This window comes from Paraburkholderia sp. C35 (assembly GCF_003121405.1).
In the GTDB taxonomy this organism is placed as follows: domain Bacteria; phylum Pseudomonadota; class Gammaproteobacteria; order Burkholderiales; family Burkholderiaceae; genus Paraburkholderia.
In genome coordinates this window covers 1-57,671 of sequence record NZ_QBUY01000047.1, presented here as the reverse complement: position 1 = coordinate 57,671, position 57,671 = coordinate 1, and the positions used below count along the sequence as shown (strand labels likewise).

Annotated in this window: 48 protein-coding genes (1 of these 48 running past the window's edge); 24 read left to right on the top strand and 24 right to left on the bottom strand. The window is 62.3% G+C overall.

Annotation, left to right across the window (positions count from 1 at the left end; genetic code table 11):
* From DK391_RS24975 to DK391_RS24955, 5 genes are all read right to left on the bottom strand, one after another.
* Positions 1 to 442, bottom strand: the beginning of a protein-coding gene (locus DK391_RS24975; RefSeq protein WP_109480678.1) for a D-glycerate dehydrogenase. Its footprint begins 527 nt before the window's first position; 442 of the gene's 969 nt are visible here — the first part of the coding sequence; the start codon lies at positions 440 to 442; the stop codon falls past the left edge of the window.
* 4 nt (positions 443 to 446) lie between these two features.
* On the bottom strand, positions 447 to 1,721 hold the full coding sequence (locus DK391_RS24970; RefSeq protein WP_109480677.1) for an MFS transporter: 1,275 nt from the start codon (positions 1,719 to 1,721) through the stop codon (positions 447 to 449).
* 121 nt (positions 1,722 to 1,842) lie between these two features.
* Positions 1,843 to 2,805 carry a sugar kinase gene (locus DK391_RS24965; protein ID WP_109480676.1) on the bottom strand — a complete coding sequence of 321 codons (963 nt, stop codon included), beginning with the start codon at positions 2,803 to 2,805 and terminating at the stop codon, positions 1,843 to 1,845.
* A 36-nt stretch (positions 2,806 to 2,841) separates the two neighbouring features.
* Positions 2,842 to 3,606 (bottom strand): TIM barrel protein, encoded by a 765-nt coding sequence (locus tag DK391_RS24960; protein ID WP_109480675.1) that lies wholly within the window; start codon positions 3,604 to 3,606, stop codon positions 2,842 to 2,844.
* Between the two features lie 130 nt (positions 3,607 to 3,736).
* The gene (locus tag DK391_RS24955; RefSeq protein ID WP_109480674.1) at positions 3,737 to 4,651 is read right to left on the bottom strand and encodes a LysR family transcriptional regulator; all 915 of its coding nucleotides are present in this window, start codon (positions 4,649 to 4,651) and stop codon (positions 3,737 to 3,739) included.
* 123 nt (positions 4,652 to 4,774) lie between these two features.
* On the opposite strand from DK391_RS24955, the gene DK391_RS24950 reads away from it, so the two are divergent.
* From DK391_RS24950 to DK391_RS24915, 8 genes are all read left to right on the top strand, one after another.
* Positions 4,775 to 5,845: a YeiH family protein gene (locus DK391_RS24950; RefSeq protein ID WP_109480673.1), complete on the top strand. Its 1,071-nt coding sequence runs from the start codon at positions 4,775 to 4,777 to the stop codon at positions 5,843 to 5,845.
* 235 nt (positions 5,846 to 6,080) lie between these two features.
* Positions 6,081 to 6,818 (top strand): glutathione S-transferase, encoded by a 738-nt coding sequence (locus DK391_RS24945; protein WP_109480672.1) that lies wholly within the window; start codon positions 6,081 to 6,083, stop codon positions 6,816 to 6,818.
* Between the two features lie 140 nt (positions 6,819 to 6,958).
* Positions 6,959 to 8,692, top strand: coding sequence for a ClcB-like voltage-gated chloride channel protein (locus DK391_RS24940; RefSeq protein ID WP_109480671.1), 1,734 nt, complete (start codon positions 6,959 to 6,961; stop codon positions 8,690 to 8,692).
* Between the two features lie 179 nt (positions 8,693 to 8,871).
* Entirely contained in the window at positions 8,872 to 10,212 is a 1,341-nt protein-coding gene (locus DK391_RS24935) for a C45 family peptidase (RefSeq protein ID WP_109480670.1), read from the top strand.
* 359 nt (positions 10,213 to 10,571) lie between these two features.
* A complete protein-coding gene (locus DK391_RS24930; RefSeq protein WP_109480669.1) occupies positions 10,572 to 10,823 on the top strand; it encodes a hypothetical protein in 252 nt (83 codons plus the stop codon).
* A gap of 82 nt (positions 10,824 to 10,905) precedes the next feature.
* Positions 10,906 to 11,136: a DUF2795 domain-containing protein gene (locus DK391_RS24925; RefSeq protein WP_109480668.1), complete on the top strand. Its 231-nt coding sequence runs from the start codon at positions 10,906 to 10,908 to the stop codon at positions 11,134 to 11,136.
* Positions 11,137 to 11,166: 30 nt separating this feature from the next.
* Positions 11,167 to 12,054, top strand: coding sequence for an AraC family transcriptional regulator (locus DK391_RS24920; RefSeq protein WP_109480667.1), 888 nt, complete (start codon positions 11,167 to 11,169; stop codon positions 12,052 to 12,054).
* 90 nt (positions 12,055 to 12,144) lie between these two features.
* Positions 12,145 to 12,519 carry a cupin domain-containing protein gene (locus tag DK391_RS24915; RefSeq protein WP_109480666.1) on the top strand — a complete coding sequence of 125 codons (375 nt, stop codon included), beginning with the start codon at positions 12,145 to 12,147 and terminating at the stop codon, positions 12,517 to 12,519.
* 12 nt (positions 12,520 to 12,531) lie between these two features.
* Here the strand turns inward: DK391_RS24915 and DK391_RS24910 are convergent, their stop codons facing one another.
* Positions 12,532 to 13,161, bottom strand: a complete 630-nt coding sequence (locus tag DK391_RS24910) for a TetR/AcrR family transcriptional regulator (protein WP_109480665.1) — start codon at positions 13,159 to 13,161, stop codon at positions 12,532 to 12,534.
* Positions 13,162 to 13,408: 247 nt separating this feature from the next.
* Here DK391_RS24910 and DK391_RS24905 point away from each other — a divergent pair, with 247 nt between their 5' ends.
* From DK391_RS24905 to DK391_RS24895, 3 genes are read left to right on the top strand one after another with little or no spacing between them, the layout of a single operon-like run.
* Complete coding sequence (locus DK391_RS24905) at positions 13,409 to 14,536, top strand: efflux RND transporter periplasmic adaptor subunit (RefSeq protein WP_109480689.1); 1,128 nt, start codon at positions 13,409 to 13,411, stop codon at positions 14,534 to 14,536.
* A complete protein-coding gene (locus tag DK391_RS24900; protein ID WP_109480664.1) occupies positions 14,533 to 17,655 on the top strand; it encodes an efflux RND transporter permease subunit in 3,123 nt (1,040 codons plus the stop codon). The genes DK391_RS24905 and DK391_RS24900 overlap by 4 nt, the downstream gene beginning before the upstream one ends.
* A gap of 2 nt (positions 17,656 to 17,657) precedes the next feature.
* Positions 17,658 to 19,142: an efflux transporter outer membrane subunit gene (locus DK391_RS24895; protein ID WP_109480663.1), complete on the top strand. Its 1,485-nt coding sequence runs from the start codon at positions 17,658 to 17,660 to the stop codon at positions 19,140 to 19,142.
* Positions 19,143 to 19,343: 201 nt separating this feature from the next.
* On the opposite strand, the gene DK391_RS24890 is transcribed toward DK391_RS24895, so the two are convergent.
* Positions 19,344 to 21,893, bottom strand: coding sequence for a penicillin-binding protein 1A (locus DK391_RS24890; RefSeq protein WP_109480662.1), 2,550 nt, complete (start codon positions 21,891 to 21,893; stop codon positions 19,344 to 19,346).
* 639 nt (positions 21,894 to 22,532) lie between these two features.
* Here DK391_RS24890 and DK391_RS24880 point away from each other — a divergent pair.
* The 3 genes from DK391_RS24880 (at position 22,533) to DK391_RS24870 (ending at position 25,797) form a co-directional block, all read left to right on the top strand.
* Positions 22,533 to 23,201: a hypothetical protein gene (locus tag DK391_RS24880; RefSeq protein WP_109480660.1), complete on the top strand. Its 669-nt coding sequence runs from the start codon at positions 22,533 to 22,535 to the stop codon at positions 23,199 to 23,201.
* A gap of 588 nt (positions 23,202 to 23,789) precedes the next feature.
* The gene (locus tag DK391_RS24875) at positions 23,790 to 24,470 is read left to right on the top strand and encodes a PspA/IM30 family protein (protein ID WP_109480659.1); all 681 of its coding nucleotides are present in this window, start codon (positions 23,790 to 23,792) and stop codon (positions 24,468 to 24,470) included.
* Between the two features lie 109 nt (positions 24,471 to 24,579).
* Positions 24,580 to 25,797, top strand: a complete 1,218-nt coding sequence (locus DK391_RS24870; RefSeq protein ID WP_109480658.1) for a tetratricopeptide repeat protein — start codon at positions 24,580 to 24,582, stop codon at positions 25,795 to 25,797.
* A gap of 77 nt (positions 25,798 to 25,874) precedes the next feature.
* On the opposite strand, the gene DK391_RS24865 is transcribed toward DK391_RS24870, so the two are convergent.
* Positions 25,875 to 26,498: a TetR family transcriptional regulator gene (locus tag DK391_RS24865; protein WP_109480657.1), complete on the bottom strand. Its 624-nt coding sequence runs from the start codon at positions 26,496 to 26,498 to the stop codon at positions 25,875 to 25,877.
* 200 nt (positions 26,499 to 26,698) lie between these two features.
* Between DK391_RS24865 and DK391_RS24860 the strand changes: the two genes are divergently transcribed.
* Positions 26,699 to 28,180 (top strand): NAD(P)/FAD-dependent oxidoreductase, encoded by a 1,482-nt coding sequence (locus tag DK391_RS24860; RefSeq protein WP_109480688.1) that lies wholly within the window; start codon positions 26,699 to 26,701, stop codon positions 28,178 to 28,180.
* Positions 28,181 to 28,245: 65 nt separating this feature from the next.
* Positions 28,246 to 29,217 (top strand): alpha/beta fold hydrolase, encoded by a 972-nt coding sequence (locus tag DK391_RS24855; protein ID WP_109480656.1) that lies wholly within the window; start codon positions 28,246 to 28,248, stop codon positions 29,215 to 29,217.
* Here DK391_RS24855 and DK391_RS24850 read toward each other — a convergent pair.
* Positions 29,214 to 29,987, bottom strand: a complete 774-nt coding sequence (locus tag DK391_RS24850) for a class I SAM-dependent methyltransferase (protein ID WP_109480655.1) — start codon at positions 29,985 to 29,987, stop codon at positions 29,214 to 29,216. The two genes, DK391_RS24855 and DK391_RS24850, sit on opposite strands and share 4 nt — an antisense overlap.
* A gap of 472 nt (positions 29,988 to 30,459) precedes the next feature.
* Between DK391_RS24850 and DK391_RS24845 the strand changes: the two genes are divergently transcribed.
* Complete coding sequence (locus DK391_RS24845) at positions 30,460 to 31,872, top strand: methyl-accepting chemotaxis protein (RefSeq protein ID WP_109480654.1); 1,413 nt, start codon at positions 30,460 to 30,462, stop codon at positions 31,870 to 31,872.
* A 97-nt stretch (positions 31,873 to 31,969) separates the two neighbouring features.
* Here DK391_RS24845 and DK391_RS24840 read toward each other — a convergent pair whose 3' ends face one another.
* The 4 genes from DK391_RS24840 to DK391_RS24825 all read right to left on the bottom strand — a co-directional run bounded on the left by DK391_RS24840 (position 31,970) and on the right by DK391_RS24825 (position 36,081).
* On the bottom strand, positions 31,970 to 32,788 hold the full coding sequence (locus tag DK391_RS24840; protein ID WP_109480653.1) for an ABC transporter permease subunit: 819 nt from the start codon (positions 32,786 to 32,788) through the stop codon (positions 31,970 to 31,972).
* On the bottom strand, positions 32,788 to 33,717 hold the full coding sequence (locus DK391_RS24835; protein ID WP_109480652.1) for an ABC transporter permease subunit: 930 nt from the start codon (positions 33,715 to 33,717) through the stop codon (positions 32,788 to 32,790). Before DK391_RS24835 ends, DK391_RS24840 begins: the two co-directional genes overlap by 1 nt.
* Positions 33,714 to 34,877 carry a polyamine ABC transporter ATP-binding protein gene (potA, locus tag DK391_RS24830; protein WP_162600907.1) on the bottom strand — a complete coding sequence of 388 codons (1,164 nt, stop codon included), beginning with the start codon at positions 34,875 to 34,877 and terminating at the stop codon, positions 33,714 to 33,716. The genes DK391_RS24835 and potA overlap by 4 nt, the downstream gene beginning before the upstream one ends.
* A gap of 103 nt (positions 34,878 to 34,980) precedes the next feature.
* Entirely contained in the window at positions 34,981 to 36,081 is a 1,101-nt protein-coding gene (locus DK391_RS24825) for a polyamine ABC transporter substrate-binding protein (RefSeq protein WP_109480651.1), read from the bottom strand.
* A 606-nt stretch (positions 36,082 to 36,687) separates the two neighbouring features.
* On the opposite strand from DK391_RS24825, the gene DK391_RS24820 reads away from it, so the two are divergent.
* From DK391_RS24820 to DK391_RS24810, 3 genes are all read left to right on the top strand, one after another.
* Complete coding sequence (locus tag DK391_RS24820) at positions 36,688 to 37,983, top strand: Nramp family divalent metal transporter (RefSeq protein ID WP_109480650.1); 1,296 nt, start codon at positions 36,688 to 36,690, stop codon at positions 37,981 to 37,983.
* A 189-nt stretch (positions 37,984 to 38,172) separates the two neighbouring features.
* Entirely contained in the window at positions 38,173 to 39,534 is a 1,362-nt protein-coding gene (locus DK391_RS24815) for a phospholipase A (RefSeq protein ID WP_109480649.1), read from the top strand.
* Positions 39,535 to 39,634: 100 nt separating this feature from the next.
* Complete coding sequence (locus DK391_RS24810; protein ID WP_109480648.1) at positions 39,635 to 39,838, top strand: DUF1289 domain-containing protein; 204 nt, start codon at positions 39,635 to 39,637, stop codon at positions 39,836 to 39,838.
* Between the two features lie 109 nt (positions 39,839 to 39,947).
* On the opposite strand, the gene DK391_RS24805 is transcribed toward DK391_RS24810, so the two are convergent.
* The 5 genes from DK391_RS24805 to DK391_RS24785 all read right to left on the bottom strand — a co-directional run bounded on the left by DK391_RS24805 (position 39,948) and on the right by DK391_RS24785 (position 46,303).
* The gene (locus tag DK391_RS24805; RefSeq protein WP_109480647.1) at positions 39,948 to 40,592 is read right to left on the bottom strand and encodes an OmpW family outer membrane protein; all 645 of its coding nucleotides are present in this window, start codon (positions 40,590 to 40,592) and stop codon (positions 39,948 to 39,950) included.
* A 109-nt stretch (positions 40,593 to 40,701) separates the two neighbouring features.
* On the bottom strand, positions 40,702 to 41,892 hold the full coding sequence (locus DK391_RS24800) for a nitronate monooxygenase family protein (protein WP_109480646.1): 1,191 nt from the start codon (positions 41,890 to 41,892) through the stop codon (positions 40,702 to 40,704).
* A gap of 186 nt (positions 41,893 to 42,078) precedes the next feature.
* Positions 42,079 to 43,515: an aldehyde dehydrogenase family protein gene (locus DK391_RS24795; protein WP_109480645.1), complete on the bottom strand. Its 1,437-nt coding sequence runs from the start codon at positions 43,513 to 43,515 to the stop codon at positions 42,079 to 42,081.
* A gap of 171 nt (positions 43,516 to 43,686) precedes the next feature.
* Positions 43,687 to 45,279, bottom strand: coding sequence for an ABC-F family ATPase (locus DK391_RS24790; protein ID WP_109480644.1), 1,593 nt, complete (start codon positions 45,277 to 45,279; stop codon positions 43,687 to 43,689).
* A 97-nt stretch (positions 45,280 to 45,376) separates the two neighbouring features.
* The gene (locus tag DK391_RS24785; protein WP_109480686.1) at positions 45,377 to 46,303 is read right to left on the bottom strand and encodes an NAD(P)-dependent oxidoreductase; all 927 of its coding nucleotides are present in this window, start codon (positions 46,301 to 46,303) and stop codon (positions 45,377 to 45,379) included.
* Between the two features lie 154 nt (positions 46,304 to 46,457).
* Here DK391_RS24785 and DK391_RS24780 point away from each other — a divergent pair, with 154 nt between their 5' ends.
* On the top strand, positions 46,458 to 46,667 hold the full coding sequence (locus tag DK391_RS24780) for a dodecin (protein ID WP_109480643.1): 210 nt from the start codon (positions 46,458 to 46,460) through the stop codon (positions 46,665 to 46,667).
* A gap of 198 nt (positions 46,668 to 46,865) precedes the next feature.
* Here DK391_RS24780 and DK391_RS24775 read toward each other — a convergent pair whose 3' ends face one another.
* From DK391_RS24775 to DK391_RS24760, 4 genes are all read right to left on the bottom strand, one after another.
* Positions 46,866 to 47,960, bottom strand: coding sequence for a BMP family ABC transporter substrate-binding protein (locus DK391_RS24775; protein ID WP_109480642.1), 1,095 nt, complete (start codon positions 47,958 to 47,960; stop codon positions 46,866 to 46,868).
* A 77-nt stretch (positions 47,961 to 48,037) separates the two neighbouring features.
* The gene (locus tag DK391_RS24770; RefSeq protein WP_109480641.1) at positions 48,038 to 48,967 is read right to left on the bottom strand and encodes an ABC transporter permease; all 930 of its coding nucleotides are present in this window, start codon (positions 48,965 to 48,967) and stop codon (positions 48,038 to 48,040) included.
* A gap of 25 nt (positions 48,968 to 48,992) precedes the next feature.
* Entirely contained in the window at positions 48,993 to 50,093 is a 1,101-nt protein-coding gene (locus DK391_RS24765) for an ABC transporter permease (RefSeq protein ID WP_109480640.1), read from the bottom strand.
* Between the two features lie 79 nt (positions 50,094 to 50,172).
* Positions 50,173 to 51,786, bottom strand: coding sequence for an ABC transporter ATP-binding protein (locus tag DK391_RS24760; RefSeq protein WP_109480639.1), 1,614 nt, complete (start codon positions 51,784 to 51,786; stop codon positions 50,173 to 50,175).
* A 302-nt stretch (positions 51,787 to 52,088) separates the two neighbouring features.
* On the opposite strand from DK391_RS24760, the gene DK391_RS24755 reads away from it, so the two are divergent.
* Complete coding sequence (locus DK391_RS24755) at positions 52,089 to 53,018, top strand: LysR substrate-binding domain-containing protein (RefSeq protein WP_028370402.1); 930 nt, start codon at positions 52,089 to 52,091, stop codon at positions 53,016 to 53,018.
* 93 nt (positions 53,019 to 53,111) lie between these two features.
* On the opposite strand, the gene DK391_RS24750 is transcribed toward DK391_RS24755, so the two are convergent.
* A complete protein-coding gene (locus DK391_RS24750; RefSeq protein WP_109480638.1) occupies positions 53,112 to 54,521 on the bottom strand; it encodes an 8-oxoguanine deaminase in 1,410 nt (469 codons plus the stop codon).
* A gap of 594 nt (positions 54,522 to 55,115) precedes the next feature.
* Here DK391_RS24750 and uraH point away from each other — a divergent pair.
* A complete protein-coding gene (gene uraH, locus DK391_RS24745) occupies positions 55,116 to 55,469 on the top strand; it encodes a hydroxyisourate hydrolase (RefSeq protein ID WP_109480637.1) in 354 nt (117 codons plus the stop codon).
* A 227-nt stretch (positions 55,470 to 55,696) separates the two neighbouring features.
* The gene (locus tag DK391_RS24740; RefSeq protein ID WP_109480636.1) at positions 55,697 to 56,890 is read left to right on the top strand and encodes a urate hydroxylase PuuD; all 1,194 of its coding nucleotides are present in this window, start codon (positions 55,697 to 55,699) and stop codon (positions 56,888 to 56,890) included.
* A gap of 140 nt (positions 56,891 to 57,030) precedes the next feature.
* Here the strand turns inward: DK391_RS24740 and DK391_RS24735 are convergent, their stop codons facing one another.
* Positions 57,031 to 57,399 (bottom strand): VOC family protein, encoded by a 369-nt coding sequence (locus tag DK391_RS24735; protein ID WP_109480635.1) that lies wholly within the window; start codon positions 57,397 to 57,399, stop codon positions 57,031 to 57,033.
* Positions 57,400 to 57,671 lie beyond the last annotated feature (272 nt).

Sequence of the window (57,671 nt, the reverse complement as noted above, 5' to 3'; positions counted from 1 at the left end):
CAATCCCGAGCGTCTTGCCCTGCACATCGACGCCGAACAACTGCGGCCCGATGCTCGCCTTCCACTCGCCCGCTTTCACCCAGTCGGCCAGTTCGACGACGCGCCGCGCGCTCGCGAGGATCAGCGAAAACACCGTATCCGCCGTCGATTCCGTCAGCACGTCCGGCGTGTGCGCGAGCACGATGCCGCGCTTCGTGAGATCGGCGACATCGAAGTTGTCATAGCCGACCGAGATGGTCGACAGCGCCTTGAGCTTCGCCGCGCCGTCGAGCATCGCCGGCGTGATCTTCACACTCGCGCCGATCGCGCCGTCGGCATCGTTCAGCGCGGCAACGAACGCATCGTGCTGCGCGGCATCGGCCTGCACCACGTCCGCATGCTGCTGGAGATACGCGAGCACATCATCCGGCAACGGCTTGTACGCGACGATCTTGCGCTTCATCGATTCACTTCCCTTGAGTAGCGAGCTTCGCAGTCTGCATCGGCTGCGGCTTGACGGCAAGCGTCAGCACCACGGCAGCGACGAGCGCCACGCTCATGAACATATACGACGCCGACGGCGAGCCCGTCGCGCCATTCAGATACCCGACCACATACGAGCCGACGAACGAGCCGAGCGCGCCCATGCTGTTGATCAGTGCCATCGCGCCGCCCGCGACGTTCTTCGGCAGCAGTTCGGGCACGATGGCGAAGAACGGACCGTACGGCGCGTACATCGCGGCGCCTGCAATCACGAGCAGCGCATACGACATCCAGAAATGCGTCGAGCCGAGCGCATACGAACCGGCGAAGGCCGCTGCGCCGATCAGCAGGAACGGCCACACGAACGCGCGCCGGTTGTTGAGTTTATCCGACGCCCACGACGCCGCGAGCATCGCGATGGTCGCAGCCAGATACGGCAGCGCCGACAGCCAGCCCGTTTCGACCATGCCGAGCGACGAACCGTTCTTGAGATTCGACGGCAACCACAGCACGAAACCGTACACGCCGATGCTCCAGCAGAAATACTGCGCGCACAGCTTGACGACGGCAGGCGAGCGGAACGCTTCGCCATAGTTGCGGACCGGCTTGATGGCGGCCTGTTCAGCGCGCAGCGTATCGGCGAGCTGCTGCTTGTCGGCGTCCGACAGCCACGACACCTGCGCGGGTTTGTCCTTGACGATGAACCACCAGCACACCGCCCACACGACGGCAGGCACGCCTTCCGCGATAAACATATGCCGCCAGCCAAACGAATGCACGAGGTAACCCGACACCACCGACATCCACAGCACCGTCACGGGATTGCCGAGAATCAGGAAGGTGTTGGCACGCGAGCGTTCGCGCTTCGTGAACCAGTTGCTGATGAAGATCAGCATCGCGGGCATCACGGCAGCCTCGACCACGCCGAGCACGAAGCGGATCACCATCAGCGAAGGAATATTGCTGACCACGCCCGTCAGCGCCGCGCAGCCGCCCCACAACACCAGGCTCCAGAACACGAGCGTCTTGACGCTCTTGCGTTCCGCGTAAATCGCGCCGGGAATCTGGAAGAAGAAATAGCCGAGAAAAAACAGCGCGCCGATCAGCGACGACAAACCCTTGCTGATGCCGAGATCCTGATTGATGCCCGCGGCGGCCGCGAAGCCGTAGTTCGCGCGATCGAGATAGGCGAGGCTGTAGGTGATGAAGACGATCGGCATGATCGTCCACCAACGGCGAATCGCGAGTGATGAGGACATAGTTGTCTCCGGTTGCTGGCTGAGGCGGTCGGTTGCTGTGCGGTTGGGCCGCGCGTGGCTCCTTAAAGCCTTCGCGCGGTTGCGCATCTTGTTGTTGTGTTTGACTGCTTGAAGAGAAGCGTCAGGCGGCGAGCGCCGAAGCCTGTTCGAGTGCGTCGAGTTCGGCGCGCGTCGGCAGGCCTTCCGACTCGCCGATCACCTGAATCGCCAGCGCTCCGATGCGGTTGCCGCGCGCGACTGCCTGCGGCAACGTGCGGCCGTCGAGCAATGCGCTGACCACGCCGACGGCGAAGCCATCGCCCGCGCCGACGGTATCGACTACTTTCTCGACCCGCTGTCCGGCGACGATGCCCGCATCGTCAGCTGTGCGGTAGTACGCGCCCTGCGCGCCGAGCTTGACGATCACGCCCTTCGCGCCACGGTCCAGATAGAACTGCGCGATGTCTTCCGCTTTCGTGTAGCCCGTCAGGATCTCGCCTTCGCCGATGCCGGGCAGCACCCAGTCGGCGTAAGTCGCCAGTTCGTTCAAGGCCGCCGCCATCGCTTCACGCGACGGCCACAGCGTCGGACGCAGATTCGGATCGAACGAAATCGTTTTGCCTGCGTTGCGCATTTCGCGCGCCAGATGAAACGCCAGTTCACGCGAGCTTGCCGAAATCGCGGGCGCCACGCCCGTCAGATGCAGATGTCGCGCGGGCAGCACATAGTCCGCTGCATAGTCTTCCATCGACAGATGGCTCGCCGCCGAACCTTTCCGGAAATACTCGACAGCGGGATCGCTGCCGTCGTCGTTCTTCGACTTCAACTGAAAGCCGGTCGGATAGCGTGAGTCCGTCGTCACGCAACCCTGGTCGATGCCTTCTTTCGTCAGCGTGTCGCGCACATATTGGCCGAACGAGTCGTCGCCGACGCGGCTCATGTAGCCGACCTTGAAGCCGAGGCGCGACAGGCCGATCGCCACGTTGAGGTCGGCGCCCGCAATGCGCTTCGTGAACTGGCCGACGCCCGCGAGCGCGCCCGTTTCGGCGGCGACGAACATCGCCATCGCTTCGCCGTAGGTGATGACATCGAGTGTCGGATACATGGCTTCTCCTGATGTGTCGTGGCGCGCGCCGCCGTCTCAGCGGGACGCGAGCTGGGCGACGTGATGCGACGCGTCGTCGGCGAGGCGCGCCGCGTCGAAGGGAAATTCGATGCCGCGCGGCACGTCGCGCGGCAACAGCGGCAGCACAGCTGCGAACATGGCATCGTCCGCCGCCGGCGCGACAGCGAAGCGGCGCATGCCCTCGCCCGCGACCGCCTTGCAGTGGAGGTACTCGACGTGATCGGCACGCTTGCGCGCTGCTTCAACGGGATCGACGCCCGGCCATTGCCAGTTGCCGATGTCGAATGTCATGCCGACCAGCTTGTGATGGCCTTCTTTCGCCAGCGCGTTGAGCAGGCCGTCGAACTGGGCGAGCGAGCCGCCGCGCTCCAGTTGGCCGTTTTCGACGACGAGTCGCGCCGCGACGCCCTTCGTGCAGATCGCAATCGTGGCGCGGTACGCGCGGCCCGCGAAACCGCCCAGTTGCAGCTTGACGAAGCGCGCGCCGAGCGCAGTCGCGTCGATCAGCGCCTGACGCAGCGCGGCTTCGTCGAGCGCGCCGTCGGGCGTGTAGAGTTCGGCGGGCGTCGAATACACGGCCCACAAGCCCTTCGCGGCGATGGCCTTGCCGAGCGCGCAAAGCGCTTCCGTCGATGCCTCCGCTTCCAGCGCGAACAGTTCGCGGCGCACTTCGAAACCCGACGCGCCCGCCTGCGCCGCCGCCTTCAGCCACGCGTGATGACCGTCCTTGCGGATCGCATCAGGACCAAACGCACTCGCGACGATAACGACTTCCGGCATGCCAACCACCTTGCTTTATTGCTGAAAACTGTCTTTGGAATCGGTTCCAAAGACGGGTATCAAAAAAGCGCCCTAGCGCCTGGAGCGAATACTGCCCCGCGTCGAAGGTCGCGCCAATAGTGGTAATCCCTTAACGGTCGGACTCGCCCGCTGCGGGCCGCGCCTCGCCGTTCAGGCACAGTTCGAGAAAGCGGCCGACCAGCCGCGACGGCGCACTCGCGTGCGGCACGAGGATCGAAAAGCGCCGCGTCAGCGGTTCGGGGCCGAGCGGCAGACGGCACAGCGTCTCGTTCTCATGGCGCATCGACATCGCCGAGACAAAGCCGACGCCCATGCCCGCGCGCACGGCTTCCTTCACGCCCTCGACGCCCGCGATGGCCAGCGCGACGCGCATCGGCGCGCCCGCCCGCGCGAAGGCGCGCTCGATCAGTTGCCGCACGCCCGAGCCTTCCTCGCGCAACACCAGCGCATGTTCGCTCAGCGCGTCGAGCGTGACCGTATTCGAGCCCGTCATGGCCAGTGGATGCGAGCGCGGCATGATCGCGACGATTTCATCCTCCTGCCACGCGTGCACGACGGTGTCCGGCGGCAGATCGCCGCCGACCTGCCCTTCGACCAGCGCGATATCGAACGACGACAGCGCGCCAACGATATCGGCGGTGTTGCCGTCGTCGGTGTGGACGGTCACGTCGGGATGGCGACGCTGGAATGCAGCGATCAGATACGGCAGCAGATAGCTCGCGGGTGTCGTGCTCGCGCCTATGCGCAGCGTGCCCTGCTCCATGCCGCGCAGCGCATCGCGGTACGCGTGCGCCTGGCGAAAGGTGTCGCGCAGCCGCGCGGCGTAGCTGGCAAGCTGCTCGCCGGCGGGCGTGAGGCGTACGCCGCGCCCTTCACGCAGATAGAGCGGCTCGCCGAATTCGTCCTGCAATTGCCGCAACTGGCCCGACACGGCGGGCTGCGACAGGTGCAAGGCGACGGCGGCATGGCTGATATTGCGATGCTCGGCGACGGCGGCGAAAGTTATAAGCTGATCCGGGGTCATGGCGTAAAAATATCAGATTGACCGATACATTACATCCTAAATCACGATTTCTCATATCTATATATCTAAATTAGGATTACGCCATCGAGTCAAGCAACCTGTACCCCAACGAGGTTGAACATCATGTCCACCGTTCACACCCATGCCGTTTCCGCGCCGTCCAGCACGCGCGGCCAGATCAACGGCATTCTGTTCGTCGCCCTGTTCGCCGCCGCCGTCACGCGCATCGCGGCCATTCCTTCGATTTCCAATCTCGGCATCAGCCCGCTGATCGTCGGCATCATCGGCGGGATGGTGTATGGCAATGCGCTGAAGGACGGCATGCCCGATAGCTGGGCGGCCGGCGTCAATTTCTCGGCGCGCAAGCTGCTGCGCATCGCCGTCGCGTTCTTCGGACTGCGCGTGAGCATCCAGGAAATCGCGCAAGTCGGCCTGCCGGGCCTCGTCGAATCGCTGCTGATCGTGGTCAGCACGCTCGCCATCGGCACGTGGGCGGGCATGAAGCTGATGAAGCTCGACCGCGACAGCGCGCTGCTGACGGCAGCGGGCAGCGCGATCTGCGGCGCCGCCGCCGTGCTGGCCTTCGAATCGACGCTGCAATCGAAGCCGCACAAGAGCGCGATGGCCGTAGGCAGCGTGGTGCTGTTCGGCACGCTGTCGATGTTCCTCTACCCTGCGCTGCTGCGCGCCGGCATCATCCATCTGGATACCACGGGCGTGGGCCTGTTCTTCGGCGGCACGATTCACGAAGTCGCCCAGGTGGTGGGCGCGGCCAGCAACGTCAGCCCGGAAGCGACGCATATCGCCACCATCGTCAAGATGACCCGCGTGATGCTGCTCGTGCCCGTGCTGCTGATCGTCGGGATGTGGGTGAACCGTTCGGCACGCGGCGCCGCTGCAAAGGATTCGACGCAGGCACCGCGCAAGCTCGCCGTACCCTGGTTTGCGCTCGGTTTCCTCGCCTGTGTCGCCGTGAACTCGCTGCATGTCCTGCCGGAAGCGGCCACCAGCACGGTCAACATGCTCGATACGTTCGCACTGACCATGGCCATGACGGCGCTCGGCATCGAAACGCGTCTCTCGCAGATCCGCGACGCCGGTCCCCGCGCACTGACCACCGGCCTGATCCTGTATGTGTGGCTCTTCGCAGGCGGTCTTGGCATCACGTGGCTGGTCCAGCACCTGCTCGGCTAAGCCGGCCGCCCCTCCAGACAAGCCCCGCCGCGTGCGGGGCTTTTGTGCTTTCAGCGCAGCGGAGCGAGGTTCGAGCCGGCAAGCTGTTTCACATCGGGTTTTGCCTCATTCTTCGCATTGCAACAAGCACGCCAACTGCAAGCATCGCGCGGCATACTTCTAGCTCCCCTTCGTGTACCAATCCTGGCGCCTACGCGGCGCGATTGCGCGCCGACAACCGAATGAGGACCGACCGATGACTTATCAGCTCTACTACTGGGACGGCTTGCAGGGCCGTGGTGAATTCGTGCGGCTGGCGCTTGAGGAAGCGCAGGCGGACTATGTCGAAGTCACGCGCGGCGACGAACAGGACGGCCTCGGCACGGGCGCGATGATCGACGTGATGGACAGCCGGTCGGAAGCGTCGTTGCCTTATGCGCCGCCGTTCCTGCAGGACGGCGACCTGATCATCTCGCAGACGGCGAATATCCTGTTCTATCTCGGGCCGAAGCTGAATCTCGCGCCGAAGGTGGAAAGCCTGCGCTACGTCGCAAACGGCCTGCAACTGACCATCGCCGACATGGTCACGGAAGCGCACGACACGCATCATCCCCTCGCATCGGGCATGTACTACGAGGAACAGAAAGAGCCCGCGAAAATCCGCGCGACGGATTTCATCGACAACCGGATTCCCAAGTACATGGGCTATTTCGAACGCGTGCTGAAGCAGAACCCGGCGGGCGACAAACACCTGGTGGGCGACGCCCTCACCTATGTCGATCTGTCGATGTTCCAATTAATCGACGCGCTGCATTACGCCTTTCCGCGCGGGATGAAGCATTTCGGCGAGCACTATCCGCGCCTCGCCAGGTTGCACGATGCAGTGCTCAGGCGCCCGAATATCGCCGCCTATCTCGACTCGGAACGGCGTCTGCCGTACAACGAAACCTGCGTGTTCCGGCATTACCCCGAACTCGACAAGGACGCTCGCTGACATGCGCTGAAACCGTCGCTTCACCCAGCTGTGGCGCGCCCTCGAGCAATCGCGCGCCACCCTTCAGACTCGCGTCGCGCAATGCCGATAACATGCAAAGGCTCGCGCTTTCATACCAACCCTAAACGCCTGCTCCCGACGTGCTTTCATTCCTGCTGAGACTGCGCACCCGCGCTGCCCAACTGTTCCGACTGTCCGATGCGCACACCATGCTGGTGTGGTCGGTGATCGTCGGTATCGTGGGCGCCTTTGCGACGATCGCCTTCCGCGAAGGGATCTCCCTGCTGCAGCGCGCGTTTACCGGACAGGACGGCAGCCTTGTCGAGATGGCGCGGCGCCTGCCCATTCCGATGCGCATTGCGTTGCCCGCGCTCGGCGGGCTGGCGGCAGGCGTGCTGCTGGTGATCGCGCAGCGCGGCGCCGACAAGAAGCAACATACGGATTACATGGAAGCCGTCGTGATCGGCGATGGCGTCGTGCCCGTGCGTCTGAGCTTGTGGCGCAGTGCATCGTCGCTGTTCACGATTTCGAGCGGCGGCTCGATTGGCCGCGAAGGTCCGATGGTGCAACTGGCAGCGCTGTGCGCATCGCTGATCGGCCGCGTGGTGCACTTCGATCCGCCGCGCCTGAAACTGCTGGTCGCGTGCGGCGCGGCGGCGGGCATCACGTCCGCGTACAGCGCGCCCATCGCGGGCGCGTTCTTCGTCACCGAGCTCGTGCTCGGCTCGATCGCGATGGAAAGCTTCGGACCGGTGGTCGTGTCGTCGGTGGTGTCGAATATCCTGATGCGCGAGTTCGCCGGCTACAAGCCGCCTTACGAGATGCCCGTGTTCCCGCCCGTTGCGGGTCTCGAAGTGTTGCTGTTCGTCGCGCTCGGCCTGCTGTGCGGCGCGGCCGCGCCGCAGTTCCTGCGCCTGATGGACACCAGCAAGGCGGGTTTTCGCCGCCTGCCCATGCCGCTGCCCATCCGGCTTGCGTTCGGTGGCCTCGTGGTGGGCATTCTGTCCGTGTGGACGCCCGAGGTGTGGGGCAACGGTTACAGCGTGGTCAACTCGATCTTGCATTCGCCGTGGACGTGGTCGGCGCTCGTCGTCGTGCTCGTGTTCAAACTGATCGCGACAGCCGCCACGGTCGGGTCGGGCGCAGTCGGCGGTATTTTTACGCCGACATTGTTTTTCGGCGCGGTGCTCGGCTCGCTGTTCGGCCTCGGCATGAACGCGTTGTGGCCGCACGCGACCTCCGCACCGTTCGCCTATGCGATGGTCGGCATGGGCGCGTTCCTCGCGGGCGCGACCCAGGCGCCGCTGATGGCGATCCTGATGATCTTCGAGATGACGTTGAGCTATCAGGTAGTGCTGCCGCTGATGGTCTCGTGCGTGGTCGCCTATTTCGCGGCGCGCGCAATCGGCAAGACCTCGATGTATGAGGTCACGCTGCACCGCAATCGCGAGGAGCAGGCACGCATGCGGCTGCGCTCGACCCAGATGCGCGAGCTGATCCGTCCGCCGCAAACGGTCGTGCAGCCGAACGCGACGGTGCAGGACATGACGCGCGTGTTTCTCGAATATCCCGTGAAGTATCTGTATGTGACGGACGAGAACAGCTGCTTTCTCGGCGTGGTGGCCCTGAAGGACATCACGTCGGATCTGCTCGACAAGCGCGACACGTCGGCCAAAACCGCCGCCGACTATCTGCAGCCGCACTTCGATGTACTCACGCCAGATATGCCGATCGGTGTCGCGCTCCAGCATTTCATGGCCTTCCAGGGCGAGCGGCTGCCCGTGGTCGAAAGCGCGGCGCGGCCGACGCTGGCGGGCGTGGTCTACAAAACCTCGCTGCTCGATGCCTACTTCCGGATGAATCCGACGCGCTAGCCGCCGTTCGCCATCGCCAGCCATCGCCGTCGTCATCGGGCCAGGCGCGCGGCGCATGGCAAAGCGCGGCAAGTTCCCTACAATGGATTGACCATAGACGAGCCGCAAGCCGCGTCCCGCGATGTCCGGCGCTGAGCAACGCCGGCGGCGACGCTGCCTTCGAGCGAACGGGAGCGAAGATGAGCCAACCGTCCAGAGATGCCGTGCGCCGCGATCATGCCGGCTGGATCTTCGTGCATATCGAAGGCGAGCCTTACGAGCGCGGCGAGCAGCACGGCAGCCTGCTCGCCGCCGAAATCCAGAATGCGATCCGCACCGCCCGCTATCTCGCGAAATGGGACACGGGCGAAGACTTCGACACTTTCGTCAACGCCGCCATCGAACAGTTCGCGCCGCGCATCGACGCCGAATACGCCGATGAAATCCAGGGCATCGCCGATGGCGCGAAACTGACCTTTGCCGAAGTGCTCGCGTGGAACGGCTACATGGATCTGCTGCAAAGCTGGTGGCCGCAGCACGCGGCGCAGCAGAAACCGCAACTCGGTCTCAAGCCGTGGCGAGGCCGGCGCGGCCATCATTGCAGCGCGTTTATCGCGACGGGCAGCGCGACGCGCGCCGGTCGCATCGTGATGGCGCACAACTCGTGGGATCGCTATGCAGCGGGCGACGCGTTCAACGTCGTGTTCGACATCGTGCCCGAAGCGGGCAACCGCATCCTGATGCAGGGGCTGCCCGGCTGCATATCGAGCTTGCCCGACTTCTGGCTGACCTCCGCCGGCCTGATGGTCACCGAAACCACCATTTCGAATTTTGCCGGTTACAACACAGCGGGCGCGCCCGAGTTCTACCGCTCGCGGCGCGCGACGCAGTACGCGAACAGCATCGGCGAATGGTGCGAGATGTTCTCGCTGGCGAACAACGGCGGCTACGCGAACAGCTGGCTGCTCGGCGACGCCAAGACGGGCGAGATCGCGCGTTACGAACTCGGGCTGCATTACTCCGGCTTCGAAAGCACGAAGGACGGCTTTTACAGCGGCTACAACGCGGCTACCGATCTGAAAATCCGCAACCAGGAATGCACAGGTGAAGGCGAGGACTACACCGACGTGCGCAGGAACGGCGCGCGGCGCCTGCGCTTCATGCAACTCGAAGAACTGCACCGCGGCCAGATCGACGTCGAACTGGCGAAGCAAATGATCGCCGCTCATCACGATGTCTACCTCGACCGCGCCGACAACCCCTGCTCGCGGACCATTTGCGGGCATCTGGAGCTTGACGACCAGCGCTTCGGCAGTTCGGATCATGGGCCGTTCAATCCGTGGGGCGCGAACGACGGCAAGGTCGCCGACAGCGACATGGCGCGAGAAATGGCGTTCTTCGCGCGCTGGGGCCATCCGTGCGGCAACCCATTCGACGCGCAGGCGTTCATGAAACGCCATCCCCAGTGGAACTGGCTGAACGGCTATATGCGCGACCGGCCTTCGTGGCCGTGGACGCGCTTCGATGCGTTGCGCCGATAACGACACCCGTGACGGTACGGCGCCGGGACTCGCCTCCTGGTTAAGGCGACTAAAATCTTCCGGGTTAACGCCACCCGCTTTCTACATACGGCATGCCGCCCGCATCGCGCAGAGCCGCTTCGGTGCTGGCTTCCACGCTACCGCACGTCACGAAACCGCCTCAAACCTCTATCAACGGCGCGCCATTTCCCCGCTTCCTTGCGCCTCTCCAGTGCTTGTAAAAATAACTGGCGTAATATGTGAAGGACGCGCGGTGCTCGCAGACGGCAACCGCGTGGGGCGGACGCCTACCGGACGCAATCCGATGGCATACCGCTTGCATGCAGTTCCTGCGCTGCCTGGCATAAGGAGGTCGAGCGATGAAAACCTCGACGCTGTTGATCATGGTGACGTTGTCGGCTTCGTGTTTCGCCGCGCCCGTACATACGGCGACGGACGGCACGATCGACACAGCCGCCCTCCGCGCCAACGCCGCCCCCGTCGCGCCCGCCGCGCCGGACGTCGCGGCCCAGACCGATATCCGGCCAGAGCGATGGGAGCACATTGCGCTGCCCAAGTCGCGCCATCTCGAGCGCGGCTTCGTGGCACAGGACGAACATCTGCAGACATGACGGCGCGCAACCAGTCGTTTTCGACTCGCCGGGCGGATCGTCCCGCTTGCGCCGGACATTTTCAGAACAATGGAGCGCGAGCATGACGGGATCGGCTATTCCGGGTGAATCGATTGACCTGCAGATCGCAGATATCCTGAGCGGCGACACCTACCCGCTCAACAAGGACGCGCTCGTCGACGCCGCGCGCGAAGCCGGCGCGAGCAACGAAGTGCTGGGGATGCTCGACGGCTTGCCCGAGCAGGACTACACGGATATCCAGTCGGTGACGAAGCTGATCGGCAGCAATTTCGGGCCGGGGCTGGGTATCTGACAACCCGACTTCGCTAAAGACAGCCAACTCATGCAGCAACGCAAGACAGCCGTCGGCGGCAAGGCCGACGCGCACGCCGACGTCATCGCCGGCGTCAAATCGCCCCGGCAGGACTGGATTCATCGCGCGCCCGCGCAGGGTGGGATCGAACGCATCGAGGCGTTTTTTCAGCACACCGGTTACGCGCTGCATCGGCACGACACGTATGCGATCGGCTATACGGTGGCGGGCGTGCAGAGCTTCCACTACCGGCGCAGCGTGCGCAACAGCCTGCCCGGCGGCGTGATGGTGCTGCATCCCGACGAACCGCACGACGGCCAGGCCGGCACCGAAGAAGGCTTTAGCTACCGGATGATCTACGTCGAGCCGGCGCTTTTTCAGGCAGCGCTCGGCGGCAAGCCGCTGCCGTTCATCGAAGGAGGGCTGTCGAACGATCCGCGCCTCGCCGCCGCGACGCAGGCGCTGTTGCACAGCATCGACCGCGCGCTCGATCCGCTTGAACAGGACGACGCGCTATTCGATCTCGCGCACGCGCTCGACGCCGTCTCGGGCGCCCGTCCGCTGCGCGCGTCGGCCGATTTCGGCGCGGCGCAAACGGCGCGCGATTTTCTGCATGCGTCGCTCGATCAACCGGTGACGCTCGACGAACTGGCCGCCGCCAGCGGCCGCGACCGCTGGAGCCTGTCACGCGATTTCCGCGCCTTTTTCGGCACCAGTCCACATCGCTACCTGACGATGCGGCGGCTCGACGCCGCGCGCCAGTCGATGCTGGGCGGCATGGCGCTCGTCGATGCCGCAGCGGCAGCGGGCTTCGCAGACCAGAGCCACATGACACGGCACTTCGTGGCTGCGTTTGGCGTCACGCCGTCGCGCTGGCTGCGTACGGTCGATACGACGGTGCGCTCGAAGGTGCGCTGACAGGCGGCACCGCCTGCACGAACGTTCAAGACTGACAGGCGGACGCATGAATACACTCGATGGCATCGACTTTCAACGAAAGGAAACGCCATGTCCGCCACGCCGTACCAGTCCATCAAATTCGCCGGCAAGCTCGGCCTGATCCACGACCAGTGGCAGCCGCGCGTGGTCGCGGAAATGAACGACTACCAGTTCAAGATCGTGAAGATCGAAGGCGATTTCATCTGGCACGACCACGCCGATACGGATGAGACCTTCATCGTGCTGGAAGGCGAACTGCGCATCGACTTTCGCGACGGCGCGGTGACCATTGCAGCGGGAGAAATGTTCGTCGTGCCGAAGGGCAAGGAGCACAAGCCCTACGCAGAAAAGGAAGTGAAACTGCTGCTGATCGAGCCGCGCGGCGTCAAGAATACAGGCAGCGAAACCAGCGAGCGAACCGCGCAAAACGACGTGTGGATCTGAGCGCGCTGCGCCCTACTCCGGTTTCTCCATCGTGCGGCCAAACACGACGCGCGCGAAGAAATTGCCCAGCACTTCTTCCGCGCGATCGCCTGCGAAGCGTTGCGGATCGATGGTGAAGAAAAACTGCATGCCGTCGCACAAGCCCATCAGACCGACGGCCAGCGTTTCCGCAGGCAACGGTAACGGCGTGCCCACGCGCACTGAAAACTCCGTGATGTAGGCAGTCAGCTGCTCGAGCTTCTCATTCATGAATGCATTAAAACGCACGCGAAAACGCGCATCGCGTGCAGCGAGCAGCTTGGCCTCGACCCACAGCAGGAAGCATTTGTTCTCGCTCGGCATGCGGCTGTAGTAGCGCAGCACGCTTGCTTCCATCTCTTCACGCGTCGCGTTCGCTTCGAAGATGTTCTGCAGATCGGCCTGCATCGACTCGTGATCGCGCCGCAGCAGTTCCAGGAACAGTTCAGGCTTGCTGCGGAAATTCGAATAGAACGCGCCGCGCGTATAGCCCGCCGCCTCCGCAATATCTTCGACACTCGCCGCGACAAACCCCTTCTTCATGAAAATGGCCTGCGCAGCATCGAGCAGACGCAGACGCGTCTGGTCTTTGCTCTGTTCGCGGGTGAGTCGTATGCGTTTCATATTTAACAGTCTAGCATCGTTCCGTCGCCAGATTCAGTTTTGCATTCAGATACAGGTGTGTATTAGAATGCAATTCACCATCTGAAGCAACGTACCGTCTGGCGATATGAACTGAAACGCTCGCGGTCCGCTTCGCTGCACGCCGTCGGTAGCCTCTGGCTCGCCGTATCCGTTTGCATCTCAGCCTGGGGGCATCGTGAATCGTTCCCGTCGTGGCGCGCCAGCCGTTGCGCGCAAGCCGTTCCGCCTGTCTGCTTCGCCTGCCTTGCTCCGCCGTTCGTCGCTTGCCGTGCTCGTCCTGTCGGGCGCGTTGACGCTCGTTGCCTGTCACAACAAGGAAGCCGCCGCGCCCGCACCGCGCCCTGTCGTGGCCGTCGCCGGGCATGCCAATGGCCAGCCGCTCGCCGCATCGCTGCCGGGCGAAGTCCAGGCGCGCTATTCGACGCCGCTGTCGTTCCGGATTGCCGGCAAGATCGTCGAGCGGCGCGTGCGACTCGGCGATGTCGTGCAGCACGGTCAGATCGTCGCGCGGCTCGATCCCGCCGACGCACAGAAGAACGCCGCCAGCGCCAACGCGCAGCTCGAGGCCGCGCAGCATCGGCTTGTCTATGCGAAACAGCAACTCGACCGCGACCGCGCGCAAGCGCGAGAGAATCTGATCTCGCAGGCACAGCTTGAGCAGACGGAAGACGCGTACGCGTCGGCGGCGGCTCAGCGCGATCAGGCGCAGCAACAGGCCGCGCTCGCCAAAGACCAACTCCAATACGCGACACTCACCGCCGATCACGCGGGCGTCATCACCGCCGAGCAGGCGGACACCGGGCAGAACGTATCGGCGGGACAGGCGGTGTACAACCTCGCGTGGTCCGGCGACGTCGATGTGGTCTGCGACGTGCCCGAAGGCGCATTGGCGTCGCTGCGGGTCGGCACGCTGGCTACCGTCAAGCTCGGCGCATTGCCTGGCCGCACCTTCAATGCGCGCGTGCGCGAACTGTCGCCCGCCGCCGATCCGCAAAGCCGCACCTGGCGCGCCAAGCTCACGCTCGATCAACCCGGCCCCGACGTGCGCCTCGGCATGACAGCCGATATCGACTTCACACACGACAGCACGGCAGCCCACGCCTCGCTCTACACGCTGCCCGCCACCGCCCTCTTTCACGACGGCACGCAACCCGCCGTGTGGGTCGTGAAAAGCGGCAGCGATCAGCTCGAACTGCGCCGCGTGCAGGTCTCGCACTACGCCGAACGCACCATCGCGATCTCGCAAGGGTTGAACGAAGGCGAGCGTGTCGTGTGGCAAGGCGTGCATACCGTCACCGCGGGCGAGAAAGTGCGCGTCGTGCCGCCGCTGCATCCTGAGGATTTCGCGTCATGAGCGCAGCGCACGACGAAGAAGGACGCTTCAACCTGTCCGCGTGGGCGCTGCGGCATCAGGCGCTGGTCGTCTTCCTGATCACGCTCGCCACGGCATTCGGCATTCTTGCGTACACAAAGCTCGCGCAATCGGAAGATCCGCCGTTCACGTTCCGCGTGATGGTGATCCGCACGTTCTGGCCGGGCGCAACGGCGCGCCAGGTACAGGAAGAAGTCACCGACCGTATTGGCCGCAAGCTGCAGGAAACGCCTGCCATCGATTTTCTGCGTAGCTATTCGCGTCCCGGCGAATCGCTGATTTTCTTCACGATGAAAGATTCGGCGCCCGTCAAGGATGTGCCGGAAACCTGGTATCAGGTGCGCAAGAAAGTCGGCGATATTGCGCAGACCTTGCCGCAAGGTATTCAAGGTCCGTTCTTCAACGACGAGTTCGGCGACGTCTACACGAACATCTACACGCTCGAAGGCGATGGCTTTTCGGCGGCGCAACTGCACGACTATGCCGACGAATTGCGCACCGTGCTGCTGCGCGTGCCGGGCGTCGGCAAGGTGGATTATTTCGGCGATCCCGATCAACACATCTATGTCGAGATCACCAATACGCAACTCACGCGTCTGGGCATTTCGCCGAACCAGCTTGCGCAGGCGATCAACTCGCAGAACAGCGTGTCGCCGTCCGGTACGTTGACGACCTACGACGATCGCGTATTCGTACGCCCGACGGGCCAGTTCAAAGACCTCAACGCGCTCGCCGACACGCTGATCCGCATTAACGGCCGTTCGTTCCGGCTCGGCGATATTGCAACCATCAAGCGCGGCTACGACGATCCGCCCGTCACGCAGATGCGTTTTCAGGGCAAGCCCGTGCTCGGCATCGGCGTGACGATGCAGCCGGGCGGCGATGTGATCCGGCTCGGCAAGGCACTCGACGAAAGGATGAAGGAACTGCAAGCGCATCTGCCTGCGGGCCTGAAACTTGTCGAAGTGTCGAGCATGCCGCACGCCGTCGCGCATTCCGTCGATGACTTCCTCGAAGCCGTCGCCGAAGCTGTCGCGATCGTGCTGGTGGTCAGCCTGGTCTCGCTCGGTGTGCGCACGGGGATGGTGGTCGTGATCTCGATTCCCGTCGTGCTCGCCGTCACGGCGCTGTGCATGTATCTGTTCGATATCGGCTTGCACAAGGTGTCGCTCGGCACGCTGGTGCTGGCACTTGGTCTGCTCGTCGACGACGCCATCATCGCCGTCGAAATGATGGCGGTGAAGCTCGAACAGGGATGGAACCGCACACGTGCGGCCGCCTACGCGTACACCAGCACGGCGTTTCCGATGCTAACCGGCACGCTCGTCACGGTGTCCGGCTTTCTGCCCATCGCGCTCGCGAAGTCGAGCACGGGCGAATACACGCGCTCGATCTTCGAGGTCTCGGCGATTGCGCTGATTGCGTCGTGGCTCGCCGCTGTCGTGCTGATTCCGATGCTCGGCTATCACCTGCTGCCCGAACGCAAACGCCAGGCACATGAACCCGAAGATCATGAACACGACATCTACGAAACGCGTTTCTATCGACGTCTGACAGGCTGGATCGCGTGGTGTATCGAGCGGCGTTTCATCGTGCTCGCGATTACCGTGGCTCTATTCGTCGTGTCGCTGGCGGGCTTCACGCTGGTGCCACAGCAGTTCTTCCCGAGTTCCGATCGCTCCGAACTGCTGGTCGATGTGCGGCTTCCTGAAGGCGCTTCGTTCGAAGCGACGTTGCGCCAGGCGCAGCGCGTCGAAAAAGCCCTTGAAGGCAGGCCTGACATCGATCACCTGGTGAATTTCGTCGGCTCGGGCGCGCCGCGTGTCTATTTGCCGCTCGACCAGCAGTTGCAGCAGCCGAACTTCGCGCAGGTTGTGATCACCGCGAAGTCCGTCGAAGATCGCGAGAAGCTCGCGCGCTGGCTCGAACCCAAACTGCGCAACGATTTCCCTGCGATCCGCACGCGCCTGTCGCGGCTCGAAAACGGCCCGCCAGTCGGCTATCCGGTGCAGTTCCGCGTGAGCGGCGACGATATCGCGACCGTGCGCTCGATTGCCGAGAAAGTGGCGGCAACCATGCGCGCCAACGCCGGCACAGCGAACGTGCAATTCGACTGGGACGAGCCTGCCGAACGCTCGGTGCGCTTCGAAGTCGACCAGAAGAAGGCGCGCGAACTGGGCGTGACATCAGCGGACGTATCGAGCTTTCTCGCGATGACCTTGTCCGGCTACACGGTCACGCAGTACCGCGAGCGCGACAAGCTGATCAGCGTCGACTTGCGCGCGCCGAAGAACGAACGCGTCGATCCGTCGCAACTGCTGACGCTCGCGATGCCGACGCCCAACGGCGCCGTGCCGCTCGGCACGCTCGGCCATATGCGCGACGATCTCGAATACGGCGTGATCTGGGAACGCGACCGACAGCCGACCATCACTGTGCAGTCCGATGTGCGCGGCAACGCGCAAGGCATCGACGTCACGCATGCAGTGGACAAACAGCTCGCGCAGATCCGCTCGACGCTGCCCGTCGGCTACCGGATCGAGATCGGCGGATCGGTCGAGGAAAGTGCGAAGGGACAGACGTCGATCAACGCGCAGATGCCGATCATGATCATCGCCGTGTTGACGCTGCTGATGATCCAGTTGCAGAGCTTTTCGCGCGTGCTGATGGTGGTGCTGACGGCGCCGCTCGGCCTGATCGGCGTGGTGGCGACGCTGCTGCTGTTCGGCAAGCCGTTCGGGTTTGTCGCGATGCTTGGTGTGATCGCGATGTTCGGCATCATCATGCGCAACTCGGTGATTCTTGTCGATCAGATCGAGCAGGACATCGCGCAGGGACACAAGCGCTTCGATGCCATCGTCGGCGCGACCGTGCGGCGTTTCCGCCCGATCACGCTGACGGCCGCCGCTGCCGTGCTAGCGCTGATTCCGCTGTTGCGTTCGAACTTCTTTGGTCCGATGGCGACGGCGCTGATGGGCGGCATCACGAGCGCGACCGTGCTCACGCTGTTCTATCTGCCCGCGCTATACGCCGCGTGGTTCCGCGTGCGCGGCGACGAGCGCGACCCGCGCCCTGAGCCTTCGGCACATTCGGGGAATTGATCATGAGCCAGCTTTCGATGACCCGCACGTTTTCTTCCGCCGCTGTTGCCTGCCTGTTCGCATCGGCCTGTTCGTTCGGGCCGAATGGCAATCCGCCTGCGATGCCCGAGCCCGCGCACTATGGCGCCGATCCCCTGCCGACGCAGACAGTGCCCGCACAAGGCGTCACGCAGCAGTTCGTGGCGGGCGCGAAGGCGGGGCCGCAATGGTGGCGCACGTTTGACTCGGATGAACTGAACGCACTCGTCGACGAAGGCCTGCGTAATAGTCCGACGCTCGCCGCTGCGGACAAGAGCCTCACGGCTGCGCGCGAGCAGTTGCGTGCCCAGATAGGCAGCAACATGCTGCCTACCATCGATGCCGGTGGCCAGGCCGCGCGTCAGCGCGCGCTTGCGATTCCTGAAATCGGGCCGAACACGTTTCTGTACAACACCTTCGTCGGCCAGTTGCAGGCGCAGTACACGTTCGATATTTTCGGCGCGGCCCGGCTGGCAAATGCGGCGCTCGCGTCGCGTGTGAACGTGCAGGTGTATCAGTTCGATGCGGCGCGGCGCGCGCTTGCCGCGAACATCGTGACGGCGGCGATTTCAGTGGCCATGCTCGATGCGTCGGTGCAGACCACCGAGCGGCTCGTCACGCTCGCTGACGAACAGGCACGCGATGCGCAGCGACGCTATGAACTCGGCTCGGTGTCGCATAGCGATCTGTTGAGTGCGCAGCAAAGCGCGGCGTCGCTGGCGGCGAGTTTGCCTGGCGCGCGGCAGCAGTTGCTGACCACGCGCCATGCGCTCGCCGTGCTGCTCGGCCGTACGCCGGATCAGGCGCCCGCGCCGCTCGATCTCGCTTCGCTGCATGTGCCGCAGCAGGTGCCTGTTTCCGTGCCTTCCGATCTTTTGAAAGCGCGTCCCGACATTCAGGCGGCCGATGCGACGCTCAAGGCTGCTGCCGCTGACGTTGGGGTAGCGACTGCGCAGATGTTTCCGAGCATCACGTTGAATGCATCGATGGGGCAAGGCGGGTTTAGCTGGCCTGTTGCATTGTCTGGGGCTGGAGCGATCTGGAGCCTCGGCGCGTCGATCTCGCAGCCGATCTTCCATGGCGGTGCGCTGTTTGCACAGCGACGTGCGGCGATTGCTGCCTATGATGCTGCGACGTCGCAATACAAGCAGACGGTGCTGGCGGCGTTTCAGAATGTCGCGGATACGCTGGCTTCACTGGAGCATGATGCGCAGTCGCTCGATGCGGCGAATGTGGCCGCGCGGGCGGCGCAGCAGTCGTTTGAGGAGACGGCGGCGAGGTATCGGTTGGGTGCTGTGCCCGTTACGGCGTCACGCTCGAGTGAGCAGCAGTACCGGAATGCGCGGCTCGATGAGATTCGCTATACGGGCGCGCGATTGAATGACACCGCTGCGCTGTTTCAGGCGATGGGGAATCCTGTTGTGGAGCAAGCGCAGGCTTCAGCAGAGACGGCTGACGTTGCAAAGTGATTCGTTTTGGCCGCTCGCTGCGGTCAGATCGGGGCATCACGCGAGGTGTTCTGCCGCTTACGCCTTCTGCATCGGATCCCTCTTCCAGACAGCAGGCACACACCAGAATTCGCTTGCTGACCGTTGCCTCAACTCCATAAACAAACACGCCCGTGATTTCCATCACGGGCGTGTCCTTTTGAGTACGGAGCCTTCAGATCCTCAAGGCTTATTCGACTCGAACAGATCCATGATCTGCTTCTTCTCCGTGTTCGAGACATTCGGCGGCGGCGCCGGCGGCGTCATCCCGGCCGGCCCAACGGCGCCAACCGCATCGCCACCGCTAGCCAACGGATTCGCCGAATCCATGCCGATACTGGCGACAAATCCATTCCCCGGCGTCATATCCGTATAGAACAGTTCACCATCGACAGACGTCACGCCTTGAGGAATCTCAGGCTCAGTCTGCGGCACGCCGCGCAGCGCACGCTGCATGTACTCGACCCAGATCGGCAACGCCAGTTGCGCACCGAACTCGCGGCTACCCAGCGACTTCGGCTGGTCATAGCCCATCCACGCGACCGCCACCAGCGACTGCTGATAGCCCGCAAACCAGCCGTCCTTCGCGTCGTTGGTGGTACCCGTCTTGCCCTGCAGGTCATTACGATGCAGCACATTCGTACCGGCGCCCGTGCCCGCCGTCGCAACCGAATGCAGCAGGCTGTTCATGATGTACGCGTTACGCGGTTCCAGCGTACGCGGTGCATCCTTGCCCGCCGTCAACGGCTGCGCGCGTGACAGCGGCTGGCCATGCGCATCGTCGACCTCGGCGATCAGATACGGATTGATGCGATAACCGCCGTTCGCAAACACGCTATACGCACCCGCCGATTGCAACGGCGTCACCAGACCTGCACCCAGCGCCATCGGCAGATACGGTGGCGTCTTGTCGGCATCGAAGCCGAAGCGCTGCGTGACGAAATCCTGCGCGTACTTCGTGCCGATATACGACAGGATGCGGATCGACACCAGGTTCTTCGACTTCTGCAACGCCAGCCGCATCGGCATCGGACCATCCGGCTGATCGTCGTCCTTCGGTTCCCACGCGTCGCCGCCCGGCGCGCTCGGCGGGAAGTACAGCGGCGCGTCGTTGATGATCGTCGCCGGTCCGAGGCCCTTGTCGAGCGCGGCCGAATAGATGAACGGCTTGAAGCTCGAACCCGGCTGGCGCCACGCCTGCGTGATGTGGTTGAACTTGTTCTTGTTGAAGTCGAAGCCACCGACCAGCGCACGGATCGCACCATCCTGCGGCGTCATCGACACCAGCGCGCCTTCCACCTGCGGCAACTGCGTGATCTGCCAGTTGCCGTTCGCATCGGCGATCAGACGTACGATCGAACCGGGGCGAATACGCTGCGCCTGTGCCGCGCGCGCCGACAGCGAACCCGCCGCAAAGCGCAGGCCGTCGCCCGTGATGCTGGCCTGCGTGCCGTCGAGCAGTTGCGCCTTCACTTCCTTCGGCGTCGCCGATGTCACCACAGCCGCAATGATCTCGCCGTTGTCCGGGTGATCGTTGAGCGCATCTTCGATGGCTTCGTCGCGATCGTCGCCCGCCGCGGGCAACTCGACGAAGCCTTCCGGACCGCGATAGCCGTGACGCCGCTCGTAGTCCATCACGCCCTTGCGCACCGCGAGATAGGCAGCTTCCTGATCGGCGGAATCGATCGTCGTCGTTACGTTCAGGCCGCGCGTGTAGGTCTCGTCCTTGTACTGCGCGTACATCATCTGGCGCACCATTTCGGAGATGTACTCGGCGTGCACGCTGTACTCGTTGCCCGCCGTCTTCGTGCGGATTTCCTGCTTGATCGCTTCGTTGTACTGGTCCTGCGCGATGTAGTTCAGATCGAGCATGCGCTTCAGGATGTATTCCTGACGGATCTTCGCGCGCTTCGGATTGACGACCGGGTTGTACGCCGACGGCGCCTTGGGCAGACCCGCAAGCATCGCTGCTTCGGCCAACGTGATGTCTTTCAGATCCTTGCCGAAGTACACGCGCGCCGCAGCCGCAAAGCCATATGCGCGCTCGCCCAGATAGATCTGGTTCATGTACAGCTCGAGAATCTGGTCCTTCGTCAATGCGCGCTCGATCTTGTACGCGAGCAGCATTTCATAGATCTTGCGCGTATACGTCTTCTCGCTCGACAGGAAGAAGTTGCGCGCGACCTGCATCGTGATCGTACTCGCGCCCTGCGACGAGCCGCCGTGCGCGCTGTCCGCGAAACCCGCGCGCAGAATGCCGATGAAGTCGACGCCGCCATGCTCGTAGAAGCGGTAATCCTCGATGGCGAGCACGGCCTTCTTCTGCACGTCCGGGATGTCCTGGAAGCGCACGAGGCTGCGGCGCTCCTCGCCGAATTCGCCGATCAGCACGTGGTCGGCCGTGTAGATGCGCAGCGGCACCTTCGGGCGATAGTCGGTCAGCGCATCCAGCGAAGGCAGTTGCGGACCCATCACCACGAGCGCATAGCCGACGATCAGCGCGCCGACCACCGCCAGGGTCGCGAACAGCCCGGCAAACCACATCGCGATCGTGCCGCCGATGGAGCGGCCGCCGCGACCCGAGCCTTCCGCACGCCCACGCTCATCGCGATCGCTTTCTTCGCGCTGTGCGTAGCGGTAGTCGCGGCTCGGGTTGTCGTTGCTGCCGAAAGATGGCTCGCGGCCTGGATGCCCTGAGGAACTGGAGGAATTCGGTCGTTTGATGATTGGCATGACTGGAATGATGGACGCTACCTACACGCCGGAAAGGCACGCGTGGTGCGCTTGAATCGTGATCGTGGCGACGCCCGCGCGCAAAGCGCCGCGGTGCCGGCACCGTTGCGCGCCAGAGCGGCGCCCTGCCGCCTGTACGCCGGCGGCCACGCGGGTAGTCTTCCCACGCGGCGCGCCGCCGCGCATGACGACGGTCTCTGCTCTCGCGACAACCACCGCGCAGCGCCGCATGTTTCACCCCGTTCCGGCTGGCCGCACGGCGCGCCCAGGCAGTGTCTGGCGCAACGTAACAGCGCATTTTAAAGAAATCAAGCGGCGCAGAAGGTGATTTTTTTGTAAGAAATCCCTCACGATAGTGCCCCGACGCACGAAAAAACACCGCGTGGCGCCGCGCCCGCCCGCTTGCGCCTTGCCCGTGCAGTTATCAACAGAAAATGTTGAAAGCCCTGTGGACAATGTCCTCACAAGCTCCACAACCCATTGATGTGACAGTCATTTTACGTTCCGCCCGAAATACGCCCGCGAACCACCGCGCGTCGCGATTTAGTCTTATGATGGATCGACGCGCGCCCACCAGGACTCGGCGCCCTGCCCGGATTCCTCCGCAGTTCGACACCTGAAAAGAACGCGAGCCGATCTATGAACAAGCCCAGCGAACGCATCGTCGTCTTCGTCACGCCCGCCCAGAAACGCGCCATCGCATCGACGGCCGAGAACCTCGGCATCAGCGTCAGCGAACTGATGCGCCGCGCGGTGCTGAGCTTCGGCGCGACCAGCGAGCAGGTCAAGGCGGCGAGCATTGTCGACCGCTTGCGCGCGCCACGCGAACCCGACGCGCTCAACGAAGCGCTGCGACGTGTCGCGCGTGCCGGCATGCCTCTGCGACAAGCCACGCCACCGGCGCTGCGCTCGCCCGCAGCGCGCGACGCGGCAACACCGGTTGAAAACGATACCGTATTCGCCGATGCCGATCCCGATGGCTCGCCCGCACTCGCGTCACTCGACTTCGCCAGGCCTGTTGTTGCGCTCGCAACGCCGACGCAGCCCGACGTAGCGGACAGCGACGCGGACGGAACCGCCGCCGCACAGGCCGCTGCGCGCGTCACCGCCGCGAAAGCCGCCGCGCTCGCCGCCCACGACGAACCCGCCACGAGCGGGACCCTCAACCAGGCCGCCGCCACGCACGCGCCATCAAGAACCTCCACACTGCTCACGTCGAAACGCAATGCAGCAGGCAAGCGGCAGCAGGAACGTGACGACGATGAACCCGGCATCGATCCCGCCGAAGGCAGCGGACACTTTGCATAAGCTCGCGCTCGTTCGTCACGCACGCGCATCACAGGGCAGATCGTCGGCTATCCGAAAGAATCGGCCAATGCGTTTGCGACAGCGTACGTGCACGACATCCGGGAACGACATAAACCACGCATTTTGACAAACCAGCGTGCTGATTCGTTCATCACGTTGCGCATGTGCGTTCACGCCGCAGAAGATTGCGAAAACACCCGCCGCGACGCGCGAGAAATCGCACTTTAAGACGGATTTAAGAGTACGCGTGGTGTAATATCCGCGAGCTGTTGAATGTCCCGTCATGCAACGTTTGCAACGCGTGCGCGAAGCGCCGGTGCATGTGTCGCGGCAGGTTGAACGCAAGTTAAATTGTCGTGCAGCTATTGCATTCCATGCGCACGCCCCGATGTCAGGTGCGATTGCCCCGCCGTCATGCAACATGTGCGCAGGCACGCTGTCTGATGGACGGAAAGCACGATGCAAGGCAGTCATGCAGCAGGTAACGCAAGCTCCCGGTGAAGCGTAAACTACACAGGTCGACGCCGTCGCGAGCAAAGCAGGAAACGCAAGGTATTCAGCGTCGATTTCATTCTATGGAGGTATTTCATGTCGCTTTTTGACAGCATCACGCGGACGGTCAAAGGTCTCTTGAACGACGCAGCCGACTCCGTGCAAGACCCGTCGCGTGATGCGCGCCAGATCGTGCGCGAACTCGACGAGAGCATCGCGAAAGCGGAGAACTCGCTGATCGAGATCCAGGCGCAGGTCGCAACGCAGCAAAGCAAGCGCGACGTGGCCGCCGACAAGGCGAAGAAGTACGAAGACGGCGCGAAACGCGCGCTGCAATCAGGCGATGAAGCGCTCGCGCGTGAGGCGCTCGGTGCGCAGGCGACGGCGGAAGCCGAGCGCGACGCGCTCGCGAAGGAACTCACTACGCTCGAGCCATCCGTCGATCAGCTGAAGACGCAAATCGATGACATGCGTCAGCGTCGCAACGATCTGAATGCGCGTTCGAACATCCTGCAGGCCAAGCAGCAGATCGCGCAAGCCAAAGATACGGCGGCAACGGCGCTGGGTGGTATCGGCGGCAAGAATCTTGCTGAAGACTTCCAGAAGCTCGAAGACAAGGTCGCGCTCTCGACGGCACGTTCCGACGCGCGCCTCAATTCGGCTGACGTGAAGAGCGGCAAGGCGCTCGACGACAAGCTCGCGGACCTGAACCGCGGCCCGTCCGTCGACGACCGTCTCGCCGCACTGAAGAAGCAGCTGGACACGCCTGCGCAGTAACCCCCACCAGGCGATGCGCCGCGCGGCGTTGCGTGTCGAGGCACGCTGGCCGCGTAGCGCGGCAACTCGATAGTCATGGAGACGGGCGTCAATCCGCCCGGTCCGCATCATGAAAAAACTCCTTGCAGCAGCCGGTGTATCCCTGACGCTTTCGCTGATGCTCGTATCGGGCGCCGCCTTCGCGGTGCCGACGGCGACGCAGATCGAAACGGCGATCCAGCAGCAGGACTGGCAGAAAGCCGATTCGCAGTTGAACGAAGTGCTGAAGGCGCATCCCGACAGCGCTCGCGCGCACTATCTGTACGCGCAGGTGCTCGATCGCGAAGGCCGCCCTGCCGAAGCGCTCACACAACTTCAACAGTCGAAGACGCTCGACCCGCAGGTCCGCTTCACCGATCCGGGCCGCTTCGCGGAAACGGAAGCGCGTCTGCGTGCCGATGCCGCGCGCGTCAGCGGGAGTGGCGGCGGCAATGTCACCCATCGCACCAGCAATCCGTTCGCGCAGCAGGAATCCGCGGCAACGACGTCGTCGGCGCTTCAGCAGGCGCCGGCACGGCATGGTCCGTCAATGGGCATGTGGATCGGCATCGTGGTGCTGTTTGCCGCGATCGCGCTGATCTTGCGCTGGACGCTACGTCGCGCGCGCTCGCAGGACGATACGCGCGCCAACGACGATCGCCGCGTGCAACTCAAGCGCGCCACCGATCTCCTCAACGACGTGCGTTCGCTCAAGCTCGACGTGAAGCTGTCGACGGCGCCGGGGCATGAAGCGCTCGAACGCGAAGTGGAAGGCGCGGAGACGCAACTGCGTCAGCTCGTCGAAGCGCTGTCGAACAGCAAGAACCCTGTGCCGCCGTATCAGATCGAAGATCTCGAACGGCAGGTGGCGAGCCTCAAGGCGCGCGCCGAAGGCCGGCCCGATCCGAATGCCGCACCTGCGGCAGCGACGGGCGCTGGCGATTCGTCGTTTGCACGCGAGGCCGATCAGGCGTTTGGCCGTGGCCAGCCGCAAGGTTATCCGCCGCAAGCACCCTATCCCTACCCGCCGCAGCAACAGCAGCCGCCCGTCATCGTGCAGCAAGGCGGTGGCTTTGGCGGCGGCATGGGCGGGTTGCTGACGGGCGTGCTGCTCGGCGAAGCACTCAACTCCGGCCGTGACCGTGTGGTCGAGCGCGATGTGATCGTCGATGACGAATCGCGCAAACGCGGCGGCAACGACGCCGGTTCAATCGACTTCGGCCAGGGCTCCAATGACTGGAGCGACGGTGGAGATGGCGGCGTCGATATGGGCAGCAACGACGATTCGGGCGGCTGGAACGACACCTGATCGATTCACGCTGTTTCGGCGGATGCGTCAAACGAAAAGGGTTCCTCACGGAACCCTTTTTCATTTTGCTTCATGTTTCATACTTCATGCTGCGCCAGCACGACAGCGCCCGCGAACAGCCTGACGATGAAGCGCTCCGCGTAGTCGATCAGCGATTCGCGCTGCGCCGCATGACCGATGAATTCATGCGACAGATGAAAAAGCTGCAGCACGATCTGCGTGCAGACTTCCTCTATCGTCTCGCGGGACAACGCCGGCATCAGGTTCAACTCGACCACATCTTCCGCCATTTCCGCCGACACCTCGTTGAGGTTCACGCGCACCGCCTCGCGCAATGCCGGCGACGTGCCGTGATACTCGGCCAGCGCGCTCAGGAACGCCTCGCGGTTTTCCAGCGCGAACGCAAAGAAAGCCGCGCACGCGCGGCGCGGGACGCTATGTGGTTCATCATGCGCGGCCAGCCAGCGCTCACGCCGCAGCATCGGACGCAAACGGCGGCTGACGGATTCGACGGCTTCGCGCGCCAGATCGTCGAGCGTGTCGAAGTGTCGATAGAAGGTGTTGGGATTGAGGCCCGCTTCCCGCGCCAGTTCGCGCAGGCCAAGGCTCGCGAAGCTGCGGCCGCCCGCCGTCAGGCGCAACGCGGCCTCGATCAGTCGGCGCTTGCCGGGCGCGAGTTCCAGTTCCGATGCGGATTGCATGAGCTTCCATTTGACGACGCAGTTCGGCCGATGCCCTGCTTCGACCTTGGAGCCTGCACTGTACAACGATCTTGACGCACTGTGTACAGTTGTCTACTCTGCGCGTTAAGCGCTGTAGACGGATGTAGACAGGTCTACTTTTTTCTTAATCGCCGTCGATGCGTGTGAAGACTTCGACGATGTGCTGGAGCGTTGAACTCATGCCCTCACCGGCTCGACCTGAGATGCGTATCGCGATTATCGGCAGTGGCTTCTCGGGTATCGGCATGGCCGTCCGGCTCAAACGCATGGGTTACACGTCGTTCACGATCTACGAAGCAGCAGACGATCTTGGCGGCACGTGGCGCGACAACACGTATCCTGGTGCTGCATGTGATGTGCCGTCGCACCTGTATTCGTTTTCATTCGAAGCGAACCCGTCGTGGTCACGATCGTTCAGCCATCAGCAGGAAATCCTCGCGTATCTGAAACATTGTGCACGCAAGTATCAGGTGGACAGTGCAATGCAGTTCAATGCACGTGTGACGGCTGCGCGCTTCGACGAAGCACGTCTTGTCTGGTTACTCGAGATCGTACGCAATGGGGTGCATGAAACAGTCGAGGCCGATGCAGTGATCTCGGCCGTCGGACAGTTGTCGCGCCCCGCGATACCGCAGTTCGAGGGGCTCGATACATTTGGCGGCAAGCTGTTTCATTCCGCACGCTGGGACCACGACTATCCGCTGGAAGGCAAACGTGTCGCCGTCATTGGCACGGGCGCCAGTGCAGTTCAGTTCATCCCAAGGATCCAGCCGCGCGTTGCACAAATGCTGCTGTTCCAGCGCACCGCGCCGTGGATCATGCCCAAGCCCGACAAACCCGTGAGCGCACGCGCACGCTGGTTCTTCACGCATCTGCCGTTGACGCAGCGCTGCGTGCGCAATGCGATTTACTGGCAGATGGAGTCGCGCGGCATCGGCTTCTTCGTCAATCCCAAGCTGGTGAATCCCGCGATGAAGTTCGCACGCAGCTATCTCGAACGGAAGGTGAAAGATCCTGCCCTGCGCGCGAAACTGACACCCGACTACAGGCTCGGATGCAAGCGCGTGCTGCTTTCGAGCGACTACTATTCAGCACTCGGCCAAGCCAATGCCGATGTCGTCACCACGCCGATCCGCAGTATCGTGCATGACGGCATCATCACCGCAGACGGCACGCATCACGCCGTCGATGCCATCATCTGCGGCACGGGATTTCAGGTGAATGATGTCGGCACGCCATTCGACGTGACAGGCGTAGACGGCGCGGATCTCGGCGCGATGTGGCTACGCGATGGACCCGAAGCGTATCTCGGCACCAGCATCACGAATTTCCCGAATTTCTTCATGATGACGGGACCGAACACGATACTCGGACACAACTCGATGATCTACATGATCGAGTCGCAGGTGCAATACATTGCCGCTTGTCTGCGCGAATTGCAGCGTCAGCGTGCACGCACGATGAATCTCCGTGCCGACGTGCAGCGCGCATTCAATGCGAGCCTGCAGCGCGACATGCCGCGCACGGTCTGGGCAAGCGGCTGCCACAGCTGGTACCAGACGAAGAGCGGCAAGATCACCGCCATCTGGCCGCGTTTCACGTTCACCTACCGCCGCCGCACGCGCCGCGTGCGCAGCAGCGAATACACCTTTTCACGCTAGTTCTTATCAGGAGTGCACTTTGTCAGCAGAGTGACCAGGTAGTCCAACAACAGGGAGACAAAAAAATGAAGAGCATCGAAACGGCACACACGATGCCGGTGCCGCTGCCGCGCCGTTCGCTTGCGGCGCGCCTTGGCATCACGAGCGTCCCGCGAAACGAACTGCAACGCCGTTACACGCAAACGGGTTCACGATTCGTACAGATCATGGGCGCGGACGTGCACTATATCGACGAAGGGACAGGCGACAGTACCATCGTGATGATTCACGGCTTTGCTTCATCGCTGCATACATGGAACGATGTTGCATCCGAGATGGCACGCGAGCATCGCGTGATCCGGCTCGATCTCCCGCCGTTCGGCGTGACAGGTCCACTGCGCAACGCGGCAGGTGCCATCGAAACGATGAACCTGCCCACCTGCCGGCGTTTCTTCGACACTTTCATGCAGGCGCTCGGCATCGGGCGTGCGACGCTGGTCGGCAATTCGCTTGGTGGACTGCTTTCGTGGGATTACGCGGTGCGTCACCGCGATGCCGTCGAGCGGCTCGTGCTGATCGACGCCGCGGGCTTCCCCATGAAACTGCCCATCTACATCGGCCTGTTCAATCACGCGCCCGTGCGCATGAGCGCGCCCTGGTGGCTGCCTGAGGCGATCATCAAGAGCGCGGTACGCAACGTCTACGGCGATCCTCGCCGGATTGCGCGCGACGTGTTGCGTCGCTATGTCGAGTTCTTCCATGGTGAAGGCACGCGTGAAGCCATCGGCAAGATGGTGCCGACGCTGGACTTCGCAGATCTCGATACGAGTGTGCTGAGTTCGATCGACGTGCCGACTCTGGTGCTCTGGGGTGCAAAAGACCGCTGGATTCCACCGGCCCATGCAGCCGAGTTCACACGCCGGATTCCCGGCGCGCAATCGGTCATGTACGACGGGCTCGGACATATTCCGATGGAAGAAGCGCCACAACGCGTGCTGCAGGATTTACGCGCGTTCTTCGCGTCTCACCCTACCGGAAGCACTTCACTGCAGGTCTAGGCCTGGTCTTGTGCATGTCCAACGTAGACGCGCGTCTCGTACGCGAACTCGACCGTGCCGCAGTCGGCGGTGCGGTCGAACAGTTCGCGCAGCGCGTTCAGCATCGGCTGGTGGTCTGGATGCCCAGCCTTCGGTGCATAAGACGACGACAGCAGCCGCCCTTTCAATCCTTCGAAGTCGAGCCGCTGTGCGTTCGGAAAACGCGCCTGATGCGTGAAGCCGTCGCCGAACCACGCGGTCATCGACTCATCGTCGCCGTAACGCTCGGACACCGCCTGATAGTCGACGCCGAAGCGTTGCAGCAGCGCTTCGTAGTCCGCGAGAAACGGCGTGCCCTCGAGCAGGCGGCTGTTCCACATCAGCGCGATCAGGCCGTGCGGTTTCAGGATGCGCGCGAATTCTCGACGCGTCGCGGCGGGATCGAACCAGTGGAACGCCTGGGCGGCCGTCACGAGATCGACGCTCGCGTCGTCCAGTGAGGTCGCCTCTGCCGTGCCCGCGACACTCGCATAGCCGGTGAAGGATGCAAGCCATGCATCGGCGGCGGCGCGCATCGCCTGATTCGGCTCGACGGCGACAACGGGATGACCTGCTTCGAGAAAGAGCCGCGTCGAGATGCCCGTGCCTGCACCGATATCGGCGACACGCGCACCTTCGGCCACGCCACAGGTTGCATGCAGGAAAGTTACGACTTCACGCGGATAGTCGGGCCGGTACTTGACGTAGTCGGCTACACGGTCGGTAAAGCGCTGGGTGGAATCATCGGTCATCGCTGGCACGCACGGTCGGGATGAAATGGCTTTCAGGTTACTGCAAGTTCATCTTCCCGATGTGACGACTCACTGCATTCGATTTCAACCGCCACCCAGCAGACGCAGCAAACCCCACAGGAACTTGCAGACCATAACGATCAGTTCCCATAGATACAGCAGCTGTTCCCAGCCCGATACGCGCACAAAAGATTCAAACATCAGTGACTGGCGGGTGCATTCGACTTGGATTCGACAGACGTGCGGCAAGGCGCGCGCACGGACTGCCGCGATCGTACCCGATCAGACTCCGGGATAGTCCCTATCAAGCAGTCCGGTAAGGCGCCGTAGAGAAATCGTAAGCGTGCAGGATGAAACGCAATTCATGTGCCGCACTTCGATAATCGGGTGCAGATCGGTGCAGTCACCTGAACTCACACGCACATTAAACGGACACAGGAACGGCACACGTCGCGCCGTTCAGGAGACTGACATGACGGGCCTCTTCAATCGCCGCCTGCGCCGCAACGGCAGCGCTTCATCCGTTGTAGGCGATATCGCCACTCAGGCAGGCAAGCTCGGCATCGAGATTTGCGATGTGTCCGGGCATATCGAGGAAGTGGCCACGCGTGTCGAACGGCAGGCCGATGTCTGCCATACGCTGCGCCAGTCGGCGGCGGCCACACTGGCAGGCAATCATCGTATTGCCGAAGCGGCGCGGGAAATGCGCACGGTCACGGCGCAGGCGGCGGGCGAGGTCGAAAGCTCGCAGCAGACGCTCGAGTCATCGCTGTCGGATATTCATGGGCTGGTCGAAGGCGTGACCGTGATCGAAAGCCAGATCGGTGCGTTGCGGGCGGCGCTGTCGCACGTGAGCCGCGTGTCGGAGGAAATTTCGCTGATCGCGCGCCAGACACATCTGCTCGCACTGAACGCTGCCATCGAAGCCGCGCGTGCGGGGGAATTCGGCAAGAGCTTCGCCGTGGTCGCCGCCGAGGTGAAAACACTGTCTGCAAAAACCGCGCAGGCAACCGGTCAGATCGAAACCACGCTTGCGCAACTCACTGAGCAGACCGAGCGCCTGATTGGCGAAGGCGCCGAAAATACCGCGCGCGCCCAGCGGGTCCGCGAAGGCACACGGATGATCGGTGACGTCGTGCATTCGACGGGCCACGCGGTCATGCAATTGAATGCAGAGGCCAATCAGATCGCGACGTTGTCCGGTGAGATCGAGGAGCAATGCAATGCATTCGAGTCGCAGGTTTTGGAGATCGCGACCGACGTCGAGCATTCCGGCGAGAACTTCATGCAGGCGAAGAACCGGCTCGGCAATCTGCTGGGCGTGTCTGAGAACCTGATCGAATTGACAGCCGCCACGGGTGTCGCGACAGCCGACACGCCGTTCATCGACGCCGTCGAACAGGCTGCCGCCAAAGTCGGCAAACTGTTCGAAGCAGCCGTCGCGCGCGGCGAGCTGTCGATGAACGATCTGTTCGACGAGCATTACGCGCCGATGTCCGACACGAATCCGCCGCAGTTCATGACCCGCTTCACCGATCTCACCGACCGGGTTCTGCCGCCTATCCAGGAACCGATGCTCGAACTCGATCCACGCGTGGCGTTCTGTGCCGCCGTCGATGTGCGCGGCTATCTGCCCACCCACAATCTCAAGTTTTCGCAGCCGCAGCGCGGTGACCCGGTCTGGAACGCAGCGAACTGCCGTAACCGGCGCATCTTCAACGACCGCACGGGCCTTGCGGCCGGCACCAGCACGAAGCGCTTCCTGCTGCAAACGTACCGGCGCGACATGGGCGGCGGCGAATATGTGCTGATGAAGGACGCGTCCGCGCCGATCTTCGTCAACGGCCGGCACTGGGGTGGTCTACGGATCGGCTACAGGATCTGAGCAACGGCATGACGCGTTGCGTCGGGTGAGTCGCTTTGCCGGCACCCGCATGCACGAAACAGGCACCGGCAAAGGAATTGAAGCGAGACAGCCTGAACTAGATTGCCATCGCGAGGCGCCGCTTCTCGGCGCGCTGCATGAAGTGGTTAGCCACGACCACGCCCACCGTCACGACCGCGATGAACAGCGTCGCCAGTGCATTCATCTCCGGATTCAGACCCAGGCGCACGCGCGAAAACACCACCAGCGGCAACGTGGTCGAGCCGGGTCCGGACAGGAACGCGGACAGCACCAGATCGTCGATCGACAGCGTGAACGACAGCAGCCAGCCTGCGACAAGTGCCTGCGAGATCAGCGGCAGCGTGATGAAGAAAAATACACGCAGCGGCGTCGCGCCAAGATCCAGTGCAGCTTCCTCGAGCGACGGGTGCAGGTCGCGCACACGCGACTGCACAATAATCGCGACATAGGAAATACACAGCATCACGTGACCGATCCAGATCGTGAAGATGCCGCGCCCTGCCGGCCAGCCGAGCCACTTGCCCATTTCGATGAATAGCAGCAGCAGCGAAATGCCCTGGATCACTTCGGGAATCACGAGCGGCGCGTTGATCATCCCCGTGTACAGCGTGAAGCCGCGAAAGCGCCCCATGCGCGCGAGCACGAAGCCCGCCCACGTGCCGATGATCACCGATGCGAACGCCGTCAGCAGCCCCACGCGCAGCGACAGCCACGCGGCATTGATCAGTTCATCATCCTGCAGCAGCGCGGCGTACCAGCGCGTCGAGAAGCGCGTCCAGACCGTAACGAGTTGCGACTCGTTGAACGAATACACGATCAGGCTGATGATCGGCACATAGAGGAACGCGAAGCCGATCGCGAGTGCGATGAACTGCAAGATACGATTCGGTTTCATCAGCGGCGCTCCTCCAGTGCCTTCGCCTGCGAGTACTGGAACAGCGCCATCGGCACGAGCAGCAACAGCACCATTGCGCAGGTGACGGCGGAGGCCATCGGCCAGTCGGCGTTATCGAAGAACTCATTCCACATCACGCGGCCGATCATCAGCGTGTTCGCGCCGCCGAGCAGTTCAGGAATCACGTACTCGCCCACCGCCGGGATGAACACCAGCAGACAGCCCGCGATGATGCCGTTCTTCGACAGCGGCAGCGTGATCTGCCAGAACGCTTTCCACGGCTTCGCGCCGAGGTCGTACGCGGCTTCCAGCAGCGTCAGATCCATCTTCACGAGGTGCGCATAGAGCGGCATCACGAGGAACGGCAGGTACGAATAGACCATGCCGATATAGACCGCCGTGTTGGTGTGATACAGCTCGATAGGCGAATGAATCAGCCCGATAGACATCAGGAAGTTGTTCAGCAGCCCGTTGTTCTTCAGGATGCCGATCCACGCGTACACGCGGATCAGGAACGACGTCCAGAACGGCAGCATCACGGCCATCATCAGGATGTTGCGCGTGGCCGGGTTCGAGCGCGCGATGTAATACGCCATCGGATAACCGAGCAGCAGACACAGCAGCGTCGAGATGCCCGCCACGATCACCGAGTTCACGTAGGTCGCGAAGTACAGGCTGTCCTGCAGAAGGAACGCGTAGTGCGACAGGTCGAGCGCGATGTGAACCACGCCGTCCTTAATCGACGTCAGTTCCGTGTACGGTGGAATGCCGAGCTGCAGATCCGCGAAGCTGATCTTCACGACCAGCAGGAACGGCACGAGGAAGAACAGCAGCAGCCAGATGAACGGCCCCGCCACCACGGCCGTGCTGCCCGTCAGATTGAAGCGGCGCACGGGCCACGTCATGAAGGAATGCAGCGCGCGTTTCATGATGTCAGCACCACGCCTGCCGACGCGCTCCAGCGCACATACACCTCGTCGCCCCACGTCGGCGTTTCGATTTCCGACAACGCGAGGCTCGACACATTCGCGATCACCGTCTTGCCCGCGTCGAGCTTCACGTGATACAGCGAGTAGCCGCCCATGTATGCAATGTTGGTGACGGTGCCCTTGCCCCAGTTGAACGTGCCCTCAGGCGGCTTGCGTGTGAGCGCGATACGCTCGGGGCGCACCGAGATCGTCACGGGCATGCCAAGCGGCCCTGTGATGCCGTGGTTCACGTACAGGCGCACAGGCAGATCAGGCGTTTCGATGTACACGTGATCCGGCTCGTCCTCGACGACCTTGCCGTCGAACAGATTGGTCGAACCGATGAACTCCGCCGAGAAGCGGCTGTTCGGATATTCGTAGACTTCGTTCGGCGTGCCGAGCTGCACGATCTCGCCTTCGCTCATCACGGCGAGGCGGCTCGCCATCGTCATCGCTTCTTCCTGATCGTGCGTGACCATGATGCAGGTCACGCCGACCTTGTCGAGAATGTTGACGAGTTCGATCTGCGTGCGCTGACGGATCTGCTTGTCGAGTGCCGACATCGGCTCGTCGAGCAGCAGCAGTTTCGGACGCTTGACGAGCGAACGCGCGAGCGCGACGCGCTGCTGCTGCCCGCCCGACAGCTGATGCGGCTTGCGCTTTGCGAAGCGGCCCATCTGTACGAGTTCGAGCGCGGACTGCACGCGCTCCTGCAACTCGGCCTTGGGCACGCCTTCCTGCTTGAGGCCGAACGCAACATTCGATTCGACCGTCATATGCGGAAAGAGCGCGTACGACTGGAACATCATGTTCACAGGACGCTTGTACGGCGGCATCTGTGCAAGGTCTTCGCCGTCGATCAGGATCTTGCCCGACGTGACCGTTTCCAGCCCTGCAAGCATGCGCAACAGCGTGGACTTGCCACAACCGGAACTGCCGAGCAGCGCGAACAGTTCGCCCTTTTTCACCGACAGGTTGACGCCCTTGACGGCGACCGTCTCGCCGAACTTCTTCACGACGTCGACGATCTGCACAAAGTTTTCCGCTGCATCCTGCGCAAAGGCGGAATTGCCCGAGGACGACACGCCGGCCCCTGCCAGCACGTTCGACTGGCCACTCATGATCTGCTGCTTCTCTCCCTGCATTTGACGAACAAAGCCCCCGGCACGGTGCCGAGGGCTTCATGATGATGCTTTCCTGCACAACCGTGTGGTTCAGGTCCGCTTAGCGGCCGGACTTGAACTCGGTCCACAGCCGCGTCTGCAGACGCTGGATTTCAGGCGGCAGCGGCTTGAGCAGGAACAGCGTCTTGACGACATCCGCCGGCGGGTACACAGCGGGATCGTTCGCGACATCCTTGTCCACATACTTGCGCGCTTCCGCATTCGCGCTCGGGTAGTACACAGCGTTGGTAATGGCTGCGTGAACCTGCGGCGTCTCGATGTAGTTGATCCACTCCATCGCGGCTTCCTTGTTCTTCGCGTCCTTCGGAATCGCCATCACGTCGAACCACACGGGCGCGCCGCCCTTCGGAATGTAGTAATCGACCTTGTACGGCTTCTTCGCTTCGGCCGCACGATGCTTGGCGATCACGACGTCGCCCGACCAGCCGTACGCGAAGCAGATGTCGCCGCCGACCAGATCGTTGATATAGCCCGACGAGTTGAACTGCGTGATGTACGGACGGATCTTCTTCATCATCGCGAGCGCTTCGCGATAGTCGGCCGGGTTCGTGCTCATCGGATCCTTGCCGATGTAGTGCAGCGCAGCCGCGAACATCTGGTCCGGCGCGTCGAGCACGGAGACGCCGCACGCCTTCAGCTTCGAGATGTTTTCCGGCTTGAAGAGGATGTCCCAGTTGTCGAGCGCGACGCCCTTGCCGAGAATCTGCTGCGCCTTCGTCACGTTGTAGCCGAGGCCCGTCGTGCCGTATGCCCAGGGCACCGAAAACTTGTTGTCCGGGTCCGCGCCCGCGACGAGCGCCATCAGCGACGGGTCGAGGTACTTGAGGTTCGGGATCTTCGATTTGTCGAGCGGCGCGAAGATGCCCGCTGCGATCTGCTTGCCCGCGTAGTTGCTGGTCGGCACGACGATGTCGTAGCCCGAATTACCCGTCAGCAGCTTGGCCTGCAGCGTGTCGTCGCTATCGTAGTTGTCGTACTTGACCTGGACGCCCGTCTGCTTGGTGAAGTTCGGAATCGTGTCTTTGGCGATGTAGTCCGACCAGTTGTACACATTCAGTTGTGTATCTTTTGCCGCCGCCGACAGGAAAGGCGTCGCGCACAGTACCAGCGCAGCCAGTTGGCCCACCACCCGTTTCTTCATTCCGTTCTCCGTTCGGACCGGTGTGAACCGGTCGCTTACCCCGCTTCAAGCCGCTGCGTGCTGCCAGTGGCTACCCTTGAAAAAACCGAAAACTACCATCAATCGGTGCCTGATTCAAAATAAACCGCCGGATGTCGCGCAAAGGGTACAGCGCGTGGCCTTCTATGGGCTGGACCTGCCTTCCATCCGCATTGCATCGGCCTGCTGTCCGCTTTCCGCCTGCTTGCGATTGCAAGGATCCGGGCGATTTCCGTCTGGCGTCTAGCCTGGCAACTGCAGTTTGATTCGGCGGCGCGGCAGCTTGGGTGCACGCAAATGCACGGGGCCGCTGCAAAATTGGCCGCAATTTTATCGGGTTATCGCGTCCTGTCCACCCGAAAAAAACCTCCTTTCCTGTAGGGAAAGGCATCGCACGGTGCAGATCCACGGAAGCGGACTGCATCCCGCCCGATACACGTGTGCCACCCTCACTATAGACTGTCAAATTAGCCCATATAGTGGTATCGACAGGGGTGAAGGCGTGACGCTCTGCAAGACATTGCAAGGCACTGGAATGCATGGCATGCCGCTTGCCCCGCAAACCGGGACTTCCGCCACAGCGTTGCAATGAATACGAACCCGTTCGCACTGGATCCGTCCCGCCGCCGCCCCGGCGCAGGACCTGCACGCCCGGCCGGTCGGCTCCGGTTCCTTGGCGCGGGCGCGCTGATCGCCGTCGGCTACATGGATCCCGGCAACTGGGCGACTGCGCTCGCGGGCGGCGCGAGCTACGGCTATGCGCTGCTGAGCGTCGTCATTGCGTCGAGCCTGATGGCAATGCTGCTGCAGTGGCTATCGTCCCGTCTCGGCGTGGTGACGGGACGCGATCTCGCGCAGTTGTGCCGCGAGCGGACCGGCCCGCGCGTGACACTGTTCCTGTGGATGACGAGCGAAATCGCGATCATCGCCTGCGACGTTGCCGAGGTGGTCGGCAGCGCCGTCGCACTGCAACTGCTGTTCGGCGTATCGCTGACGGCGGGCGTGCTGATGTCGGCGGTCGGCACCTTCGCGATGCTCGCCCTGCAACACCATGGACAGCGCACGCTCGAGACCGCCGTGGTCGCCCTCATCCTGTTCGTCGGCTTGTGCTTCGTGATCGAACTGGTACTCGCGCGGCCCGACTGGCGTGCTGCACTGACGGGCGCGGCGCCCAGCGCCGAGCTCCTGCGCAACGCGGGGATGGTGTGGCTGGCGGCGGGCATTCTCGGCGCGACCGTGATGCCGCACAACCTGTATCTGCACTCCGCACTCGTCAAAACGCATGCACTTTCATGCAGCGACGCCGACATCGCCGCCGCGTTGCGCGGCGTCAACTTCGGCACCTTCAGCGCGCTTTCACTGGCTTTCGTGATCAATGCGGCGTTGCTCATCGTGTCGGCGGCCGTCTTTTACGCGAGCGGCCATCGCACTGTCACCGATCTCGCCGATGCGCACCGGCTGATCGCCCCGATCGTCGGCTCGCACTGGGCCGCTATCCTGTTTGCGGCAGCCCTGCTCGCATGCGGCCTGAGCGCAACCGTGACGGGCACGCTCGCGGGGCAGGCAGTGATGGAAGGCTTCCTGCGGATCCGGCTGCCGCGCTGGCAACGCGCACTGCTCACCCGGGCGCTCGCCATCGGCCCGGCGCTTGTTGCCGTGGGCCTGTTCGGGCCGCATGGATCGGCGCAACTTCTCGTGGCCAGCCAGGTGGTGCTGAGTCTCCAGTTGCCGCTGGCCGTGGTGCCGTTGATCCGTTTCGCATCGGACATCCGGCTGATGCACGGCTGGCGTTTGCGCGGCGTACCACTCGTCCTTGCATGGATGTGTGCCGGCGCCATCATCGCACTGAACGGTGCGCTGATCTGGGAAACGGCAACGGGGTAAATGCTGGTATTGGCAAATGCATTGAAGTGCCGCTGTATGCGAGCTTGCGCTTTGTAAGTCGTCTTTTACAATGACGGATCGTGACCTTCGTGTTACCTGCGTGCAGCGAAGTGCAATGCAATGTAATGCACAGGAAGCGCGCCGCAGGTTCCGTCGCCACCGACATGCAATAACAATGGACGACTGCTCATGCGAGTGAACACCTTGTCTTGCCGCATTGCTCCTGCCCATCGGCCGCCCGCTTACCCGCCATCGCGGCTCCTTCGCTCCAACGCCCTTTCCCATTACGTCCGCTTCTTCAGCGTCTTATGGCTGGGCGCTCTGCTCGGCCTCGCCGCGCCTTGCGCACAGGCCACGACGTCGATGCTCGCGCCGTTGCGCGAAGCCGCGTTCAACGAGCCGCTGACCATCACGCTGCTCTACTCCGCCGACGACAACGCGCCACTCGACCTTACGCTGCCGCCCACAATCCGCGTCACCCTCACGAACGGCGACATCGCGCCGCAACCACTCGATCTCGTTCGCGAAGCCGATGTGCCCGATGCACTGCATCTGTCGGTGGGCCAGTTCCGCAAGGTGCACTACTCGGCGCCGTGGCCGGCGTGGGCGCGCGGTGAGATACGTATCGATCCCGTCGGCTTCGATGCGTCACCGGCACTCGTCGCGATCAATCGCGGTCCCCGCCAAGAACAGATCGTGCAAGCCGAGCGCACTGAAATGCAGGCGGTCACACCGGCACAACCTGCGAGCGCAGCGGCAGCCGTCACCCCCGCTTCGAGCACGGAAGTCGCCTCGCCTGCCGCCGATGCACTGATGAGCGCCGGACGTGCTGCACTATCGCGCATCTCTTACTACGAGCCGATGTACTTCGCCATCGGCAAGAACGGTGACACCAACGCGCGCCTGCAGCTCAGCTTCAAATACCGGTTGCTGCTGCCCGACGACCTGCGTTCAAAGGGCTTTCTCGACAACCTGTATTTCGCGTACACGCAGATGTCGATCTGGGATCTGTCTGCCGAGTCGCGCCCGTTCCGCGACACCAGTTACATGCCACAACTTTTCTACTACATCCCGGACACGGGGCTGCGCTCGGACTGGTTCACGCGCATGGGCATCGCCGCGGGCGTCGGGCATGAATCGAATGGTCTGGCAGGCAGCGATTCGCGCAGCCTCAACACGGTGTTCGTGCGCCCGACCTTTGAGTTCGGCGATCTCAACGCGACGCATCTTGAGATCTCGCCGAAGCTCTACTACTACCTCGGCACGAGCGACAACCCGGACATTGCCGATTACCGCGGCTACGTCGATCTGCTGATCAAGTACGGCAGCCCGGACGGCTGGCAACTGGCGACGACCCTGCGCAAAGGCACGAAGCACTGGTATGGCAGCGTCGATACGCAACTGACTTACCCACTCGCCCGGCTGCTCGGCAGCAGCGCATGGGGCGGCTACCTGTGGATCGGTTACTTCAATGGCTATGGCGAGGATCTGATCGACTATAACCAGCGACAACACTGGATGGCACGCATCGGCTACAGCATCGCGCGATGAACTGCAATGCATGACATTGCACGTGAAATGGGTGCCGGAAGCCGATTTCGCTTTTGGTTTACCATAGCGAACCGCATGCATTCCCGTTCAAGGTAACTCGATGTCATCGAATCTGCACGATCTCCCTGATAGCCCCTGCATTGGCGTCTGCTCGACGCTGTTCGACGAAGTCTGCAAAGGCTGTGGCCGTACGGCGGGGGAAGTGTCGAACTGGGTATTTCTCACCGATGAGGAGAAGCGCGCTGTGTGGACGCGCATCGAGCGCGAAGGCACCGCCATGCGCTTCAAATACGACAAGCTGTGATGTGATACCCGCACTGCACGCACCGGGCGCGTCAAATGCGAACGCCGGCTCATCGTGAGGCCGGCGTTTTTTATTGCATCTCGATCCTGGCTCAGAGACTTAGAAAGACTCAGAACTTCGTTCCGATACCGAGCCCGACTATCCATGGATCGATGTGCAGTGTGCCAAGCGATACACCATTCATCGATGCATCCGTTTTCATCCAGACCTTCTTCACGTCGACGTTGGCGAACACCGCTTTCGTCAGTTGCACGTCGACACCCGCCTGCAGCGCGGGGCCGAAACTGCTGCGCTTGACCGAAATCTGCTGGTCACCCGCATGCAGTCCGTCGTTATAGAAGTACGTATAGTTCACGCCTGCGCCAACATACGGGCGGATCTTTCCCTGATGATTGAAGTGATATTGCAGCAGCAGCGTAGGCGGCAAAACATTGACCCCGCCCAGGTTGCCGAGGCTCGACGTCAATTGATGCCGTGACGTGGCAAGAATCAGTTCGACGCCAATGTTGTCGCGGATCATGTATGTGAAGTCGAGTTCAGGCACGATGGCATTGTTGACGTCGACGTTGAGTGCAGACAGCGTGTCGCTCGTCCGCACCTGCGGCATGATCGAGATAGCGCGCAAGCGGATCAGCACATCGCCGGCATGGATACCTGAAGTCGGGTCGCTGTCTGCGGCGAATGTGTGCGAAGCCGTCAACGCCAGTCCTGCCGTGAATAGCGCGGCCGCGATGGATCGGATTGTTCTGTTCATGTGCTGCCCTGGTTTTCTCGTGTGGTTGCGCGAAGCGCGATGCAATGCAATTCAATGCAATCGGCAGGAGCATTGTCGAAGCTCCGCGCTTCGCGTTTTTTGATGCCCGTCAACCTTGAGAAAACGCAAAGCGCCCTGCGACAGCCGGTCGCGCCACGCCTGTCAGCAGCAGTTCGAGTAGATCGCGCACGCTGCGAATCGCCGTGCCGAACGGCAAGGCTTCGCGTCCGCGAAAAAATAGCCCATTGCTCACATCGCCGCGCAGCGCCGCCGCGAGCCGTGTATCAATGCAGAAATGACCGAACTTTTCGATGCCGTCGCGTAGCCCACATGCACTCAGGCATTCGAGTGCAGTCGGACACGCATTTCTGAGCGCGCCGATCTTCGAGCGAATGCGCGATTCATTGCGCAGATAGCGCTCGAGCCAGGGCGTCTTCACGGCACGCGCCGGCAGACCCGTCACGCTGACAAATTCAACGATATCGTCGGGTGACGCATCGGCCAGTACACGTTTGAAATTCGGATGCGCGTCGCCCTCTTCAGTGACGGCGAATGGTGTACCAATCAGCACGCCGTTTTCACCTGCTTCGAGACACGCACGCACTGCCTGGTGACTGTTGATGCCGCCTGCAACGATCACCGGCACTTGAGTTCGGCTGATCTGCAGTGAAGTGAAGATTGCGTCGATTTCCTGCAGAACCCGCGTGAAGTCGAAGCGGGCATCGTGCATGTCTTCGAGATTCGTCACGCCGAGATGACCGCCCGCGTGTGCCGGATGCTCGATCACGATGGCATCGGGCAAGCGGCCTTTTTTCATCCATTTTTTGAGCACCACGCCGACGCCGCGGCTGTCGGACAGAATCGGGATCAAGGCGATGACGCGCCCTTGTGTCATGTCCGGCAGATCGAGCGGCAGGCCGGCACCCATGACGATCGCGTCCGCGCCTTCTTCGCAGGCGATTCGCACATAGTCGGCATGCGCATTGACGGCCTTCATCACGTTGACGGCAATCATGCCGCGCCCTTCGCTGAGCGCGCGTGCAGCACGGATCTCACGAGTCAACGCGATGCGGTTTGCGTCTTCCAGCGTCGCGCGATCGGGCGACGTATGACAGCGTTCGAGCAGATCGCCGTGGTGATGACGCAAGTCGATGCTGGCGATCGTGCCGACTGCACCTTCACGCGCGACGCTGCCTGCGAGCCGGTGCGCCGATATGCCGACACCCATGCCGCCCTGCACGACGGGCAAAAGCGTTCGTCCGCGAATCACGAGCGGCGCGAACGGATAGGAAGGAAACATGATAGGCCTCCGTCGTCGATGGAATTCGACGCAAAGCCTCGATGGTCGCAACTGGCGGATGCAGTATCTTGCGCGAGGTCAAACAAAAGGCGCGTGCCGGTTATCGACACGCGCCAGGTTTGCGCTCCGTCATCGGTTGTGCGCGTTGCATGGGCATGCAATACCTTGCATCGCGCGCATTCCGATTTATGCAGGCTTGTTCACCTTCAACTGCATCGACTTGTATTCCAGATATTCTTCGAGTCCATAGGCGCCGTTTTCGCGGCCATGCCCCGACTGCTTGAATCCACCGAATGGTGCGGCCATGTTCCATGCGCCACCATTGATGTCGACCTGCCCTGTACGAATGCGCCGCGCGACACCCATTGCGCGTTCGTCACTACCGGCCCAGACGCCGCCACCCAGCCCGTAGACAGAATCGTTGGCGATACGCACGGCTTCGTCCTCATCCTTGCAGGTCAGAATGGTCAGCACAGGACCGAAGATTTCCTCTTGTGCGATTGTCGCCTTCGGATGGACGCGACCAAACACGGTCGGTTTCACAAAGAATCCCTTCGCGATGCCATCGGGCATGCCCGTGCCGCCCGTGATGAGTTCCGCGCCTTCTTCGATTCCACGCGCAATATAGTGCTGCACGCGAGACTGCTGTGCAGCGGAAGCCAGCGGCCCGAGACGCGTGGTCTCGACGCGCGGATCACCTGCAACGAAGGCTTCAGCGGCCTTCTTTGCCAGTTCCCGTGCTTCGTCATAGCGCGACTCAGGCACGATCATGCGTGTGTGCGCCGAACACGTTTGCCCGGAGTTCAGGAAGCACGCGCTCACCGTGCCTTTGATCGCCGCTGCAAAATCCGCATCATCGAGAATCACCGACGCCGATTTCCCGCCCAGTTCGAGCGCAACGCGCTTCACCGACGCAGAAGCCAGTTCGGAAACGCGCTTGCCTGCGCGCGTCGATCCCGTGAACGACACCATATCGACGGAGGGATGGCTGGCGAGCACTTCGCCCACCACCGGGCCATAACCGCTGACTAGATTGAACACGCCAGCGGGCAAACCTGCCTGATCGATCGCTTCAGCAAGCACAAAGGCGTTCAGTGGCGCGATTTCCGACGGTTTGAGCACGATAGTGCAGCCAGCCGCAAGCGCTGCTGCCACCTTCAACGTGATCTGGTTCAGCGGATAGTTCCATGGCGTAATGGCAGCGACCACACCGACAGGTTCCCGCACGACGAGCGAATTACCGACCTGCTCTTCGAACCGGAATGCACCCGCGAGCTTTGCATAGGCATTCCAGTTATAGACGGGACCGCCAACCTGAATCGCGCGCGCGAGCTTGATCGGCATGCCGACTTCACCGCAGATGTAGCCGGCCAGTTCATCTGTGCGGGCCTTGAGATTGTCTGCAATCTTTTGCAGGTATGCGGCGCGCTGCGTGGGCGGCGTCGCGGCCCAGCTGTCGAAAGCGGCGCGCGCAGCTGCAATGGCCGCTTCGGCGTCGGCTTCGATCCCCTCGGGAATGCGGCCCATCACCTCTTCCGTGCCCGAGTCGATCACGTCGATCGAGCCAGTGCCGCAAGGCTTGATCCATTTTCCGTCGATGTAGAGATGCTCGAAGGTCTTCATTGTCGTGCGTCCTGTCTCCTGGATAGTCCAGTTATTTTACTCGCGAGCCAGGAGCGCAATCGGACGCAGACAGGAGGAGTCCGACCGCCCATGCGAGCGGATCAGCCAGCGGCAAATAAAAAAGCCCGCTTCATGAGAAGCGGGCTTTTTCGGGAGCGGCAGGAGTCAGGCTTACTGCAAACCCTGGCTCGACAGGAAGTCTTCGTAGTTGCCACCGAAGTCGTTCAGCGTGCCGTCCGTCTTCACTTCGATAATGCGGTTAGCGAGGCCGCTCACGAACTCACGGTCGTGCGACACGAAAATCAGCGTGCCATCGTACTTGTCGAGCGCGATCTGCAGCGATTCGATCGATTCCATGTCCATGTGGTTGGTCGGCTCATCCATCAGCAGCACGTTGTGGCGGCCGAGCATCAGCTTGCCCCAGATCATGCGGCCTTTCTCGCCGCCCGACAGCACCTTCACCGACTTCCTGATGTCGTCTGCATTAAAGAGCAGGCGACCGAGCGTGCCACGCACCATCTGTTCATCGTCGCCTTCCTTGCGGTACTGGTCGACCCAGTCCATCAGCGTGACGTCGCTCGGGAACTCTTCATACGTGTCCTGCGGCATGTAGCCGACGTTCGCGTTTTCGGCCCATTTGATCGAGCCATGATCGAGCGTCAGACTGCCGAGCAGCGAACGCAACAGCGTGGTCTTGCCCGCGCCGTTCTCACCGATGATCGCAATGCGCTCGCCCGGCTGCACGCTGATGCTGAAGTTGTTGAAGATCGTACGCTCGTACTTCTTCGTGATGCTTTCCGCGACAACAGCAATATTGTGCAGCTTCTTCTCGTACTCGAATCGGATAAACGGATTCTGGCGCGACGACGGCTTGAATTCCTCGATCTTGATCTTGTCGATCATCTTCAGACGGCTGGTTGCCTGGCGTGCCTTCGACTTGTTGGCCGAGAAGCGGCGCACGAAGTCCTGCAGATCGGCGACACGTTCCTTGGCCTTCGCGTTCGCAGCCTGCTGACGCTCACGCGCCTGCGTGCTCGCGAGCATGTAGTCGTCGTAGTTACCGGGGTAGACCTTCAGCGTGCCGTAGTCCATGGCCGCCATATGCGTGCAGACCTGGTTCAGAAAGTGGCGATCGTGCGAGATGATGATCATGGTCGAGTCGTACTCGTTGAGCACGTCTTCGAGCCAGCGGATCGAGTTGATGTCCAGGTTGTTGGTCGGTTCGTCGAGCAGCAGCACGTCGGGCTTCGAGAACAGCGCCTGCGCGAGCAAGACCCGCAGTTTCCAGCCTGGCGCCACGTTGCTCATCGGACCATTGTGCAGGTCTATCGAGATACCGATGCCGAGCAGCAGTTCACCTGCACGCGCTTCGGCCGTGTAGCCGTCGTATTCGGCGAACTTGGCGTCCAGTTCGGCCGCGTGCATGTAGTCGTCGTCGGTCGCTTCGGGGTTCGCGTAGATCGCGTCGCGCTCGCTCATCGCCGACCACATTTCCGTGTGACCCATCATCACGACGTCGAGCACGCGCACGTCTTCATACGCGAACTGATCCTGCCGCAGCTTGCCGAGACGGACGTTCGGTTCGAGCATCACATTGCCCGAGCTTTGTTCGAGGTCGCCGCCCAGAATTTTCATGAACGTCGACTTGCCGCAACCGTTCGCACCAATCAGGCCGTAGCGGTTGCCTTCGCCGAATTTGACCGAGATATTCTCGAACAGGGGCTTCGGCCCGAATTGCATGGTGATGTTGGCAGTAGACAGCACGGCGCGTCCCTTTGAATGATAGATCGGCGAAAAACCAATTATTTTAGCAGGTTATCGCGTCACGCGCGCCGCGCCCCGGACTGCCGGCTTTGTCCTGCTACCCTTTTTTACGCGGTGTTTGCAAAACGTCGATGAAACCGGACAAATCTGCATCGGCGAGCCCCATGGCTCCACCGAGACGCAATAGTTGCTGCACCGTGCCTGAAACCGGCATTGGAGTGCCGGTTTCATAGGCGGCAGCGGCAATCGTGTCCACGTCCTTCTGGAACGTGCTCAATGCGCCGATAGGCGGCTGCCCTGCCTGGGTCATGCGCGGCACGAAGGTCTGCAGCAACACCGAGTCCGCCCAGCCGCCCGCGAGCGCCTGTGTCAGCCGGGCCGCGTCGATGCCGCTGCGCTGCGCGAGGCTGACAGCTTCGGCGATGGCGGCGACGGTCGACGTCACGCTCGCCTGAGTGCACAGCTTGGTGGTTTGTCCCGCGCCCGCCGCGCCCATATGCGTGACGCGCGCCGCGTAGGCGCCGATCACGGGCGTGACGGCAGCGACGTCGGCAGCATCGCCGCCCGCCATCACCGCCAGCGTGCCGGCGATCGCGCCCGCCACGCCGCCCGATACGGGTGCGTCGATCCAGCCGATACCGGCTTTCGCGGCGCGCCGCGCGAAATCGCGGGTCGCGGACGGCGGAATGCTGCCGTGATCGATGATCCAGCGAACGGGACGATCCCCCTTTGCATCCGTTACGCCTGCGACGATGCCGTTCGCTCCGAACACGACCTCTTCGACAGCCGCTGCATCCAGCACGCACAGGAAAATAGCTTCCGCCCGTCCGACGAGTTCGGCGGGTGTCGACGCGACTGTCGCGCCATCCGGCACGAGGGCTTCCGCTTTCGCGCGCGTGCGGTTCCACACCTGCACTGCATGACCTGCACCCAGCAGATGCCGGATCATCGGCGCGCCCATCAAGCCCGGTCCGCAAAAACCTGTTTCCACTTCTTTCTCCTCCGTTCGATGCACGGCATGCATCGGATTGCACTCACCGTCCGTCGACAGCATTCATCCGTCCATGATACCGGCCACGCCGCGTTGCAACATGCCGGGCACGCGATGTGCACCATGGATCCTGTCACTGCATCCGACAAGCATTGCCTATACTTTTCGAACCATCAGGAGGTGCATCATGAGCGACCACGTGTACAAGCAGATCGAACTAACGGGTTCGTCGACGAAGTCGAGTGATGACGCGATTCGCTGCGCAATCGAAAAAGCGGGCAAGACGCTGCGCAATCTGCACTGGTTTCAGGTCGTGGAAACGCGCGGCCATATCGAAGACAACAAGGTCTCGCACTGGCAGGTGACGCTTAAGGTCGGTTTGCGTATCGATGAGTGAGACCTGCGCTGGACTGCATGCGGCGTGCTGAATCAAACGCAAGCATGCCGTTCACCGGGTTCTCACTTGCATGAAAAAAGCTGAATCCGGCATGACGCCGGATGCAGCTTTTCGTGTTCGCACATGAAGCGCGGATACAGCATGCAATACGGTTCCGCTACGCGGCGCCTGTTCGATCGCGCCGCGACTGCATACCTGTTACTTCGGCAGCGAACCGTCCACGCCCTCGACATACCAGTTCAGGCGTTGCAATTCAGGATCCGTCAACGTCTTGCCGGCCGGCACCTTCACTGCACCTGTCTGATCCTTGATCGGACCCGTGAACACGTCCCACTTGCCACCTGCCAGTTCCGTGCGCTTCGCATCGACATCCTTCATCGCATTGGCCGGAATGGCCGAGGTGTTCATGTCCTCGAGGTTCACGGCCTTCTGCGGAATGCCCCACCACACGGGGTCGTTCTTCCACTTGCCGTCCAGCACCTGCTGGATCGCTGCCGGGTAGTACACGCCCCAGTGCGCAACGACTGAACCCAGGTGTGCCTCAGGGCCGAACTTCTTCATGTCCGAGTCCCAGCCAAATGCATGCACATGCTTTTCGGCCGCCGTAGCCAGCGTCGCGCTCGAATCGGTGTTCTGCAGCAACACGTCGGCGCCCTGGCCGATCAGCGTTTCGGCCGCCTGCTTTTCCTTGCCCGGATCGAACCAGCTGTTGATCCAGATAACCTTCGTGTGCACCTTCGGATTCACCGAACGTGCGCCGAGCGTGTATGCATTGATGTTGCGCACCACTTCAGGAATCGGCACCGAGGCGACGAAGCCGAGTGTATTCGTCTTCGTCACGTAGCCTGCAGCGACACCCGCGAGATAGGCACCCTGATACATGCGCACATCGTATGTACCGAAGTTTGCTGCCTTCTTGTAGCCGGTTGCATGCAGGAAGACGGTGTCCGGAAAGTCCTTCGCCACCTTCAACTCGAAGTCCTGGAAACCGAAGCTCGAACCGATAATGATCTTGTTGCCCTTGTTCGCCAGGTCGCGGAATACGCGTTCCGAGTCTGCCGATTCAGGCACGTTTTCAACGCGCGTGATCTTGATCTTGTTGCCGAACTTCGCTTCCGCTTCCTTCGAGCCTTGATCGTGTGCGAAGGTCCAGCCCGCATCCCCCGGGTTGCCGAGATACACGAACGCGACGCCAGGCACGTCGGCGGCCTGGGCGGTCTGCGTCAGTGCACCAGCGGTTGCGAGCGTCGCGGCCGTCAGCGCGAGTGTGCCCAGCATGGTTCTTTTCTTCATGTTTTCTCCTGTCGTTGAATCAGATGTTTTTACTTGATGAACTGGCATGCACTGCCGTGTACGGGTACATGCCGCGCTCAACCCGCCGCGAAAAACGGCTTACCGAGCGATGCAGGCGCGTTCAGGCGAATCGTGTTCGGATTGCGCGAGATGAGTACCAGCACGACGACGGTTGCAACATACGGCAACATCGCGAGGAACTGCGTCGGCACGGGGACGCCAATCGCCTGTGCATAAAACTGCAGGCCCGTCACTGCACCGAACAATAGTGCACCGATAAGCAGGCGCCCCGGACGCCACGTCGCGAACACAACCAGCGCCAACGCAATCCAGCCGCGACCTGAAGTCATCTGCTCCTGCCACAAGTGCAGATTGACGATCGAGTAGTAGCCACCCGCAAGCCCCGCCATGGCACCGCCGAACATCGTCGCGCCGTATCGCACGCCCACCACCGGGAAGCCGACCGAGTGCGCAACCTGCGGCGACTCACCGACCGAGCGCAGCACCAGCCCCGCGCGTGTGCGGTACAGGAACCAGCCAACCACGCCGAACATGATGAAGGCGAGATAATCGAGCGGCGTCAGACTAAAGAGCGCTGGCCCGAGCACGGGGATTTTCGAGAGTCCCGGAATCACCCACGTGCCGATCGATTCGTGCACGGCTGCCGATGTATACGGCTTGCCGACATACGCCGACAGGCCAATGCCGAAAATGGTCAGGGAACGGCCCGTGGCGACCTGATTGGCAAGCATCGACAGCACGAGAAACGCGAACAGCAGCGACATCGCGACGCCCGCGCCGATCGCGGCGAGCACGCCGAGCCACGGGCTGCCCGTGACGGCCGTCACCGCATAGCCCGTCACGGCGCCCATCAGCATCATCCCTTCGACGCCGAGGTTGAGTACGCCCGACTTTTCGGTGACGAGTTCGCCGACGCCCGCGAACATCAGCGGGATCGCGGCGACGATTGCGCTCGAGGTGAGCGCGCTGGCTTGTTGAATATCCATAAGATCTGATCGGGTCCGGACGTTTTTACGATGCCGCGATGCCGCGACGGCGCACGCGATAGTTGACGAACAGGTCCGCGCCCAGCAGACAGAACAGCAGCAGCCCCTGAAACACACCCGATAGCGCCTGCGGCAGTTGCATCGACGTCTGCACGGCTTCGCCGCCGAGGTACAGCAAGGCCATCAGCAGACTGGCCAGCACGATGCCCACAGGGTGCAGGCGTCCGACGAACACGACGATGATCGCCGTGAAGCCGTAACCCGGCGACCATGTCGCCTGCAACTGGCCGATCGGCCCGGCGATCTCACCCATGCCGGCAAGACCCGCCAATCCGCCGCTGATCAGCAGCGATGTCCAGATCGTTTTCTTGTCCGAGAAGCCGGCATAGCGCGCGGCCAGCGGTGCGAGTCCGCCGACGTTCATCCGGAAGCCCGCGAAGCTTTTGCGCATAAAGATCCAGACGAGCGGAATCGCGACAATCGTCACGAAAATAGATGCGTTCAGACGCGTGCCCTTCAGAAATTTCCAATGCCAGTCGCCGTACAGCGTTGGGTACAGCGCATCGCCTGAGAACATTTCAGACAGAGGAAAATTCATGCCCTGCGGATCGCGCCACGGCCCACTGACGAGATAGATCAGCAACTGCGTCGCGACGTACGTGAGCATCAGGCTCGTGAGAATCTCGTTGGTGTTAAAGCGGCTCTTGAGCAGCGCAGGAATCGCCGCCCACGCCATGCCGCCCACGACACCCGCGATCATCATCGCCGGCAGGATCCACCAGCCTGTCGCCTGATCGAAATAGATGGCGACGCCGCTCGCCGCGATACCGCCGAGCAGCATCTGCCCTTCCGCGCCGATGTTCCAGACGTTCGCGCGATAACCAATGGCGAGCCCCAGACCGAGCAGGCATAACGGCGAGGCCTTGAGCAGCAGTTCAGCCCAGCCGTTGACGCTCGACAGCGGCTCGATGAAGAACGCGAACATCGCTTGCGCCGGGTCGCGCCCGACGAGACTGAAAATCAGGAAGCCGATCGCAAACGTGAGGAGCGCGGCGATCAGCGGCACGGCAAGCTGCATCGTTCGTGATGGCGTCGTGCGGGCTTCGAGTCGATACGGAAGAAGCATTGTGCGTGTGGTCGATGTGGTCTCTGCAGTTGTATTCGGAAGCCGTTCAGTTCATGCATTGCAATTCATGCACTGCAGTTCATGCATGTGCCGGCTGTCCCGCGGACGGCGGTGCACCTTCGCGGTCGCCGAACAGCCCCGCCATCCAGCGTCCGATCTCTTCCGCGTTTGTATCGCCCGTCTTGCGTGTCGGCGACATGCGGCCGCGAGCGATCACGGCGATCCGGTCGCAGATGTCGAACAGTTCTTCGAGCTCTTCGGAGATCACCAGAATCGCGACGCCGCGCGCCGACAGATCGAGCAACTGCTGCCGGATGAATGCGGCCGCGCCGACGTCGACGCCCCAGGTGGGCTGCGCGACGACGAGCACCTGCGGCGCCTGCAGGATCTCGCGTCCTACGATGAACTTCTGCAGATTGCCGCCCGACAGGCTCTGCGCGAGCGCGCCTTCGCCGCCGCACCGCACGGCGAACGATTCGATGCAGCGCTTCGCGAAGGCGCGCATCGCAGCCGCATTGATCCAGCCCGAACGCACCATCTGCTGCCGATGCGCCGTGAGCAGCGCGTTTTCCGCGAGCGACATCGCAGGCACTGCGCCGCGTCCGAGCCGCTCTTCGGGCACGAATGCAAACCCGAGCCGGCGGCGTGCAGCGGCGCCGAGCCTGCCTGCCGACTTGCCGCAGATCGTCACGGCATCGGCGCGCTGGCCTTTATGCTCGCCTGAAAGTGCAGCGAGCAATTCAGCCTGACCGTTACCGGACACGCCCGCGATGCCGAATATTTCACCTGCATGCACGCTGAACGACACGTCATCGAGCGACGTGCCGAATGGGTCGTCGCTGGCAGATGAAAGATTTTTCACATCGAGTAGCACATCGCCCGGCGTGTGCGTACGGCGCTCGTAGTCCGGCAACGAGTGCCCAACCATCAGTTGTGCGAGCGATGCGTGTGTTTCGTCGCGCGGCGTTACGCGCCCCGTGACCTTGCCGCCGCGCATCACGGTCGCCGTGTCGCAGAGTTCCTGGATTTCGTCGAGCTTGTGGCTGATGTAAAGGATGCTGCAGCCTTCTGCCGCGAGCCGTCGCAGCGTCGTGAACAGCTTGCGCACGGCTTGCGGCGTGAGCACGGAGGTCGGCTCGTCCATGATCAGCAGACGCGGGTTCTGCAGCAGGCAACGCACGATTTCGACGCGTTGCCGCTCGCCCACCGTCAGGCTGTGCACGTGGCGCTGCGGATCGATGTCGAGGCCATATTCTGCCGATACTTCGCGGATCCGCTTGCCGAGTGTCTTGAGATCGAAGGGTTCGTCGAGTGCGAGCGCGATGTTTTCCCCGACGGTCAGCGTCTCGAACAGCGAGAAGTGCTGGAACACCATGCCGATGCCGAGCTTGCGCGCGGCCGCCGGATTCGCGATGTCGACGAGCTGGCCTTCCCAACGGATTTCGCCTGCATCCGGCCGCACGGCGCCGTAGATGATCTTCATCAGCGTGCTCTTGCCCGCGCCATTCTCGCCGAGCACTGCATGAATTTCGCCGGGCGCGACGATCAGCGTGACGTCGTCGTTCGCACGAACTGCAGGATATTGCTTGCTGATACCTGTCAGCGCGAGGCGGGGTGTGGCGCCGCCGCTACGGTTTGCGCCGTCTGCGTGTGCTGTGTTGCCCGTCGGGCTGCCTGTGGATGTGTCGCTCATGTTCTTCCGTATTACCCGTGTGGCCGACGGCACGCGGCGTGCCGCGCGCTCCCCGCCTGAATCCGGCTGGATTCAGGTTGCATCCCGTTCGGCATGCCGGTCGTGGATGCGCGCATCGTGCTGCCGCAGCCGATCGACAATACCGAAATCGACCCTCTCAGTCGAGCCGCCAAAATTCTCGCAGCGCCGCGCCGCTACGCGGTTTGCGGGTATCCCACCCTTGACGGTTTTTTATCTCTATATTAAAACGCATATACCCCCAAGCCTGATCGATCAGCCAGAACATATATTTCGGAGAAGTCATGAGTCAGCAACGCGAGGCGATCGACACGTACCTACTGCGCGTCTTGCACACCCTGTTGATGGAGCGCAGCGTGACGCGCGCCGCCGTCAAACTGAACCAGTCCCAACCTGCAATCAGCGCCGCGCTGCGCCGGCTGCGCGACATCACGGGCGACCCCCTGCTGGTGCGCGGCAAGTCCGGCATGGTGCCGACCGAGTACGGACTGCGCCTGCTCGAACCCGTGCAAAATGCACTGCGCGAGATCGAACGCATTAAATTTCAGCAACACAACTTCGACCCTGCGACGTCGATCCGCTGCTACCGGATCGGCTGCCCGGACTACCTGAACGTGCTGTTCGTGCCGACGGTCGTCGAACGCTTCCGTCAGGCTGCACCGAACGCGACACTCGAGTTCCACTCGCTCGGACCTGCATTCGACTACGAGTTGGCGCTCGAGGACGGCAAGCTCGACATCGTGGTCGGCAACTGGCCGGAACCGCCCGAGCAGCTGCACCTCTCCAATCTGTTCGTCGACCAGATCGTGTGCCTGATGAGCAACACGCATCCGTTCGCAAAGCGCGGTGGCCTCACGCTCGACCAGTATCTGAACGCCCCGCATCTCGCACCGACGCCTTACTCCGTCGGCCAGCGCGGTGCAATCGACGTGCATCTCGCGCGCGAGCGCCTCAAGCGCCATGTCGTCGTCACGCTGCCTTACTTCAACCTCGCGCCATATGTGCTGATCAAGTCCGATCTGATCTTCACGACCACGCGCCTCTTCGCCGACTACTACGCGAAGTTCCTGCCGCTGACCGTCGTGCCCGCACCGTTGGACTTCCCGCCGATGCAGTATTACCAGCTGTGGCACGAGCGCGTTCACTACTCGGATGAAGTGCGCTGGCTGCGCAGCCTCGTGGCCGAGGCGACCAAGACGCTCATCGACAAGTAACACGCACTTCAATACGCATTTCGCGCCCGGCAGCCAAGGCACTATCTTGCAGGCGGCGGTTTCCAACCGCCGCGTTGCTTTTATGCCACCCGGTCAGGCTGCACTTTCGTACAGTGTCCGTGCAAGGCGGTTGTGCCGTTCGATCACCGGACCGAGATCGACGGTTGTCAGCACGCCATCCTTCACCACCACCTTTCCGCCAATCACACTCGTCGATACCTGCGACGGCGCGCAGAACACCAGCGCCGCGACGGGATCGTGCAGCGCGCCGGCAAAGAGCGGCTGACGCAGATCGAACGACACGAAGTCGGCCGCCATGCCGGGCGCCAGTGCGCCGATATCGTCGCGGTTCAACACCTTCGCTCCACCGAGCGTCGCAATCTCGAGCGCTTCACGCGCGGTCATCGCGTCCGGGCCGAAGCCGACCCGCTGCAGCAACAGTGCCTGACGCACTTCGGAGACCATCTGCGCGCCGTCGTTCGACGCTGAACCGTCGACACCCAGACCAACGGGCACCCCTGCCAGCCGCATCTTCTTCACGGGCGCGATCCCCGATGCGAGCCGCATGTTCGAGCATGGACAGTGCGCGACGCCCGTTCCCGTGCGTGCGAACAACTGGATGCCCGCATCGTCGAGTTGCACGCAGTGCGCATGCCATACGTCGTGACCGATCCAGCCGAGATCCTCGGCATACTCGGCCGGCGTCATGCCGAATTTCTCGCGGCTGTATGCAATATCGTTCACGTTTTCAGCGAGGTGCGTATGCAGCGATACGCCATACTCGCGCGCCAGTGCAGCTGATTCACGCATCAGGTCGCGGCTGACCGAAAAAGGCGAGCACGGTGCAACCACCACGCGCAGCATCGCGTAACGCCCGTCATCGTGATACGTCTCGATCAGGCGCTGCGTGTCTTTCAGAATGTCGGCTTCGTTCTCGACAACGGAATCCGGTGGCAGCCCGCCGTCTTTCTGGCCGACGCTCATGCTGCCCCGGCTCGCATGAAAGCGCATGCCGATCCGGCCGGCGGCGGCAATGCTGTCATCGAGCCGGCTGCCGTTCGGATAGATATACAAGTGATCGCTTGATGTCGTGCAGCCGGACAGCAGCAGCTCGGCCATCGCCGTCAGCGTCGACACTTCGATCATTTCCGGCGTGAGGTTCGCCCATACCTTGTACAGGCTGGTCAGCCAGCCGAACAGCTCGGCATCCTGTGCGGCGGGAATCGCGCGCGTCAGGCTCTGATACATGTGGTGATGCGTATTGACGAGACCGGGAATCACAAGATGCCCGGTCATGTCGAGGATTTCGTCGGCGGTATCCGGCAGTTCAGCCGTAGGACCGACCGCGACAATCCGGTTGTCTTCGATATACAGGCCGCCGTCGCGCAACTCGCGCCGCTCGCCGTCCATCGTAACCAGCACGTCGGCATGCCTGACCAGCATTGTCCTGCCGCGCTGGCCGGCCGGTCGGCTCGCGCCGGCTGCATTGTTTTGCATCGTCATTCGTTTCTCCAGTGCTGCCCTATAGTGCCGCCGATGAGGCCGCTGCACGATACAGCCACTCAGACTGCATCGTTCTGCCGTCACCGCAGCACGCGGCTTTCCGGGCAAATGCAAAAGTCGTTCGAACGCGACGCCGCCGGCACGCCAACCGCGCCGCCGCGTCCGTTCGAACGCAGTTGGCCCGGTTACCCAGCGTGATCCGCCGTCTTCGGGATGCGCGGCCACGCCGCGCATGACCGTAACCTTCGGGCGACAAAATTACGCTGACAACTCGCGCCACTGCGATACCGAAGTTCACGCCGTACGTATAGTCGGTATTTTTGGCGCCGGTAGGATCGGAACCGTGCAGCGCCGCCCGTCTCGCATGCATTGGACTGCCTGTCCCGTGTCGCATGGCGGGCGCGTCATGCGGCAGCGATTATCTTTCCTATCGCTGCCTCGCGGAGGTGAACAATGTTTCTACAATGGATGTCACGGCGCTCGCTTCAATCCGCCGACGGGTATGTAGCCACTGACGTGGAGCCTCGATCCGCCGCAACGTGTAAGGGATCGGGCCGCCGCTGAAACCTCGCATCTACACAAGGACAATCGCGAATGGGCAAGCTCACTACCCACGTGCTCGACACGGCCAACGGCCGTCCCGGCGCAGATATCAAGGTTGAACTCTTTGCGCTCTCCGGCGACAACCGCCGCGCGCTCAAAACCACCACCACCAATCATGACGGCCGTTGCAACGAGCCGCTGCTCGAAGGCGACGCACTCGTCGCCGGCGAATATGAACTGGTGTTCCATGCGGGCGACTATTTTGCGTCGATCGGCACCAAAGTACCTGAGCCGCGCTTCGTCGACCGCGTCGTGCTGCGTTTCGGCGTGGCTGATGCCGGTGCGCACTATCACGTGCCGCTGCTGGTGTCGCCATGGTCGTACAGCACGTATCGCGGCAGCTGAAGCAAGTCGGCGTCGCAGGCACGATCGCGCATGCCTGCCTTTCGCAGATGACATGGAGACATATGCGAAGCGCAAGCGAGCAACCCGCGGTCAATCAGCACCCGATTTCATCTAACTGCCGTCGCATGCACTGACCCGATAGTGGACATGCACCGGCACAACAACCCCGCATGCCGCGCAACACCCGAGATGCTGCGCGAACAACGAATCAGGAGTGGAGGAGTTTCATGGAAGGCTTTATCACCGACTGGCTGAATCTCGCGATTCGCTGGTTTCACGTCATCGCCGCGATTGCATGGATCGGCGAATCGTTCTACTTCGTTGCGCTCGACAACAGCCTGAAGCCGCCTGTGGACCCGAACCAGCGCCGGCGCGGCGTGTTCGGCGAGCTGTGGCACGTGCATGGCGGCGGCTTCTACAACATGCAGAAATACACCGTCGCGCCGCCGGAAATGCCTGACGATCTGCACTGGTCGAAGTGGCCGTCGTACACGACGTGGCTGTCGGGCTTCGGTCTCTTCACGGTTCTGTATCTGTTCGCGCCGAACACGTATCTGATCGACAAGAACGTGCTCGACATGGGCCCTGTGGTCGCAATCTTTTCTGCGCTTGGCTTTCTCATCGCGGGCTGGATCGTGTACGACTCGCTGTGCCGGATTCTCGGCAACAAGGACAAGGTACTCGGCATCTGCGTCGGCATCTATGTACTGGTCGCTGCGTTCCTCGCGTGCCATATTTTCGCGGGCCGCGCGGCGTATCTGATCATGGGCGCGATGCTCGCGACGATCATGTCGGCGAACGTGTTCTTCGTGATCATCCCGGGTCAGCGCAAGATGGTCGACGCGATGCTCAAGGGCGAAACGCCGAACCCGATTTACGGCAAGCGCGGCAAGCAGCGCTCGGTGCACAACACGTACTTCACGCTGCCCGTGGTGTTCGCGATGCTGTCGAACCACTACGCGATGACGTACACGCATCCGTACAACTGGGCGGTGCTGCTCGTGATCATGCTGGCCGGCGCGCTGATCCGTCAGTTCTTCGTGATGCGTCACCGTGGCCAGGTGCTGTGGTATCTGCCGCTGGTTGGCATCGCGCTGATGTTCGGCGCCCTCTTCTGGACCATGCCGAAGCCCGTCGTGCCCGTGGCGGAAGCGGCCAATGCGCCTGTGATCAAAACGGCCGACATCCAGCCCGTGCTGCAGCAGCGTTGCGTCGCATGCCACTCCGCGCATCCGACGATGATGGGCAGCGCACCCGCTGGTGTGCTGCTCGATACGCCCGCAGAGATTTCGACCAACGCACAGCGCATCTATCAGCAGGCTGTGACGCTGAAGGCGATGCCGCTCGGCAACGTCACGCATATGACTGACGAGGAACGTCAGAAGATCGCTGCGTGGTTCCAGGGCGGCGCAGTGAATTAACGATCGAGGTGTCGGTGACGGGCGCAAGCCCGTTTCTTCGAGGTTGGCGGATTGTGCGCGTGAGCGCGCGGTCCGCCTTTTTTGTTTCTGGGGCGCAGCTACAAAGTCATCGCATTATGGCATTCAGGTTCGTTGCATGCTCAACGAGTGGCGCGAAAGCCTCGGCTCGATATCGACACGGAATTGCCGTCTGGGTCTTTTGCGTTTGCAAAGCTGTAGCCGCTGGCTTGATGCGTTTCGCCGAATGTGAGTCCTTCTGCTTTGCAGTGCGCCTTGAATGCCTCTACGTCCTCGACATCGAACACCAGTTTGACGGTGGCTTGCCCTGCCTTTACGCCTTTTGCGGCTTGATGAAGCATCAGGATGGCACCGCCGTGCGGCGGAAAGAGTTCGACGATGCGATCGTCGGTATCGTGCACGGCTGTGAAGCCGAAATGGCGTTGATAGAACGCGCATGTGCGCTCGATGTCTTTCACGTATAGCAGGATCCGGTTCAGTGCTGTTTGCATGTTTTTTTTGCGTGGACTGGTGGGATTCAGGATCTCTTTGGTCGCGGGTGATTGTCGCGCGATTTGATGTGGCTGCACAACGCGGTGAGAGAGGTTTGGGTTTGCTGGGTTCTGCGTGTTTGTTGTTCGTGTGTTGCTGTTGTGCTTTTGCTTTTTTTGCGGTGGCGTCCGCTCTTTGTTAGTGGTCTGCTAGTGTTGCCCCTGTGCGGGGCGGCACCTACTTTTCTTTGCCGCCGCAAAGAAAAGTAGGCAAAAGAAAGCGGGCTAACACC

Excerpts from the sequence above, each read along its gene's own strand:
- DK391_RS24860 (WP_109480688.1), top strand. The coding sequence starts at position 26,699 with ATGCCCTCACCGGCTCGACCTGAGATGCGTATCGCGATTATCGGCAGT.
- DK391_RS24750 (WP_109480638.1), bottom strand. The coding sequence starts at position 54,521 with ATGACGATGCAAAACAATGCAGCCGGCGCGAGCCGACCGGCCGGCCAG.
- DK391_RS24805 (WP_109480647.1), bottom strand. The coding sequence starts at position 40,592 with ATGAACAGAACAATCCGATCCATCGCGGCCGCGCTATTCACGGCAGGA.
- DK391_RS24810 (WP_109480648.1), top strand. The coding sequence starts at position 39,635 with ATGTCATCGAATCTGCACGATCTCCCTGATAGCCCCTGCATTGGCGTC.
- DK391_RS24795 (WP_109480645.1), bottom strand. The coding sequence starts at position 43,515 with ATGAAGACCTTCGAGCATCTCTACATCGACGGAAAATGGATCAAGCCT.
- DK391_RS24845 (WP_109480654.1), top strand. The coding sequence starts at position 30,460 with ATGACGGGCCTCTTCAATCGCCGCCTGCGCCGCAACGGCAGCGCTTCA.
- DK391_RS24935 (WP_109480670.1), top strand. The coding sequence starts at position 8,872 with ATGAGCCAACCGTCCAGAGATGCCGTGCGCCGCGATCATGCCGGCTGG.
- DK391_RS24740 (WP_109480636.1), top strand. The coding sequence starts at position 55,697 with ATGGAAGGCTTTATCACCGACTGGCTGAATCTCGCGATTCGCTGGTTT.
- DK391_RS24870 (WP_109480658.1), top strand. The coding sequence starts at position 24,580 with ATGAAAAAACTCCTTGCAGCAGCCGGTGTATCCCTGACGCTTTCGCTG.
- DK391_RS24755 (WP_028370402.1), top strand. The coding sequence starts at position 52,089 with ATGAGTCAGCAACGCGAGGCGATCGACACGTACCTACTGCGCGTCTTG.
- DK391_RS24960 (WP_109480675.1), bottom strand. The coding sequence starts at position 3,606 with ATGCCGGAAGTCGTTATCGTCGCGAGTGCGTTTGGTCCTGATGCGATC.
- DK391_RS24770 (WP_109480641.1), bottom strand. The coding sequence starts at position 48,967 with ATGGATATTCAACAAGCCAGCGCGCTCACCTCGAGCGCAATCGTCGCC.
- potA (WP_162600907.1), bottom strand. The coding sequence starts at position 34,877 with ATGAGTGGCCAGTCGAACGTGCTGGCAGGGGCCGGCGTGTCGTCCTCG.
- DK391_RS24970 (WP_109480677.1), bottom strand. The coding sequence starts at position 1,721 with ATGTCCTCATCACTCGCGATTCGCCGTTGGTGGACGATCATGCCGATC.
- DK391_RS24735 (WP_109480635.1), bottom strand. The coding sequence starts at position 57,399 with ATGCAAACAGCACTGAACCGGATCCTGCTATACGTGAAAGACATCGAG.
- DK391_RS24965 (WP_109480676.1), bottom strand. The coding sequence starts at position 2,805 with ATGTATCCGACACTCGATGTCATCACCTACGGCGAAGCGATGGCGATG.
- DK391_RS24910 (WP_109480665.1), bottom strand. The coding sequence starts at position 13,161 with ATGAAACGCATACGACTCACCCGCGAACAGAGCAAAGACCAGACGCGT.
- DK391_RS24850 (WP_109480655.1), bottom strand. The coding sequence starts at position 29,987 with ATGACCGATGATTCCACCCAGCGCTTTACCGACCGTGTAGCCGACTAC.
- DK391_RS24820 (WP_109480650.1), top strand. The coding sequence starts at position 36,688 with ATGAATACGAACCCGTTCGCACTGGATCCGTCCCGCCGCCGCCCCGGC.
- DK391_RS24930 (WP_109480669.1), top strand. The coding sequence starts at position 10,572 with ATGAAAACCTCGACGCTGTTGATCATGGTGACGTTGTCGGCTTCGTGT.
- DK391_RS24925 (WP_109480668.1), top strand. The coding sequence starts at position 10,906 with ATGACGGGATCGGCTATTCCGGGTGAATCGATTGACCTGCAGATCGCA.
- DK391_RS24920 (WP_109480667.1), top strand. The coding sequence starts at position 11,167 with ATGCAGCAACGCAAGACAGCCGTCGGCGGCAAGGCCGACGCGCACGCC.
- DK391_RS24855 (WP_109480656.1), top strand. The coding sequence starts at position 28,246 with ATGAAGAGCATCGAAACGGCACACACGATGCCGGTGCCGCTGCCGCGC.
- DK391_RS24780 (WP_109480643.1), top strand. The coding sequence starts at position 46,458 with ATGAGCGACCACGTGTACAAGCAGATCGAACTAACGGGTTCGTCGACG.
- DK391_RS24765 (WP_109480640.1), bottom strand. The coding sequence starts at position 50,093 with ATGCTTCTTCCGTATCGACTCGAAGCCCGCACGACGCCATCACGAACG.
- DK391_RS24955 (WP_109480674.1), bottom strand. The coding sequence starts at position 4,651 with ATGACCCCGGATCAGCTTATAACTTTCGCCGCCGTCGCCGAGCATCGC.
- DK391_RS24775 (WP_109480642.1), bottom strand. The coding sequence starts at position 47,960 with ATGAAGAAAAGAACCATGCTGGGCACACTCGCGCTGACGGCCGCGACG.
- DK391_RS24865 (WP_109480657.1), bottom strand. The coding sequence starts at position 26,498 with ATGCAATCCGCATCGGAACTGGAACTCGCGCCCGGCAAGCGCCGACTG.
- DK391_RS24785 (WP_109480686.1), bottom strand. The coding sequence starts at position 46,303 with ATGCATGCCGTGCATCGAACGGAGGAGAAAGAAGTGGAAACAGGTTTT.
- DK391_RS24815 (WP_109480649.1), top strand. The coding sequence starts at position 38,173 with ATGCGAGTGAACACCTTGTCTTGCCGCATTGCTCCTGCCCATCGGCCG.
- DK391_RS24915 (WP_109480666.1), top strand. The coding sequence starts at position 12,145 with ATGTCCGCCACGCCGTACCAGTCCATCAAATTCGCCGGCAAGCTCGGC.
- DK391_RS24945 (WP_109480672.1), top strand. The coding sequence starts at position 6,081 with ATGACTTATCAGCTCTACTACTGGGACGGCTTGCAGGGCCGTGGTGAA.
- DK391_RS24840 (WP_109480653.1), bottom strand. The coding sequence starts at position 32,788 with ATGAAACCGAATCGTATCTTGCAGTTCATCGCACTCGCGATCGGCTTC.
- DK391_RS24880 (WP_109480660.1), top strand. The coding sequence starts at position 22,533 with ATGAACAAGCCCAGCGAACGCATCGTCGTCTTCGTCACGCCCGCCCAG.
- DK391_RS24895 (WP_109480663.1), top strand. The coding sequence starts at position 17,658 with ATGAGCCAGCTTTCGATGACCCGCACGTTTTCTTCCGCCGCTGTTGCC.
- DK391_RS24900 (WP_109480664.1), top strand. The coding sequence starts at position 14,533 with ATGAGCGCAGCGCACGACGAAGAAGGACGCTTCAACCTGTCCGCGTGG.
- DK391_RS24950 (WP_109480673.1), top strand. The coding sequence starts at position 4,775 with ATGTCCACCGTTCACACCCATGCCGTTTCCGCGCCGTCCAGCACGCGC.
- DK391_RS24800 (WP_109480646.1), bottom strand. The coding sequence starts at position 41,892 with ATGTTTCCTTCCTATCCGTTCGCGCCGCTCGTGATTCGCGGACGAACG.
- uraH (WP_109480637.1), top strand. The coding sequence starts at position 55,116 with ATGGGCAAGCTCACTACCCACGTGCTCGACACGGCCAACGGCCGTCCC.
- DK391_RS24825 (WP_109480651.1), bottom strand. The coding sequence starts at position 36,081 with ATGAAGAAACGGGTGGTGGGCCAACTGGCTGCGCTGGTACTGTGCGCG.
- DK391_RS24835 (WP_109480652.1), bottom strand. The coding sequence starts at position 33,717 with ATGAAACGCGCGCTGCATTCCTTCATGACGTGGCCCGTGCGCCGCTTC.
- DK391_RS24760 (WP_109480639.1), bottom strand. The coding sequence starts at position 51,786 with ATGAGCGACACATCCACAGGCAGCCCGACGGGCAACACAGCACACGCA.
- DK391_RS24890 (WP_109480662.1), bottom strand. The coding sequence starts at position 21,893 with ATGCCAATCATCAAACGACCGAATTCCTCCAGTTCCTCAGGGCATCCA.
- DK391_RS24875 (WP_109480659.1), top strand. The coding sequence starts at position 23,790 with ATGTCGCTTTTTGACAGCATCACGCGGACGGTCAAAGGTCTCTTGAAC.